A 46,982-nucleotide genomic window follows, 5' to 3' on the forward strand; every position below is an offset into this window, starting at 1 on the left:
TTAGCAGCACCTTTTTCATTAGATAAAACTTTATTTCGTGGGGAAGACTAATACTGAGTATTAGTCTTCCCCAATCGAAAATAGTAGGATAAATAAAAAAAGGCCCTTTTTAGAAGGGCTTTTTTCTTACACAAATTGTGTAAGAGTGGCTCATCGCCAAACGTTGTCAAATATGAGAAACGGGGGACATTCATATTGTGTTCTAAAAGCATGCATTTTATACTTAACATAACAAATTATTTTTGGAGTGAATATAAATGAGCCAATTTTCTTTTACAAAAATGCATGGTCTTGGCAATAGTTATATATATGTAAATATGTTTGAAGAGCAAATTCCTGAAGAAGATTTAGCCCTTGTGGCCGAAAAGGTTTCAAATATTAATACTGGTATTGGAGCAGACGGGATGATTTTAATTTGCCCTTCAGACGTAGCTCCGGTGAAGATGCGTATGTTTAATAATGATGGTTCTGAAGGAAAGAGCTGTGGTAACGGTTTACGCTGCGTAGCGAAATATGCGTATGAGCATAAACTAGTAGAAGAAACAGTTTTCACAATTGAAACGTTAGCTGGTATTGTAACGGCTGAAGTAACAGTAGAAGATGGTGTCGTGACATTAGCAAAAATCGATATGGGAGCACCTCGTCTAACACGTGCAGAAATACCGATGCTTGGTGAAGGTGAAACACCATTTATTCGTGAAAACTTCTTATACAATAATCATCGTTATGCATTTACAGCTGTTTCAATGGGAAATCCGCATGCGGTTATTTTTGTTGATGATGTAGAAAAAGCACCTCTTACAACACTTGGACCAGTTCTCGAGACACATGAAATGTTCCCAGAGCGAGTAAATGTTGAGTTTATCGAAATTTTGAATAATGACGAGATGAACTTCCGCGTTTGGGAACGTGGATCTGGTGTAACGCAAGCTTGCGGAACAGGAGCGTGCGCTGCAGTTGTAGCTGCTATTTTAAATGGAAAGATGGAACGTGGTAAGGAAATTACAGTCCATTTAGCTGGCGGCGATTTAATGATTGCGTGGACTGAAGAAGGAAACGTGTTGATGAAAGGACCTGCGGAAGTAATTTGCCGCGGAGTGTATGAGTACAAGATAGAAGTGTAAAGATGTATAATGGACTAAGAACAGAAAGGAAGGTGTATTTCATGATTGAAGTAACAGAACAAGCAGCTTTTCAAATTAAAGATATGTTAAAAGATGCTGAAGATGGAGAGAAGTATGTGCGCCTTGCTGTACACGGCGGCGGATGTAGCGGTCTTTCTTACGGCTTAGGATTTGAAGTAGAACCAAAAGAAGACGACACAGTTCTTGAGTTTTTCGGTGTTGAATTTGTTATCGATACAGAAAGTGCTCCAATTGTTAAAGGAGTAAAAATTGACTATAAACAATCTATGCTTGGCGGCGGATTTACAATCGACAATCCAAACGCAATCGCATCATGCGGATGTGGATCATCTTTCCGTACAGCATCGAATGCTGGTAAGCCAGAAGAGTGCTAAGTTTTTAGCCAAAATAGAAAAGGCCTTTTTAGCGATGGAATAAAATCGTTAGAAAGGCCTTTTCTTTTTGCGTTAAAACAGAAAATGCATGTAAAGTTACTTTAGATTTTAATTTAAATGTTATTATATATGGTATATATGATTAATGCTGTGAATTCGAGATTCATATTGTTCATTTTAAGATAAGATTATGTAGAAAAAATGTAAATGATTAGCAAAAATGTAAATGATTAGCAAAAATGTAAATGATTAGCAAAAATATACTATTTATTAATTATATTTAATGTTAATATTTGTAACGAAGATGATTGGCGAGGGCTGATTAAAGTTTCACTTTATACAAAAAAGGGGCATGAGGGAGAAGGTTATAGCAAATTGTATAGAACTGAATAGTTCCGTATTAATTAAAATACGTTGATTACTAGATATAAAAAAACACCGGGGGGATTAGAGTGAAGTCATTTAAGAGGGTACTTATAGTAGGGATGGCGTTGACTACAGTATCGATTTTGGGAGCTTGTTCTAGCGATACAGACGTATTAACAAAAGCAGGAGCAAAGCAACCAGCGAAGGCGGAAGGTGAAGTACTAAAAGATCAGAAGAAAACACCTATGACTACGAGCAAACGTGAAAGTATTAAAAATGAGGATGCACCATCATCACAAAAGCGTTATATTTCTCATGATGAATCTCAAAAGATTGAGGAAGGTATGACGTATACGGATATTCTTAATACGATTGACTATGGTGGTGAGAACATAAAACATTATAATAACCATGAAAAACGCGTATTTTATACTGAAAAAGATACGGATGGTACATATGAAATTATGGTTGAATTAAATACATATGGTTATGTTGTAAATATTGAACGTACTGCTATAAAGGATGAAGATAAAGATACAGATAAAGAGAATCAGGTATTTACGAAACGTAGTGAAGAGCCTGTAAAGGAATATGAAGAAAAAAACGATCGTGTACCGTGGTATAAAGATATAAATAACAATTCGGCAGCAGTAAGTTACAATCATTATTTGAAAATCAAAAAAGGTATGGCCGCGAATCAGGTAAAAGCTGCAATTGGACAGCCACATGTAATTGAGAAATATAAATCATATTCAGTATATGACTATACTGGTTATGGTGGAGAAGGATCATTACGTGTAATCTTTGAACCGAATGGAACTGTTACGGATGTAGTGGAAGACGGTTTACCACGATAATAAATTAGTTACAGGAAGAATTGTAGTAAAGTTGTCTTTGATTTTATAAAGTTTTTGGGAGCATCTCCGAATATAGGTGAAAAAATAATTCTCTTAGCCATGTTAACTACAGTATTAGTATTTACCGAAGTTTCTTCCAAATTCAATAGCGTTATCGTGGATGTTGTTGTCGTATTATCTTTGTTGATATATACCGCAGTAGGGCAGCAATTGTAACTGGACGTAAAAGGACGCGGAGGAGTAGCAGCTTCCTTTTAAAAGAAGGAGGAAAATATGATGGAGGATATTCTTGAATTTATAGGGAGATACGTAATTAAACCTATTATTAGTTTAGTGAGATATCTTGTAATAGAGATTATAATTGAGGGCATAATAGAAGGCGTAATAAACGGTATAAGGAAATTACGTGATAAGTGGCGAAATTGGCGTGAAAGACGTTATTGGCGGTAGTGTAGCTGATGAGCGTGAGAAACAAAAACGTTATACAGAAGCTTAATGGAATGACAATTTCTAAAGTGAAGAAATAATTATTATCTTACAAAAGTGTAATGTTCATGTCATGTTTTTGAATTTCTTCTTTAAGCTCCGGGCTTTAAGATAAGAATATAAGAAAAAACATATGAGGTGAAGGAAATGAAAAGATACATTGCACTATTTAGTATTTTAGTTGTATTTGCAAGTTTGTTAGTTGGTTGTGATTTAAACCGTATGGGTAAAGATGAGTATTATGTTCAAATTACAGTAGATGGAAAAGAATTTGATAGTAAAGATAGTAATGGGCAGAAATTTAAAGATTATGAATATAAACTGACTGGCTTTGATAAAGACGGTAAAGAGAAAGAATTAGAATTCATAGCTCAAAAAAATCTTCGTAAAGAAGCATTCCTACGCGTATACCACTCAGATAAAAAAGGTGTAACAGCTTGGGAAGAAGTGAAAAAAGACGAGCTTCCAGCGAAAGTGAAAGAAAAACTAAGTGTGAAATAAGACAGATAAAAAGGAATTGACGAACAGGGTCAATTCCTTTTTTTGTTTTCAAATTCTTCTTCTGAAATGACTTTAAATCCGTGTCTTTTAAATAAAGCAGTTGTCACTCCGAAACCAGTTTGCTTATTACCGTTAAATTCTCCAGTGTAAATCGTAGAACTACCACAAGATGGGCTGCGTTCTTTTAAAATAATATATTCTGGGTGTAAATCTTTAATTTGTTCTAATGCTTTATAAGCACCATTTACGAAAGCTGCTGTGACATCTTCACCATTTTTTGTTATCACTTTCGCTTTTCCGTCTAAAACGTCGTCGCCATTCCCGCCAATAATTTCAGCGGAAGGACGAGGTGTTGGTAGTCCTCCTAATACTTCAGGGCAAATGAGGACTGTATCTTCTTTTTGCAGAAGCTCCTCTATTTTTGAAACAAGATTGTCATTCCCGTCATAACGGCAAGCAATCCCACCTAAACAAGCGCTAATTACGATCATATTTTCATCTCAATTAAAAAATATTAACTATCACGCCAATTTCGCTTCCTGCCTCTTACTTATAAATGAGGTGATATAAATGGGAAGCTTATATAATTTAATGAAACCATATAGTGAATTTCGAAGTAAAGAAGAGTTTAATACATATCAAAAACAAGTTTTGAAGTGCTACCGATTTCAATTGAATAAAACTGATTCTATCATTATTCATTTTTTAGGAAAATATGCGGTGAATGAGAAACAAAAAACAGTAGGAGTCGCTTGTCCATTAATGGGGACGATTGCGACGAATGTTGGAAAGAGTATTCGTACAGTACGCCGTTCAATTGCAAAGTTAGAGGAACTAGGAATTATAAAGCGTGTTGCAACAAAAGAAAGGCATAAACGCGGCGGGTATAGTGCGAACTTATATGTATTTCTTACATCTGCGATTGACCGCATGGATGACCGTATGAAAATGTCCGCTTGTAAAACTGAGGATAATGCAACTGGCTGTAGTAAAAATGAGCAAAAAATTGCTGGGAAAACAATTCTTTCTAAAAACATTTCACAAATAAAAGAGAAAAGAAAAGGAACGTATGAGCTTGATGAGACGTATTGCCGTCATGATATACCGAAGCCTTTTATATACGCACTGGTGCCGATGACGAGTAATCCGAAGAAAATTAATATATTTTGGAGTAAGGTCGAGCTTGCGTATAAAAAGAGTGGGTTACTAGAACAAGGTGTTTTACTAGAGCAAATATTAGCTGACGAAGAAGTGTATGGAAATTTAATTTGGCGCGTGAAAAGTGTTGTAAGAGCATATAAATATGGGGAAATTCGTAAAGACATTGGGGCACTTTTATACAGTACAGTGCGAGATTTATTTTTAGAGGTTGGATTAGAATGGGGAGCAGCATTAAGGAGAAGTAAGGGAATATCACTATTTGATCCATTCAAAAAAGAGTCATGCGTATAATACATGACTCTAAGTGGCTAATCGAACTTCCTTACAACTGGAATACGAATCGCTACAAATAGTACGAAGACGATAACAGCTATTGCACCACTTTTCATAACGGTTACGATTGGAATTCCCATTGCAAGTGCAAGTGATGTGAATGCATAAGAGAGCGGGATAAAGCCCATTGATGATAGCATAAGTAAACTCATTACGCGTCCCATCATTTCTTCTTTTACTGTCGATTGAATCATTGCCATAAGCGGTACAATCGCCATTGCGATTGTAATACCATAAAACATGCCGGCTAATAGTGCTTGCCAAAGTACGGTGCTAAAGTTGATGGCTAAGAAGAATACACCAGACAATAGCATCATGATAATACAAAATAGACCGCGTCTACGATTAATATTTTTTAAACCTACAATGATAGCACCGATTGCCATTCCGCCGCCTACAGATGCTTCTAAGTAACTAAAATGGAGCGAATCACCATGCAGAACGTTTTTAACAAAAAGCGGGAAACCAACTTGCATCGGGCCGATTAAAAATAAGTTTAAAAAAGCGCTACAAATAAGGAAAGTTGAAAGGAATGGCGATTCCTTTACATATAAGATTCCTTCTTTAATGGAAGTGAACATACCTTTATCTGTATCTTTTTGTTCTGGCATCGTAAATTGTATTTTTTGAACGAGTATGGCAGCGACAATCAGTAATAAAATCGTAATGGAAAAGATTGTCTCATAGTTCGTAAATTTAATGAGAATACCACCAAGTACAGGGCCTAAGATGACCGATGCTTGGTTCGTCATTTGTGTAAGCGAATTTGCTTGTGTTAACCGGCTTTTTTCTACCAATTCCGGTAAGATAGATCCATCTGCTGACCAGAAGAAAGCATCAGCAAGTCCAAAGAATAAAGCGAATAAAGCAAATGTATATAGTGTTACATCACCGACAATGAACCATGTGAGAATGGTTGCGACAAGAATCGCTCGAATGATATTGGAGTAAAACATAATGTTTTTTTTCGGGAATTTATCAGCTACAGCGCCGCCGACAATCATAAAAATAAGCCTTGGAACACTAAGAGCTACGAAAACAACACCGAGTGAAGCTTCAAGGTTTAATGTTTTTGCTATGTACCACGTTTGTGAAAAAGTAAAAAAGGCTAAAGCAAAGCTTGAAAAAAGAGTAGCTGCCCAAAGAAAAAGGAAATTCGTATTTTTTAATAACGGTTTTCCGCTTCCTTCTAAAGCAGTTTTATTTTGTTGTAGTTCCTCCATATTGCTTCCTTTCTATGTGACGAATTTAAACTAAAAAACTTATTAACAATCGTTTTATACAGTTTCTAATATTTCTATACTGCACTTTCTCATTGTAGACAATAATAATGAATTTGCCCAGTAGCTATTTAACGACAAAAAAAGATGCCGAATGGGCATCTTTTTTTAGGCTAACGCAATATAAATATCCAATTGAACGTTGTTTGGATCTAAAGCTCTTTCATCGTAAAGCTCAAAGTCTGTTGTGAAGGCACGTTTATTTTCTTTCGACCATTTCCAAATATATTCCCAAGCTTCACAAACGACTTCAGCAACTGGTCCTTTTCTTGTTGTAAATACCGCATATGTAGCGGCAGGTATTGTTAAAGTTGTCATATTTTCAGGAACGTCTTCTAATGAAGAAACAGGCATACCGATTGTAAATTGATATGTACCGGTTTCATCTGATTCGTAGTTTGAGTAGAAAGCGAATGTTTCTTTCGTTTGTTGATTTGGGATGTGATGCATCATTTGTTCTTGAAAGTATCGGTTCCACAGTTGTGGAATGTTTCCTTCAGTAGATGCCTCTTTTTCATTAGTCGTCGTAACCGAAACGCCGATTGCGTGGAAAGCTTCTTTTTTTACGATAATAGGTTCGTGTAGCATAAAAAATTCCTCCTTTTTTTAAAAAAGAACATTTGTTCTTGTTTTAATATAACATATTTTTACATGTAACGGTTGTTATTTTTAGAAAATTTTAATCATAAAAAACAAACTGAAAATAACTAAAAAATGGTAAATTTTCTATTGTATGTATAAATAGGATGAGGAGTATGTTAAAATTTTTAAGTATCCTTTAACTGTTATATAAACCTATACAGCACGGTGTTTTTACTATATTAAAAGTATGGTAAAGGTTTGTATAAGTGTCCGGTATATATGCTATTTTTGATAAATTAAAATAGTAATATTCTATGAGATTTATATTGTTGACATTGGGATTTCAACGATACATTTTCGTAGGTCGGATTGTTGCGAGTGGATATATATTGCTATGTATTCGGCTACTAAATGAAAGGGTTACTGAAATGAAGTAGGCGGATAGCAAGTATATAGAAAGGAGAAAGGTAGAAAATATGAAGCAAGTATTGAAGTGTTTTAATGTCGTAACAATGATCACACTTCTTCTATCCATCATATTGCCTTCGCCCAGTGCTTTTGCTACAGAGATAAATAAAAAAAGCTGGGATGAGTTACAAGGAAATGATGTGAAAATTAAGGCAGATCAAGTGAATGCTGAAATGTATAAGGGAGAAGTAGCGGAGAGGGAGCACGTATTTCAATATAAGATTGAAAATACGGGAGATACACCAATCCGAGAATTAGTAATTAAACAAAATAATGACAATGGAATTGAGTTTCTTTCGCAATCTGTGAAAGTAAACGGAGAGAAGTTACTTGAAAATAAGGTAGCGGATTTCTATGTAGAGGAAAAAGATAATGGAGGAAAGGTTCTTTCTTCTAATCTTAAAATTCAAGATTTAAAATCACATGAAAAAATGACTGTATTAATAAAAGCTCGTCGTGCGCAACATTTTAATAAAGAGTATAAGCAAAAAATTAGTGTGCAAAAGGATCAACTACAAATAGGAAACATGTCTGTAGATGTTGAAGGGCTTCCTTCTGAAGAGAAGTTAGAAGCTAATACCGATGATGAGGCTGACAGTAGTAAGAAAGCTATCGGATCAACAACTGATTCAAAAACTAAAGAAGTGGATGGAAAATTAAAAGTATCTGTAGAAGATAAAAATACATCTGCACAAAAACCAGAAATAGAGAAGATAAAACAACCTGAGGCTGAGAAGCAACTAGAAAAAGAGAAAAAGCAATCACCTTTAGCAGTAAAGCAGAGTGATGCAGAAGTACAAGCTGCATCAGAAAATGCTTCGAAGGTTCAAATCCAAACAGGAGATAAACAAGGATTTGGAGACCCGTTGTATTCTACAATTGCTCCTGGTAATTTAGTACAGACTGGTAATGTGACGCTTGGTTTGACAGATAATCATTATACTAGGCAAAGTGTTGGTGGCAAAACCAATAAAAAAGCTGTAGATGTTGATAATGATGATACTACATTTAATTCATCAACAGGTGCATTTCCTAACATTCCTGCTGGAAGTAAAGTGAAAAAGGCATATTTATTTTGGACAGCAGCTATGGGGACTCCAAGTGATGCAAGGACAGATTATAGAGTTAGCGATGAAGATGTAAGAGAACCCGTTAAAATGAAGATGGGAAATAAGCAATACGCTGAAATAAGTGCTGATAGTATACGAAAAGCGGATTATTTACCGTATATTGCAAATCACTATGGCAGTGGTGCAGGGTACGTAGCGTATGCAGATGTAACAAATGTAATTGCACAGCAAGGTATTTCTCAAACGGTGACAGTTGCAAATGTGCCACAAATTAAATTTGAAAAAGGTAGTGGCTATTACTGGGGTAACTGGAACCTTATATTAGTTTATGAAAACTATAAAGAAACAGTAAAAGACATGAAGATTTGGGAAGGGCTAGTCTCTCAAAAAAGTACAGCCTGGACAGATATTAGTGTTAATAAAATAAACACACCAAAAGAAGGCGCTTTTAAGGCGAAATTTAGTTATTTTTCATCGCAAGGTGATCCAGCTGATAATGATGGATATGCCTATGATTATGGAGAGTATGATTTTGGGTTAGGGTATCAAAAGTTTAAAAATATTAAAGGTAAAGATAATGATGTTAATGACTCATCTATGACAGAAGTACAAGTAGATGGCACTAACGAATTTGTTACGAAAAAATACCCAGGATATAATCCAGATTGGACAAATTCTTTCAGTACAGATATTCATACGTATCACCTTGAAGGACCCACTCAAGTAAAGAATGATTTGAAAGAAGGAAAAATGCGTTTTAGAGCATATGGTGGTGGCGGTGATATTTACGTATTAAATAACGCTACATTCGTTACAGAACATAATGCTCCAAACTTACAAGTTGATAAAAAGGCATTAGATAGTGCCGGAAAAGAAATTAAGGACGTTAAAGCTGGTGAAGAGTTTACGTATCAAATTGAAGTGAAAAATGATACGAAAAATAACCAAGCGCCGGTATCAAATGTAAAAGGTTTTGATAAATTAGATGATCGTTTAGAGTATGTTCCAGGGTCTATTCAATATGTTTCTGGAAGTAATAAAGGAAATAAAACAGATAATGCAAGCGATGATGAAGCAGAGTTTGTAAATAATCAAATTGATTTCCGTGTTGGTGAGGGTGCAGATGCTAAAAACGGTGGTGTTTTAAAGCCGGGTGAAAGTACCGTTATTACATTCAAAGTAAAAGTGAAAGATTCTGTACAATCAGATACAACAGTAAAAAATGTCGTTGTTGTAAAGGGACAAGATAGTGCCGAGATAAAGTATGAAACTGAGGACGATGCAAATGTTACGGTTACTACCCCAAAAGAAGTTCCAGGGGAAATAGAGGCGAGAAAAATAGCTTCTAATAAAACACCGAAGTTAGGTGATGAGGTAGAGTATCGTATTACATTTAAAAATAAGATAAAAGATGGACGTCTAGATGTATTGACGATTGAAGACGAATTACCAAGTAGTCTTGAATACGTGAAAGATAGTTTGAAAGCCGAAGGTGTAAAACCAGAGCCAGTAGAGCTGAAGTTTGAAAATGGCAAAGTAATTGCAAAGTATCCAGAAATTATGGATATGGAAGAAAGAAGTATCGTCTTTAAAACAAAAGTAAAAGAAACTGCAAAAATTGGTGAAGAAATTGTTAACAAAGCAACCGTTAGTGATAAAACAAATCCACCAAAGGATCTAGAAGAGAAGATTACACCACAGCATAAGGCCGGTAAAATTGATGCAAAGAAAAAAGCAACAAATAAGAAGCCGAAGCTAGGAGAAGAATTTGAATATCAAATTAGCTTTAAAAATACGGTGGAAAACGGAAAACTAGATGCAATTACAATAGAAGATGAAATTCCAGCTAACTTAGAATTTGTTCAAGGCAGTGAGAGAGCTGAAGGTACTGAACCAAATCCAGTAGAGTTAAAAGTAGAGAATGGTAAGGTAATCGCAAAATATCCAGAAATTACGGATACAAAAGAGCGAAGCATCGCCTTTAAAGTGAAAGTAAAAGAAGAGGCAAAAGCGGGAGAAACGATTGTTAATAAAGCGGTTGTGAGTGAGCCAAATGGACAGTCTGAGCATCCAGAAGAAAAGATTACGCCGGATTATAAATACGGTAAAGTGGATGTAGAAAAAAACGTAACGAATCAAACACCAAAACTAGGAGAAGAAGTGGAATACCGAATTACATTTTATAATACGGTAGAAAACGGAAAACTAGAAACGGTGTTAGTAGAAGATACACTACCTAAAGGTGTTGAATACGTGAAAGATAGTTTGAAAGCTGAAGGTATAAAACCAGAGCCAGTAGAACTAAAAGTGGAAGATGGAAAAGTAATGGCAAAGTATCCAGAGATTATGGATACAGAAAAAAGAAGTATTGTTTTTAAAGTGAAAGTAAAAGATTCGGCAAAGGTAGGGGAGGCAATTGTAAATAAAGCAATTGCAAAAGATCCGAAAAATGAGCCTGTTGAATCGAAGGTTGTTATTACACCGCAAAGTAAAAAAGGTGAAATTGCTGCTACAAAGGTAGTTAATAATAAGAAGCCGAAGTTAGGTGAAGAAATCGAGTACCGCATTAGTTTTCATAATACGGTTGAGAACGGAAAACTAGAAACGGTGCGAGTGGAAGATACAATTCCAAAAGGTCTTGAATATGTAGAAAATAGCATCAAGGCCGAAGGAGAAGCACCTGGACCAGTAGAATTAGCTGTTGAAAATGGGATAGTCAAAGCTAAGTATATCGATATTATGGATATGAAAGAAAGAAGTATCGTCTTTAAAGTAAAGGTGAAGGAAGAAGTAAAAGTAGATAAAGAGATTGTCAATAAAGCAATTGTTGATGATACGAAAAATCCACCGATTGAACCGGAGGAAAGAATTACTCCGCAACATAAGGATGGAATAATTGATTCGAAGAAGACAGTAGATAATCCATCACCAAAACTAGGAGAAGAAGTAGAATACCGAATTAGCTTTAAGAACACGGTAGAAAACGGAAAACTAGAAAAGGTAATAATAGAGGATACAATTCCTAACGGTTTAGAGTATGTAAAAGGCAGTGAAAAGGCTGAAGGTGATAAACCAGCTCCATTAAAGTTAAGTGTGAAAGATGGAAAAGTTATTGCTGAATACGACAATATTACGGATATGAAAGAAAGAAGTATTGTCTTTAAGGTAAAGGTGAAGGAAGAAGCGGAAGTGGGGAAGGAAATCATCAATAAGGCAATTGTTGATGATATGAAAGATCCGAAAGAACCAGAAGCGAAAATTACACCATTACACAAAGATGGAAAAATTAAAGCGAAGAAAATCGTAAATAATGAAACACCGAAGTTAGGAGAAGAAGTAGAATACCGAATTAGTATGAAAAATACGGTAAAGAACGGAAAGCTAACAGACGTGACAGTAGAGGATACTTTACCAGAAGGTTTAGAGTATGTAGAAAATAGTTTGAAAGCAGAAGGTGCCGGAATAGATTCAGTAGAGCTGAAATTTGAAAACGGTAAAGTAATGGCAAAATATCCAGAAATTACGGATACAGAAGAAAGAAGTATCGTTTTTAAAGTGAAAGTAAAAGAAGAAGTAAAAGTCGGTAAAAAAATCATTAATAAAGCAACTATTGATGATTCGCAAAATAAGCCAGTTAATCCGACAGCGGAAATTACTCCTCAGTATAAAGATGGAAAACTTGAAGCAAAAAAGATAGTAAATAATGAAACGCCGAAGTTAGGAGAAGAAGTGGAATACCGAATTAGCTTTAAAAATACGGTAGAAAATGGAAAGCTAACAGAGGTAAAAATAGAAGATGATTTACCAAATGGATTAGAGTATGTGAAAGATAGTTTAAAAGTAGAAGGTTCTAAGCCAGATCCAGTGGAATTAAAATTTGAAAACGGTAAGGTAATGGCAAAGTATCCTGAGATTACAGATACAAAAGAGAGAAGTATTACCTTTAAAGTGAAAGTAAAAGGTAAAGTGAGCGATTCAATTGTTAATGAAGCGATTGTGAGCGATACGAAACATCCGCCAGAAACACCGACAGCAGAAATTATTCCGCAACATAAAGACGGAAAAGTGAAGGCGAAGAAGACGGTAAATAATGAAACGCCGAAGTTAGGAGAAGAAGTAGAATACCGAATTAGTTTTAAAAACACGGTAGAAGACGGAAAACTAGCAGAGGTAAAAATAGAAGATACTTTACCAGAAGGTTTAGAGTATGTAGAAAACAGTGTGAAAGCAGAAGGTACTAAGCCGGATCCAGTAGAATTGAAAATGGAAAATGGTAAGGTAATGGCGAAGTATCCAGAGATTACGGACACAGAAGAAAGAAGTATCACTTTTAAAGTGAAAGTAAAGGAAGAAGTGAAAGTCGGTAAAAAAATCGTTAACAAAGCAATTGTTGATGATACGAAAAATGAACCAGAAACACCGACGGCAGAAATTACTACGCAGCATAAAGACGGAAAAGTGGAAGCGAAGAAGACGGTAAATAATGAAACGCCGAAGTTAGGAGAAGAAGTAGAATACCGAATTAGTTTTAAAAACACGGTAGAAAACGGAAAGCTAGCAGAGGTAAAAATAGAAGACAATTTACCAAATGGATTAGAGTATGTGAAAGATAGTTTACGAGCGGAAGGTACTAAGCCGGATCCAGTAGAACTGAAAGTGAAAAATGGAAAAGTAATCGCCAAATATCCAGAGATTACGGATACAGAAGAAAGAAGTATCGTCTTTAAAGCGAAAGTAAAAGAAGAATTTAAAGTTGGTGAAGGCCTTGTCAATAAAGTAGTTGTTGATGATACAAAAGATCCAACAACTTCAGAAGTAACAATTATGCCAGAATATAAAGACGGTAAGCTTAAAGCAGAGAAATTTGTAAACAATAAAAAACCGAAATTAGGAGAAGAAATAGAATACCGAATTAGTTTTAAAAATACGGTAGAAAACGGAAAACTAGTAGAGGTTAAAGTAGAAGATGAAATTCCAGCTGGATTAGAGTATGTAGAAAACAGTTTACAAGCAGAAGGATCTAAGCCTAGTCCGGTAGAATTGAAATTTGAAAACGGTAAGGTAATGGCAAAGTATCTAGAAATTACGGATACAAAAGAAAGAAGTATTATCTTTAAAGTGAGAGTAAAAGAAGAGGCAGAAATAGGCAAGGAGATTGTTAATAAAGCAATCGTAGTAGATACAAAAAATGAGCCCGAAGAGCCTCATGTGGAAATTACTCCGCAATATAAAGATGGTAAAATTGCTGCGCAGAAAGTGGCGAATAATCATAAACCGAAACTAGGAGAAGAAGTAGAATACCGAATTAGTTTTAAAAACACGGTAGAAAACGGAAAACTAGCAGAGGTAAATATAAAGGATGTATTACCAAATGGTTTAGAGTATGTGGAAGGCAGTATCACGGCAGAAGGTTCTAAACCGAAACCAGTAGAGCTACATGTGAAAAATAATAAGGTAATGGCAAAGTATCCAGAAATTACAGATACAGAGGAAAGAAGCATTGTCTTTAAAGCGAAGGTAAAAGAAAGCGTAAAAGTGGGAGAAGAAATCGTAAATGAGGCAATTGTAGATGATACAAAGAATCTGCCCGAAGAGCCTTATGTACCGATTACACCACAATATAAAGATGGGAAAATTGAGGCAAGAAAAGAAGTAAGTAACCATGAACCGAAGTTAGGTGAGGAAATCGAATATCGAATTATTTTTAATAACACGGTGAAAGATGGAAAACTAGCAGAGGTAAAAATAGAAGATAAAATTCCAGCTGGATTAGAGTTTGTAGAAGGAAGCGAAAAAGCTGAAGGTGAAGAGCCAAAACCAGTGGAGTTGAAAGTAGAAAATGGTAAGGTAATGGCAAAGTATTCAGAGATTATGGATACGCAAGAAAGAAGTATTGTCTTTAAAGTGAAGGTAAAAGATTCGATTACAATAGGGAAGGACATTACAAATAAAGCGATTATCCATGTTGATGATCCGAACCATCCAGTAATTGATCCGACAGCAAAAATTACACCACAATATAAAGATGGTAAAATTGCTGCTCATAAAAAGGTGAATAATCATAAACCGAAGCTAGGTGAAGAAATCGAATATCGAATTTCATTTAATAATACGGTGAAAGATGGAAAACTGGCAGAGGTGAAAATTGAGGATGAAATTCCGTTTGGTTTAGAGTATGTGAAAGATAGTCTAAAAGCAGAAGGTGATAAGCCGGCCCCAGTAGAGTTGAAAGAAGAAGCTGGTAAGGTTAGTGCGAAGTATGAAAATATCACTGACATGAAAGAAAGAAGCATTATCTTTAAAGTGAAGGTGAAAGATTCCGTTGAAGTGGACAAGGCAATTGTAAATAAAGCAATTGTTGATGATACAAAAAATCCACCAGAGCGACCAGAAGTAGATATTACACCGCAGCATAAAGATGGTAAATTTAAAGCTAATAAAAAGGTAAGTAAAAAAGATCCAAAGCTAGGAGAAGAAGTAGAGTACCGAATTAGTTTTAAAAATACGGTAGAAAATGGAAAACTAGCAGAAGTGAAAATTGAGGATCAACTACCAAATGGATTAGAGTATGTGAAGGATAGTTTAAAAGCAGAAGGTAATGAACCAAATCCGGTAGAGTTAAAAGAAGAAGCTGGAAAAATTACAGCGAAGTATGAAAATATTACTGATACAGCTGAGCGTAGCATTATATTTAAGGTAAAAGTAACAGAAGCAGTAAAAGTCGGGAAGAAAATCGTGAATACGGCAATTGTGGATGATGATAATCCGAAGAATCCTCCGCAAAAACCAGAAGCGATTATTACACCGGAGTATAAGAATGGAAAAATAAAAGCTGAGAAAACAGTAAATAACCCAGCTCCAAAATTAGGAGAAGAAGTAGAGTATCGAATTACGTTCCGTAACGTAGTTGAGCACGGAAAATTAGCGAAGGTGAAAATTAAGGATGAATTACCAAACAGTTTAGAGTTTGTAGAAGGTAGCGAAAGAGCTGAGGGGGATAATCCAAAACCGTTGCATGTAAAAGTGAAAAACGGCATAGTACTCGCAGAATATCCAGAAATTACGGATACGAAAGAAAGAAGTATCGTCTTTAAAGCAAAAGTGAAAGAAAAAGCTAAAATTGGCGAAGCGATTGTGAATACGGCGGTTGTGGAAGATACTATAAATCCACCAGAGAAACCGAATGTCGCGATACAACCTCAACATAAAGAGGGTGTATTACAAGCTGAAAAGACAGTGAGTAACCATGAACCGAAGTTAGGAGAAGAAGTAGAATATCGAATTAGTTTTGAAAATACAGTAGAAAACGGCAAACTAACTGAGGTAAAAGTAGAGGACGAAATTCCAGCTGGTTTAGAATACGTACAGGATAGTATAAAGTCTGATGGGCCGGAACCAAATCCAGTAGAACTTAAAGTTGAGAATGGAAAAGTAACAGCAAAGTATCCAGAAATTACGGATACGAAAAAAAGAAGTATCATCTTTAAAGTGAAAGTACAAGAAACGGTACAAGTAGGAAAAGAAATTATAAACAAGGCGGTTGTGGATGATAATAATCCGACAAATCCACCAGTTGAGTCACTTATACCAATTACACCTCAATATAAAGATGGGAAACTAGAGGCAAGGAAAGAAGTAAGTAACCATGAACCAAAGCTAGGGGAAGAAATCGAATATCGAATTACTTTTAACGGCACAGTAGATGGCGGGAAGTTAGTTGATGTAAAGATTGAAGATGAAATTCCGTCTGGTTTAGAGTATGTGAAAGAAAGTCTGGAGGCCGTAGGTGATAAGCCTGTGCCAACAGAACTTAAAGTCGAGAATGGAAAAGTAACAGTGAAGTATCCAGAAATTACGGATACGAAAGAAAGAAGTATCATCTTTAAAGTAAAGGTAAAAGAATCAGTAAAAGTTGGAGAGGAAATAACAAATAAAGCGATCATTCATGTAGATGATCCAGATCATCCAGTTATGGAACCGACAGCGACAATAAAGCCAGAATATAAAGATGGTAAGTTAAAAGCGACGAAGACAGTAAATAATAAAGAACCGAAGCTAGGAGAAGAAGTAGAATACCGAATTAGTTTCAAAAATACGGTAGAAAACGGCAAACTAGCAGAGGTAAAGGTAGAAGATGAAATTCCAGCCGGTTTAGAGTACGTGCAAGATAGCATTAGATTTGAAGGGGCTGAACCAAATCCAATAGAGTTAAAAATGGAGTTTGGAAAAGTAATAGCAAAGTATCTAGAAATTACAGATACGAAAGAACGTAGTATTATTTTTAAAGTGAAGGTAAAAGCAGCACCAAGTAAAGGGATAACAAATAGAGCGGTAGTGGACGATAAAATAAATCCACCACTTGAGCCTACAGTTACAATTTTACCGAAAACAAAAGAAGATCTTAAGATACCAGAAGAGCCGAAAGAACCGAAGGAACCAGAAGTGAAGCCGGAAGAGCCGAAAGAACCGAAGGAACCAGAAGTGAAGCCGGAAGAGCCAAAGGAACCAGAAGTGAAGCCGGAAGAGCCGAAAGAACCGAAGGAACCAGAAGTGAAGCCGGAAGAGCCGAAAGAGCCGAAGGAACCAGAAGTGAAACCGGAGGAACCGAAAGAACCGAAAGAACCAGAAGTGAAGCCGGAAGAGCCGAAAGAACCAGAAGTGAAACCGGAAGAGCCGAAAGAACCGAAGGAACCAGAAGTGAAGCCGGAAGAGCCGAAAGAACCGAAGGAACCAGAAGTGAAACCGGAGGAACCGAAAGAATCAAAAGAACCAGAAGTGAAACCGGAGGATCCGAAAGAACCAAAAGAACCAGAAGTGAAACCGGAGGATCCGAAAGAGCCGAAGGAACCAGAAGTGAAACCGGAGGATCCGAAAGAACCAAAAGAACCAAAAGAACCAGAAGTGAAACCGGAGGATCCGAAAGAGCCGAAGGAACCAGAAGTGAAACCGGAGGAACCGAAAGATCTGAAGAAACCAGAAGTGAAACCGGAAGTAAGACTGGAAAAGTTAATTAAAGAACCGCAAGCAAAAGTAGAAAAAGAATTACCGAAAACAGGGGCAGCACATTCATGGATGATGTCAGTTGGTGCGGGAATTTCATTCTTAGTTGGCGGAGTATTATTCGTATTAGGTAGAAGAAGAAAACAATAATTTTTTAGACGAAAAGCACACTGAGTTCGATAGTTTATTGGACTCAGTGTGCTTTTATGTTATATAAAAGGAAAGCTCCTTCCACGTATGGAAGGAGCTTTATTTTTGCATATTAAAACATACTTGAGCTATGCATCGGTTGAAGTTTTGCATTTGGATCGAAGTAAGCTTTTGCATTGTTTACTGCTGTCGGTGCTTCGCCAAATCCACAAGCGATAAGTTTTACTTTTCCTTCATATGTACAAATGTCACCAGCAGCGTAAATGCCAGGAATATTTGTTTCCATTTTTGAATTTACAAGGATGCTGTTTTTTTGTATATCTAAGCCCCAGTTTTTAATTGGGCCAAGAGAAGAAACGAAGCCGTAGTTTACGATTACGTCATCAACATCGATGATAATTTTTTCCTCCGTTTTTACATGTTGAAGAACGACTTGTTCAATCTTGTCATCACCAATGAGTTCTACTGGAACGTATGGTGTACTTACTTCTGCACGAGAATTCATTAAGCTTTCTACGCTATGTTCATGCGCACGGAATTTATCACGACGATGAACGATTGTAACTTTTTCAGCAATCGGTTCTAACATCATTGTCCAGTCTACTGCTGAGTCGCCACCGCCAAATACTACGACGCGCTTACCAGCAAATTTATTCATATCATCAACGAAATAATGTAAGTTTTTCTTTTCGTATTTCGCTGTACCTTCTAATTCTAAGCGGCGTGGTTGGAAAGCACCATTGCCAGCAGTAATGATAACTGATTTAGAATAGTGAGTTTGCTTATTCGTAACAAGTTTAAATATACCGTCAGCTTGTTTCTCAAGCGTATCGACAGCTTCTTCTAAACAAACAGTTGGGTCAAATTTCTTCATTTGCTCTTTTAAGTTATCAACTAATTCTTGTGCGCGTACTTTTGGAAATCCAGCCACATCATAAATGTATTTTTCAGGGTAGAGTGCGGATAATTGTCCGCCAAGTTGAGGTAAGCTTTCAATGATTTTTACACTTGCTTGTCTCATACCGCCATAAAATGCTGTGAACAGTCCCGTTGGACCACCACCAATAATTGTTATGTCGTAAACTTTTTGATTTTCTGCCACTTTCATTCCCCCTATAGATGGAATTTTGATATTGATTTCATATATTGTTCATATGTACACGAAAATCCTGCAAATGATGACACTTTCAAATAAATGATAGCATATTTGAGTTCATAATACTTCTGAAAACGACTGAATTGTGTGTAAGTTTTCGCATAGGTTCTTTTTTATTGTATAAAATATACAGAAAGGAAAATACATGAAAAAAAGGCTAAAAAACCCTTGAAAACGCTATGTTATTTTAAAATATTGATAATTCTCCAGACGCTTGAATTCTGGAATAAAACCGACTAATATAGGGAAGTATTATGTTAAATTTCTATGACAAAATTCGTACGATTTTTTGACTGCGTTTTGTTATGATATAGAATGTGATAAATTCCACATTCTTGACAAATAGAGTTTTTAGTACTTGGTATTATTTTTCATTACTATTATATAAAGAAAAGGGTTGTGATTTGGTGAAGACTCCAAAAATCGTAGTTTTAGGTGCAGGTTATGGCGGGATGATTACGACTGTTCGTCTGCAAAAAGCATTATCTGTAAATGAAGCTGAAATTACGCTAGTAAACAACAACAGCTATCACTACCAAGCGACTTGGTTACATGAGAGCGCAGCTGGTACATTACAAGATGAAAAAATCTGTCTAGATATTCAAGACGTTATTGATACAAATAAAGTGAACTTTGTACAAGACACAGTAGTAGAAATTAAAGCTGCTGAAAAACGCATTATCTTAAAAGATGGCGAGTTAGAGTATGATTACTTAGTAATTGGTCTTGGTTTCGAATCAGAAACATTCGGAATTACAGGATTAAAAGAGCATGCATTCTCAATCGCTAACATTAATGCAACTCGTGAAATTCGTGAGCATATGGAAGCTAGTTTCTCTAAATATGCAACTGAACAACGCGATGAGTTAGTAACAATCGTTGTTGGTGGTGCTGGATTTACTGGTATCGAGTACGTAGGTGAGCTTGCAAACCGTGTTCCTGAACTTTGCAAAGAGTATAATGTACCACGTGAAAAAGCACGTATCATCTGTGTAGAAGCTGCTCCAACAGCACTTCCAGGTTTCGATCCAGCGTTAGTAGAATACGCTGTAAAACAGCTTGAGAAAAAAGGTGTAGAATTCCGCATCGGTACAGCAATTAAAGAAGCAACTGAAGAAGGTATTATCGTTGCGAATGGCGATGACACTGAATTAATTAAGTCTGAAACAGTAGTTTGGGCTGCAGGTGTTCGTGGTAATGGTATTGTGGAAGAGTCTGGCTTTGAAGCAATGCGCGGACGTGTAAAAGTTGATGAGTACATGCACGCTCCAGGATACGAAGATGTATTCATGGTTGGTGACGCAGCGTTAATCATTAATGAAGAAATTAACCGTCCTTACCCACCAACAGCACAAATTGCAATTCAACAAGGTTACAATATTGCACACAACTTAACTGTATTAGTTCGTGGCAAGGGCGAAATGAAGAAATTCGCATTCGATAATAAAGGATCTGTATGTTCTTTAGGTCATGACGATGCAATGGGCGTTGTTATGGGTAAAAAGTTAACAGGTTGGAAAGCTTCCTTCATGAAGAAAGTAATCGATAACCGTTACCTATTCTTATTAGGTGGACCTTTATTAGTTCTTAAAAAAGGTAAATTAAAGTTCTTTTAATATATAGTAGAAAAAGCAGAAATGGCTAAGAGCTGTTTCTGCTTTTTTCATATTAAAAATATAGTATAATATATAAAAAAAGAAAGAATATTCTGTCCGTTCTGATGGAGGAGGTTATTACATCATGGAGAAACGAGGGAAGGTATGGCTAGCTGTTAGTGGTTTAGTAGCTACAAAAGATGGTAGGTGGCTATTTGTTAAGAAGAAATACAGTGGATTAAAAGGGAAATGGTCTTTACCGGCTGGTTTTGTAAATGAAGGTGAGACGGTTGATGAAGCTGTGAAACGCGAAGTGTTAGAAGAGACAGGCATTGTCGCTCATGTGAAGGGAATTATTGGTGTTCGATCGGGTGTTATTCGTAATGAGATTAGTGATAATATGATTATTTTCCTTTTGGAACCTGAAGGAGAAAATATTATTGTACAGGAGAAAGAATTGTCTGAAGTGGCGTTCTTACATCCGGATAAGATTGTAGACGATCCGAATACGTCTGTGCTTATTAAATATTTGTTAGAAGGAAGATCAGAACTACATCTTGAAGTGGACAAAACATTAAATCCAGGTGAACCATTTGGTTATACAGCTTATCACGTATTTACGGCACGTGCGGAGGAGAGGGGAAAAGAGTGAGTATACCGGTACTACTTATTTCAATGATGTTATTCTTTATTTTGTTCTTTGGAATTGGATTTTTACTCAATATGATTTTGCGAGCTACTTGGGTAATGGTTATTGTGTATCCGATTGTTTGTATGCTTATTATTAATAAAGCGAGTATGTGGGATTATTTTTCAAAACCGAAAGAAACATTTTCTTCATTTGGGACAAGTGTATCGCACTTAGGACAAGCAGACGTATTTATTCTATCTACTGGATTAGTAGGGGCTGCTTTAGCAGGAGTCGTAATCAAGAAACTTCGGAAAAGCGGATATCAAATGTTTTAATCTCCAATTAAGTTGGAGATTATTTTTTTGCATATTCCTTCATCGTATAGGGAATGATTAACGATGAAGGAGTGTGGAATATAAAAATGTTAAAACGATATTGTATTCGCATTATGATGACTTGTTTACTTGCAATTGCATTATGCGTAACATGGAATGCTTTCACAGGAGTTTCTTTATTAGAGATTGTAAAGATATATGAAGGAATGAGTGCAAAAGAAGTACATGCAGCAGAAGTTAAGAGAAATGTTGCTCCGAGTAAAGAAGTGATAAATGCTTTAGAGCAGGCAAACGACTGGTCTAAATATCGTTCAATTGAAATGACTGCAACAGGTTATACATCGGGGATTGAGTCAACTGGTAAGAGGCCAGGGCATCCAGAGTATGGTATTACATATTCAGGTGTCAAAGTGAAAAGGGATTTATATTCCACAATTGCTGCGGACTTACGCGTATTCCCGATTGGAACGATTCTCTTCGTGCCAGGTTACGGGTATGGTGTAGTAGCTGATAAGGGCGGTGCAATAAAAGGAAACCGTCTTGATCTATATTATGATACGGTGAAAGATGTTTATAGCCAATGGGGTAAGAAAAAAGTAAATGTGTACGTAGTAAAAGTAGGAAATGGTAAGTTTACAGAAGAAGAGTTAACGATGTTAAATCAAGACGAAACGATGCAAGTGTTTCGTGGTCAATATTTAAAACAAAGATAGTCTAGTCGTAATTACGCTAGACTTTTTTTCTTGGCTTATTTCATGATAGAGGAGATTTTGGATCTGCGATTTTACACGCCATATAACTGTAGTTAGAATTATCGCATTTTATCGAAAATAAAGTTATAATGGTGGTAGAGAAATTTAGGGGGTCTGAACATGTTTCAAGTACAAAAAGAATTAGCAGGTCATGAAGCGGTAATTGTTGCTTTATTTGAAGAAGAGAAAATGAGTAGTTTTGTACAAGAACTGGACAAAGCGTTTGAAGGGCAATTACAAGTTTTACTAGAAGAGAAAGAATTATCTACGAAGAAAAAGGCCATTTCAAAAGTACATAGCTTAGGGAAAACAAATGTGAAACGTTATTACTTTGTTGGTTTAGGAAAGAAAGAATCTTACACGACAGAAACGTTACGTGCGGCTCTTGGTAAGGCGTTTAAAACACTGCAAGCAGCAAAAGTACAAGATGCAGCAATCTTACTTGATTCTTTCGTAACAGAGAAATTAGACGCGATTGATGTCGCTCATATTGCGGCAGAGGTACAAGGCCTTGGTACATATGAGTTACAAACGTATAAATCAGATAAAAAGGATCGTGTAGAGTTAGAGAAGTTCACGGCTATTACAGCGGAAGATGCACAAGAAATTGAAGCAGCATTAACAGTTGGCTACGTACATGGACGTGCAACAAATTCAGCTCGTACACTTGTAAATATGCCGCCAAACGTATTAACAGCGACAAAGCTTGCTGAGTATGCTGTTGAATTAGCGGAGAAATATGATATGGACTATAAAGTTCTTGAGAAAGAAGAGATGGAAGACCTTGGTATGGGTGCGTTACTTGCAGTAAACCAAGGTAGTGTAGAGCCACCAAAAATGATCGCTCTTATTTATAAAGGAAAAGAAGAGTGGACAGATGTCATTGGATTCGTTGGAAAAGGTATTACATACGATACAGGTGGTTATTCTTTAAAACCACGTGAAGGCATGGTTGGTATGAAAGGTGATATGGGCGGTGCAGCTGCTGTATTAGGTGCGATGGAAATTATCGGTGAACTTCGCCCAGAACAAAATGTGATCGCTGTTATTCCTTCAACTGATAACGTTGTAAGTGGTACGGCATTTAAGCCAGACGATGTAATCACATCTATGAGCGGAAAAACAATTGAAGTATTAAATACGGATGCAGAAGGTCGTCTAGCTTTAGCTGACGGTATTACGTATGCGAAAAAACTTGGTGCAAACTACCTTGTTGATGTTGCCACATTAACAGGCGGTGTAATTGTTGCACTTGGAAACTATACGACAGGCGCAATGACAAATAATGAAGAGTTATTTGAGCAAGTGCTAGAGGCTTCTATGGAAACAGATGAGCCAATTTGGCAACTACCGATTTTTGATCGTGATAAAGAACGTGTGAGAAACAGTAAGTTTGCTGATTTAAATAACTCACCAGGCCGTGAAGGACATGCGGTTATGGCAGGTACATTCCTAGGCGAATTCGCTGAAGATACACCATGGGTACACTTAGATATCGCTGGAACATCAGAAACAAAAGGTGCGCACGACTTAGGTCCAGCTGGAGCAACTGGCGCAATGGTACGTACACTTGCAACACTTGTGGAGCGTTTTGGAGAAGAATAAGAGTATAAGTGAAGACTGTTCCGATATTTTGGAACAGTCTTCTTTTTTATAGGTTTGTTTATCCCACTATTTGCCGGGTAGTAAGACCCATAACTCAAAATTCAGCGAAAGGAAAGCAGTTAGGTCGGATTGCCGGTAAACGCTCGATTGGTGAGGGCTGATTAAAGTTTCACTTTATAAAGAAATCGTATACAAAACCCCATTTAAAGCAAAAGAAGTACGGCCCGTTTCTTCAGAGACAACTAAGATAAGTGCATCACTCTTTTCTGATAAGCCAATTGCAGCTCTGTGACGTGTTCCTAGCTCAGGATCAACTTCTGTACTTTTCGTTAAAGGAAGAATATTAGCAGCTGAGACAATATGATTATTTTTTACGAGAACGGCACCGTCATGAAGAGGGTTACCTGGATAAAATATTGATTCGAGTAATGGTGCAGTTAAATGAGCGTTTAATGTCGTTCCAGTTTGAATGAGAGCTTCAAGCGTCTCGTTTCGTTCCACGACGATAAGAGCACCATGTTTTCTGGCGCTTAAATGTTGGATAGCTGTCGTAATAAAAGATGAACTTTCCGTATAAGGTGATAAATATGCCTGAATATAGTATGTAGCTGCTAATGTTTGTACATTTGCTAACATATGATGAATATCTTCCATTTTGCATAAAATACATTCGTCTTCTTTATCGATTGCGTTCCTCATAATCGATAGTTCTTTTTCAGCAATTTCAATCATTTGCTTTGTTTGTATTTTGAGCTCTTCTGACAAGCCCCATTCGTGCATAATCCTCATTCCCTTTAGTGGAGTATTTAACAATAGTGTATACAAATATTCCTAGTAAAATCCTGTTAGATTTTATAAAATATTGAGATACAGCATGTTTTTTTCATATAATAAAGGTATGACGAGCGAGAGGAGAGAGAAGAATGAATTGGAAACAAGAATTTAGTCGCTGGCTTTCTTACGCACAATTAGATGCAGAATTAAAAGAACAGCTAGAAAATATGAAGCAAGATGAGAAGAAAATCGAGGATAGCTTTTATAAAAATCTAGAGTTTGGCACAGGTGGTATGCGTGGTGAACTTGGTGCTGGTACGAACCGTTTAAACGTATATACAGTTCGTAAAGCAACAAAAGGATTAGCAAGCTTTATTGAAAAATTAGGTGAGGAAGCGAAAAAACGCGGTGTTGTTGTAGCCTATGATTCTCGTCATAAATCACCTGAGTTCGCAATGGAAGTTGCTGCTACACTTGGGGCACGCGGTATCACAACATATGTGTTTGAAAGCTTACGTCCAACGCCAGTACTTTCTTTCGCAGTTCGTCATTTACATACAGTAAGTGGAATCGTTCTTACGGCAAGCCATAATCCGCCTGAATATAACGGATACAAAGTATACGGTGAAGATGGTGGACAGTTACCTCCAAAAGAGGCAGATGAGTTAATTAGCTACGTAAATGCAGTAGAAGATGAATTAACAGTTGAAGTCGCTGATGTAGAGCAATTAAAAACTGACGGTTTATTACATATTATTGGACAAGAAGTAGATGATGCATATGCTGCAGAATTGAACAATGTCATCATTAATAAAGAAATGGTACAAAAGGTCGGTAAAGACTTAAAAATCGTCTTTACACCATTACACGGAACATCAAATATTTCTGTACGCCGTGGTTTAAAAGAAGTTGGATTTACAGATGTAACAGTTGTAAAAGAGCAAGAGTTACCAGATCCAAACTTCTCTACAGTAAAATCACCGAACCCAGAGGAGCACGCAGCGTTTGAGTATGCCATTCGTGACGGTGAAAAGGTAGGCGCAGATGTATTAATCGCAACTGATCCTGACGCAGACCGCCTTGGTGTAGCAGTGCGTAATCATAATGGTGAGTTCCAAGTATTAACAGGAAACCAAACAGGTGCATTAATGCTTGATTACTTACTATCTCAAAAGAAAGAAAACGGAACACTTCCAGAGAACGGTGTCGTATTAAAAACAATCGTAACGTCTGAAATTGGTCGTACAATTGCAAAAGCATACGGTTTAGATACAGTTGATACGCTAACTGGATTTAAATTTATCGGTGAGAAAATTAGACAGTATGAAGAAAGCGGACAATATGAATTCCAATTCGGTTATGAGGAAAGCTATGGTTATTTAATCCGCCCATTCTGCCGTGATAAAGATGCAGTACAATCTGTTCTATTTGCATGTGAAGTAGCTGCATACTACAAATCACAAGGGAAAACGTTATATGACGGTCTATTAGAAGTATTTGAGAAGTACGGCTTCTTCCGTGAAGACCTTGTATCGTTAACGTTAAAAGGAAAAGATGGAGCGGAAAAAATCCAAGAGATGATGGCAACGTTCCGTGAGAATCCTCCGAAAGAAGTGGCGGGCTTAACAGTCGTAGCAGTTGAAGACTATAAAGCGAGCGTTGTTACATCTTTACAAGATGGACATAAAGAAGAGATTCACTTACCGAAATCAAATGTGTTAAAATATCAATTAGAGGATGGTTCATGGTTCTGCCTACGCCCATCTGGAACTGAGCCGAAGATTAAGTTTTACTTTGGTGTAAAAGATAGTTCTTTACAAAATAGTGAACAAAAGTTACTTACTATTAAAGAAGACATTATGAATCGTTTATAATACAAAGTAATTTTAAGTAGTAAGGAACAAAAGGGAGCGAAATCTCCCTTTTGTTTTATGTAGGAAATGCTTGCTATTGATTCCGACAGGAGAGAGGGTATTTTGTGATGAAAAAAGTAAGAAAAGCGATAATCCCAGCAGCTGGATTAGGAACACGTTTTTTACCAGCAACGAAAGCAATGCCGAAAGAAATGTTACCGATAGTAGATAAACCAACGATTCAATACATTGTAGAAGAAGCAGTGAAATCGGGAATCGAAGATATTATTATTGTTACTGGTAAAACAAAGCGCTCTATCGAAGATCATTTTGATAACGCATTTGAACTAGAACAAAACTTATTAGAGAAGAAAAAATATGAGTTGCTTGAAAAAGTACAAGCTTCTTCAAAAATGGTAGATATTCATTACATCCGTCAAAAAGAGCCGAAGGGACTAGGACATGCTGTTTGGTGTGCACGTAAATTCATTGGTGATGAGCCATTTGCAGTGTTACTAGGTGATGATATTGTCCAAGCTGAGAAACCGTGTTTACGTCAATTAATGGATGAGTATGAAAAAACACTTTCTTCTGTTATTGGTGTACAAACTGTTCCAGAGTCGGAAACACATCGCTATGGAATTATCGATCCATTAGAACAAGAAGGTCGTCGTTACCAAGTTCGCAATTTCGTTGAGAAACCAGCACAAGGTACAGCTCCTTCAAACTTAGCGATTATGGGGCGCTACATTTTAACGCCTGAAATCTTTATGTTCTTAGAACAGCAACATGTCGGTGCTGGTGGTGAAATTCAGTTAACAGATGCAATCCAAAGCTTAAATGAAATCCAACGTGTATTTGCCTACGATTTCGAAGGAAAGCGCTACGACGTAGGTGAAAAGCTAGGATTCGTTCAAACGACAATCGAAATGGCTCTGCAACACCCAGAATTACGTGATGACATGGTTGCGATGATGAAGAAAATTTTAGAAGAACAAGCGAATCAAGAGTCATAATAAAAAATGAGTTATTTCAGTATACTGAAATAACTCATTTTTTTATTATGAAATCGTCGAATGAGAATGCTGATAAGCAGAACGACGCACAGCATAATATATGCGAGGTGCGATAATAGCACCGATAATTGTAAATGCAATATCTTTTACTGCAAACCACATCATAATCATCCAAGCAGCTTTATAGCTCATATTACCGCCCATAAAGAGATTGACTGCCCCGTACATGTAAGTAGTACCGATTATATAAGTTAAAACAATTCCTGTGAAAGAGGCAATTGCAAATGTAATGAATGTTGGTCTTTCTTTTTGTTCTACTAGTTTTCCGGATACGTAAGCAACGATAATAAATGCGATAATAAAACCACCAGTAGGATCTAAAAGTGCTCCAAATCCAGCTTTGAAGTTAGCGAAGATTGGTGCGCCGGCTACGCCAACGAGCATATATACAGTCATGGATAAGGCACCAAGTCTACTTCCAAGAAGAAGACCTGCTAAAATTGCGAAAAATGGTTGCATAGATAATGGGATGCCTGCTACTTGAAGGAATGGTGCCCAAGATACAATATTTGCACCGATTGCCATAAGAGCAACGAACATGGCAGCTAATGCTAAATCTAAAACATGAAATCTTCTCATAATGTTAACCTCCTGTTGTTTTTAGGTTAACATTATCGTAGCGAAAATATTTACTTGTTGTCAATCAAAATATTTTGATAAGAAGGCTTTAAATAGTCTCTTAGCAACGTATATGGAATACGAAATTGCGGAATTCCACTTGAATAGGGAGCAATCTCATATAAAGGGAAATAAATGACGAGATTGTCTGGCTCTAAAAAGAAGTGGAATTTTTTCATACTCATTACTTTTTCAGTTGCATCAGGAAAATAAATGCTTTCATTTTGTTTAATTTGTCGTACAATCTCCGCACGGATTACATCTTTATATTTATCCTTTTGTTCAAATAAATCGTCTAAGTGCAGTACCTTTTTTTCGTTTAAATCGAATGTATTTGCCTTCCACGTATAAAGACCGTGTGCTCCGCCAGTATATTGATAGTAATTCACATATAGGCTAAGAAAAGGTGGTTTGTTTAAAGAGACTTTATAATCAACATTTGCTACGTACGGATGAAATGGTGTACTAGATCCTTCTGTCTCTTTATAATATTTTTTTGCTTCTTTTTCTAATTTGGTTTTAAATTTGTCAGTGGATTTTTTGTAGTATAAATTGAGTTTATTTTGAAATTTAGAGTCAGAAAATTTTTGAAAAGAAGGCCTGTTTATTTGATATTCTATATAAGGTTTCTTACCTTTTTGCGTTACAGTCTTAACATCGATTGTCAGGTTAGATGCTTTGGCTGTTATTGCACAATTTGGTACAATAGTCAGCAAGGAGAACATAAGCAGTAATATACAAAATTTCTGTTTCATTTAGGTGAAGCCTCCTTATATAAGTGTTATAAGTAGTTTGAAAATAAATAGGTAAAATTATACATTTAATTAAAGTAAGAGAAGGGGGAAGCGATATGGCAAAAACTTTAATGGATTCACTTGGAATTGAGTTGTTAGAGATGACAGAAGATAAGGTGGTTGCTACGATGCCTGTTGATGAGCGTACGCATCAGCCATTTGGATTTTTACATGGTGGTGCATCGGTTGCATTAGCAGAAACAGTGGCAAGTGTTGGTTCATATAATTTAATTGATCAAGAAAAATGTATTTGTTTCGGATTAGAAATTAATGCGAACCACATTCGCTCAAAGAAAGATGGAATTGTAACAGCGATTGGAACACCAATACATAGAGGACAATCGACAATGGTTTGGGATGTTCGCATTATTGATGAAAATGATGATTTACTATGTATATCAAGATGTACAGTAGCAATTAAAGAAAAACGTGAAAAATAAAAAAGAGGCGCTCTTATGAGCAGCCTCTTTTTCTTATAATTAGAACTGGATTTTCTTCTCTAAGAAACCTTTTAGTTCGCTAATTGGCATACGAACTTGTTCCATTGTGTCACGGTCACGTACTGTAACAGCTTTGTCTTCAACTGAGTCGAAGTCGTATGTGATACAGAATGGTGTACCGATTTCGTCTTGACGACGGTAACGTTTACCGATAGAACCAGTTTCATCAAAGTCTACCATGAAGTCTTTAGCTAATTCTGCGAATACTTCAGTAGCACCTTCAGATAGCTTTTTAGATAATGGTAAGATAGCTGCTTTGTATGGTGCTAAAGCAGGGTGGAAACGAAGAACTGTACGAGAATCGTTTTCTAATTGCTCTTCTTCATATGCATCACATAAGAATGCTAATGTTACGCGGTCTGCGCCTAAAGATGGCTCGATGCAGTATGGTACGTAACGCTCATTCGTTTGTGGATCGATATAGTTAAAGTCTTCGTTTGAGTGTTCCATGTGACGTTTTAAGTCGAAGTCTGTACGAGATGCAACGCCCCAAAGTTCGCCCCAACCGAATGGGAATTTGAATTCAATGTCAGTTGTTGCATTACTGTAGTGAGATAACTCTTCTTCACCGTGGTCACGAAGACGCATGCTCTCTTCAGACATACCAAGTGAAAGTAACCAGTTTTTACAAGTTTCACGCCAGAATGCGAACCACTCTAAATCTTCACCAGGCTTACAGAAGAATTCAAGTTCCATTTGTTCAAATTCACGTGTACGGAATGTGAAGTTACCAGGTGTGATTTCGTTACGGAAACTCTTACCGATTTGGCCGATACCAAATGGAAGCTTTTTACGCATAGAGCGTTGAACGTTTTTGAAGTTTACGAAAATACCTTGTGCTGTTTCAGGACGAAGGAAGATTTCGTTTGTGCTAGACTCTGTAACACCTTGGAATGTTTTGAACATTAAGTTGAACTGACGGATTTCAGTAAATTCTTCACTACCGCAATCAGGACATTTTACTTCATGTTCTTTCATTAAGTCAGCCATTTGGTCGAAAGTAAGACCGTCAACAACCATTTCAATGCCTTTTGCATCTAAAGCATCCTCAATTAATTTGTCAGCACGGTGACGAGCTTTACATTTTTTACAGTCGATCATTGGATCGTTGAAGTTACCAACGTGACCAGAAGCGATCCAAGTTTTAGGGTTCATTAAAATAGCTGCGTCTAAACCAACGTTGTGTGGAGATTCTTGAATGAATTTTTTCCACCAAGCTTTTTTAACATTATTTTTTAATTCGATTCCAAGTGGACCGTAATCCCAAGTGTTTGCAAGACCACCGTAAATTTCAGAACCAGGGAAAACAAAACCGCGATGTTTCGCTAAGTTTACAACTTGTTCCATTGAATACATAAGAAAATCCTCCTTTTGAAAGTTAACGTATTGGCGATGACATACTCTGATACTTTGGAAACGGGCAGTATATGTTAAAAAGAACATAAAAAAACGCTCATCCCAAGGCTTATTTGCCTAGGGACGAGCGTTTGCCCGCGGTTCCACCCTAGTTGATACACAAAAGGTGCATCCACTTTATCATGTATTGCTCGAGACTGCCGTTTCCTTGCGTCTTCAGGCTTTCACTATCCCTGAATCGCTTTTTATGCAAGTACTTATAAGTCCGTCATCGCTACTTATATTAATAATAATGAACATATTCTAACACGTTCTTTTTTAAATCTCAATAGAGGAACGCGTCTATCTATGATAGAGTCTTGCCTATTTTTTCATTATTTATTCCGTAATTTTGCTTAATATGCTTAATTGCTTCACGCTTACTTAATGGAGCGAGCTCATTGCTTTGCACGTATTCCCAAACTACATCCTGATTTGTTTTTGCATATTCACGAAGGACCCAGCCAATTGCTTTTTGAATGAAAAATTCTTTTGAAGAATGTAGTTGTCCAATAATCCAGAAAAGAAGTTCTTCATCCATCTTTTGTTTATATTTGAGTTGGAATAAAATAGTGGCACGTTGTAACCAAATGTTATCTGATGCAATCCATTTTGGGATATAGGCAGAAATCAATTCTGGATGTTGTAAAAAGATATTACCTAAAAATGTAGGTACGATGCTATCGACAGTGTCCCACCAAGATTTTGTTACAATCAATTCTTCTAAGAAGGGGATATGTGTTTCGTTTATATGCTTTTTATATTTTTGCATAATATCAAGTGCAGCCGCTTGGAATTCACGTTCTGGTAAGTCCCAAAGTTCACGTACGATAATTTGGAAGTCTCTTTTATCTGGGAGAGTATGTATTTGAATGATGTCTTTTAATAATTGGCGTCTTTCCGGTGTTTGAATACCTAGAAATGGGAAGTGATTTTTCATATAACGAGCCATAGGTTCTGCTTTTTCAAGATTTTGATGAGCTGTAAAATGCTCTTGTAATGCTTTTACAAATGGATGCATACGTGTTTCTCCTCTCTTATTCTCTTTCTTCTCTTATTATACAAAGAGTTTGGATAAATTTTAAAACATAACTTGCAATGTAATGAAATATGTTGAAAGTAGAGAGGAGAGGATAAGATGGAGGATCAAGGCGTACTAGCAGGTTTCTTTGCTCTTAGTTTTGCGTTTATTCTTGTTATATTGATTTGGGCAATTATTTCATATTTGTTAACGGCTTTTGCACTTTATTCGATGGCGAAAAATGATGGTGCAACGGACGGGGTGCTTGCGTTTATTCCGTTTTTGAATAGTAAGACGTGGGGGGACTTAGCGAAAGATAAATTACCAGATTTTTTGAAGGAAGAAGCAGGGTGGAAAGTATTCGGCATATATGTTGCATGTTTCATTTTTAATTTCGTACCAATTATAAGTTTACTAGCAACAGCTGTATCGATTGTATTGTCCATTTATCTTATCTACGCTATTTTAGACAGATACGGAACGAACTCTATATTATTTACGATTATTCATGTAATCACATTTTCGGTGTTCTTACCGATTCACTTATTTATTATTCGAAATGAACCGGTGAGATATAAAGAGTAGATTTTTCATTTTTGTTGATAAGTAGCTATAAGTAAAAAAGCGCCCTGATTATCAGAGCGCTTTTTCTACTACATAAGGTAGCGTAAATAAATATAAATGTGAGAAATGATTAATGAAACGATCATAATTGGGAAACCGACTTTTAGGAAGTCCATGTAACTAAATTTATGTCCTTCGCGGCTCGCGATACCTGCAACGATTACGTTAGCAGAAGCTCCGATTAATGTTCCGTTTCCGCCCAGACAAGCACCTAGTGCTAATGCCCACCATAATACATCGATTTGTGCGTCAGATGGTGATAAGCCTAGCCCAACTGCCATATCGTTAATAAGTGGAATCATTGTTGCGACGAATGGGATGTTATCAATTGTTGCAGAGGCGATACCAGATACCCATAAAATAAGGATGGATGCGTAAGAAATATCTCCGCCTGTTATACCAATTACTTTTTGAGCTAACATTTTGATAAGACCGATATCGATAAGTCCTCCAACAAGTACGAATAACCCTGCGAAGAAGAAGATTGTTACCCACTCTACGCTTGCAAATACTTCTTCAATTTCATGTTCTTTCACACCAATTAACATAAGTACAGTAGCACCAGTTAAGGCGATAATAGCGGCATCGATATGGAAAATAGAATGAGTCATGAAACCTACAATCGTAAGTCCAAGTACCGTTAAAGATTTTTTCATTAATACTGGGTCTTTAATGTACTGTTTTTCATCTAAGCTCATTAATTTTTTAACTTGTACAGGATCGGCAATTAATTGTTTGCGATACATGAAGTAAAGTATTATCGCTGTAACTGCAATAATAATAATTACAATTGGTGCTAGATTCAATAGGAAAGCATTGAAGTCTAAATGCTTATTTGCAGAACCAATCATAATGTTAGGTGGATCACCAATTAATGTTGCTGTTCCTCCAATGTTTGAAAAAATAATTTCAGAAAGTAAATAAGGAACAGGATTTACTTGCAGTATGCGCGTAATAGATAAAGTAACTGGAACAACAAGAAGTACAGTTGTAACGTTATCTAAAAATGCGGAGCCAAGCGCGGTAAGTAAGGAAAGTGAAATTAAAATTTTAATTGGATTTCCTTGTGCCCCTTTTGCTGCTTTAATGGCAACGTATTGGAAGACACCTGATTTACTCGTAATGTTCACCAAAATCATCATACCGATGAGTAGCGTAATCGTTCCCCATTCAATATGTTTCGTAAAGGCGTTATGTAAATCGACGACCCCCACAATTACCATGAGTGCTGCACCAAGAAGTGCGATGACAGCGCGATTAATTTTTTCAGAAATAATAATGGCATATGTAATTAAAAAGACTGCGATAGCAAAATAATACTGCCAGTTAGCGAGTTCTTGCGTTGTTTCGTGCAAAAATCTCATCTCCTTTCATTCACTTTTTCTTAGTGTGTCAAAAATGCTCTAGAAGAAACACACATAACGTCATTATAAAGTAGGAAAATGGCGGATGTAAATGAAAGGAGAGATTTTGTCATATTTTCTGCATAGGTCATTTTTTCTTATTTTTTAAAATATTTGTGGGCATTTGACATATATATAAGATACATCCAATCTGAATATTTAAAATGGAATTAGCATTCGAGCTTGTTCGTGTAGGAGTGTCAAATAGAAAGGAATGACAAAAATGATAAGGAAGGGATCGTATGGATGAACAACGATTTTTATTTTTAGACTTTGAGTTTACGATGCCCCAGCATAGAAAGAAACCGAAAGGATTTTTTCCAGAGATTATTGAGGTAGGACTCGTTTCAGTTGCTGGCTGTAAGGTAGAAGATACGTATTCATCACATGTTAGGCCGAAAACATTTCCCTCTTTAACGGATCGATGTAAGAAGTTTTTAGGAATAAAACAAGAAGTCGTGGATAAAGGGATTTCATTTCCTGAACTCGTTAAGAAGCTTTCAGAATACGAAACGAAATGTAAACCGACAATTGTAACGTGGGGAAATATGGATATGAAAGTGCTGAAGCATAATTGTGAAATGGCAGGGATAGCTTTTCCATTCTTCGGACAGTGTCGTGATTTATCGCTTGAGTATAAGAAGTTTTTTGGAGAAAGAAATCAAACAGGATTATGGAAAGCAATTGAGGCGTATGGAAAAGTAGGGACAGGGAAGCATCATTGTGCGCTTGATGATGCAATGACGACGTACAACATTTTTAAACTAGTAGAAAAAGATAAAGAGTATTTAGTAAAACCAGCACCTCCAACATTAGGAGAACTTGTTGATTTTTCAAAAGTGTTAAAGAAAGTGAGCACACAGTAACGACCAAATTGCACATTATGTAATTTGGTCGTTTTGTTTTTTAGAGTTTGTAGTCTTTCTTTAACTGTTCTAATGTTTCTAGACTACGCTCTGCAAAAGGTGAATCATCTTCAGAAAATGAATTCATTTGAGTTTCTAATGCTAATTTTAGTGAATCTGTATAATCCGGAATTTCTCCTTCATATTTCTTCACCATTTGTTCTGGAATGTTCGTTTGCTCACGAAAAGCTAAAGCACGTCTTTCGTGGAAAAATGGTACGTCAGCTTGTTTTACGTTATGTAAGTCACCTTGCACCGGATGTTTTAAAACAGCTAATACTTTTACGACGTAACTGCCAGGGCGGCTATTTGTAACCTCGCCAATGTATTTTCCTGTTTTATAAATACCAGTAACGATTTCACCAATTTCAAATGTTTCTCTCATATTTTTCACCTCAAGTTTATAGTAAGGAAAGTGAGGGAAGGAGTCAAAGAAATCCTTCGTTTTCAGAACGCCCCTTGAGAATATGGGTAGGTTGCACTATAATTTAAAATGATATAACAGAAAATTCTGATGTTTTATAAATCCTATAATAAGGAGTGTTCTATATGATGCCTTTATATTTTCCGGAAGATAAAACAGAATATATTATTCCGGGGATTGTTTGCGTTCTATTTATTATCGGTGCTATTGCCACGTGGCGTATGTTCATTCGTATATCAAAAAGAGAAGCAGACCGATTACAGAAAGTTGAAGAAAAACTATTAGCTGAAAAGAAACAGTAACTCATTTTTGTATGTTTCCTTCTATGCTCGGACAATCTAAGGGCAGAATATATTTTGGAGGGAATAAAATGAAAAAACGGCTTTTTTTCAGTTGTTGTTTACTATTTCTGATGGCAGGTTGTGACCAAGGAAAGCCGAAAGAAATTGACGTGAAATTACATAATGCTTCAGGTGATGAAGTGGGGACTGCGAAAGTAACTCAGCAAACAAGCGGAGTGAAAATTAAGATTAAAGGGGAAGGTTTCACGCCAGGCCCGCACGGCATACATGTGCACGAAATTGGTGAGTGTAAAGCACCACGATTTGAATCATCTGGGAATCATTTTAATCCTGATAATAAAAAGCATGGACTCCTTAATCCGAAGGGTGCAGAAAACGGTGATTTACCGAACGTAGTTGCAGATGGTTCTGGAAAGATTAAAGCAGAAATCGATGCACCTCACATTACACTTGAAGAAGGGAAAACGACGATTCATAGAAAAGATGGAGCGTCTATTATTATTACAGAAAACCCTGATGATGGTATGACTCAACCGACAGGTAAATCAGGGGATCGAATTGCTTGTGGCGTAATTGTAAAAAAAGCATCGGATATGAAGAAAAAGTAAAAGCTACCGTGAATGGTAGCTTTCTTTGTGAAATGTAATTGAAAATATATCAGCGATTATTGGAATATATCGACTGTAACTCAAATTATATCGGCGATTATTGGAATATATCGACCGTAACTTGAAATATATCAGCGATTATTGAAATATATCGACTTACCGACAAAATATGATAAAGGAGTCTGCCCAAGAATGATTCGGGACAGACTCCTTTCTTATTATGAAAACGTATGACGCAGTCTGTTTAAAATTTCTTCTAAAACAGATCGTGGACAGCCGATGTTAATTCGAATATGTTCTTCGCCACCTAACCCGTATTTCTCACCAGGTTCAACGATGATTTTTCCTTTTTCCTCAAGTAGTGCGGTACGCTCGTTTTGAGAAAGCTTTAGACGAGAACAATCAATCCATAATAAAAAGCTACCTTCTGGCTTCGTTACGGAAAGAGCAGGTATGTGAGTTTTAATATATTCACAAGCAAATTGAGCATTATCTTCTATATATAATCGAATTTCGTTTAGCCAATCATTACATTCTGTATAGGCGCTTTGCATCGCTGTATAAGCGAAGATATTTAACCCGTGGAAGCCTTGTCTATACTGGATAGCTGTAAAGGCATGACGGAGCTTTTCGTTTGGAATGATAATGATCGACGCTTGTAATCCAGCGATATTAAATGTTTTACTTGGAGCCATGCAAGTGATAGTGCGCTCTGCTAATTCTTCAGATAAGGAAGCGAACGGTGTATGTGTATGGTCTGCATAAATGATATCGGAATGAATTTCATCCGCCACAACGATTACGTCATATTTAGTACATAACGATCCGAGCTGCACAAGTTCCTCTTTCGTCCAAACGCGTCCGATTGGGTTATGAGGGCTACAAAGAAGCATGAGTTTGATGCCTTGCTGAAACTGCTTTTCTAAATGCTTGAAGTCTATCACATATGTATCATTTTGTTTCTGTAATGGACTCACGCATAACTGCCTGTTGTTTGTTGTGACCATTTCAAAAAATGGAGGATAAATAGGTGGTTGTACGAGAACAGATTCGTTTTCTTTGGTGAAAGCCTGTATGCTCGTACTAAGAGCTGGAACGATTCCGGCGCTAAAGACAATCCATTCTTTTTGAATATCCCAGTCGTATTGTTGTTTTGTCCAGTTACAAATAATATCTCCAATATTTTCGGGAGGAAGTGTATAGCCAAAAATCGGATGTTCGATTCGTTGTTTTAAGGCAGTTTGAATTGGTTTTGGTACTTCAAAATCCATATCAGCAATCCAAGCATGGATAAGTTCTTCGTTTTTATATGTATCCCATTTTATACTATGCGTACCACGTCGATTGATTGCTTTATGAAATAGTTGCATAAGTTTGCTCCCTTCTTCTGTAAAACCAATAAGTTATGAAAGTTCTCTCTCTTCTTATAGAATAGCTGATGTGATAGGATAAAGAAAAGTATTAAAAAGTGAAAAGGCGGGAAGCGAATGGGTACATATGAAAAGATGATAGAGGTTGTGAAGAATTGGGATCCGTTTCAAATGGGACCGGAGTTTTATGAAACAGAAGCGAGCGATGTTGTGAGCGTCATAAGTGTGTTTGACGATCCAAAATATATCGCAAAGAAGATTCAACATATATACTTTATGTCTTTTGAGGAAGTACCTGCGCTTGAAAAATGTGAGAAATTAGCTGTGGAATTACTTGTAATAAAAGAAGGCGGAAGCTGTTCATTATAGGCTGTCGGGATTTCCGACAGCCTTTTTTATATTATCCCGCTATCTGCTGGGTAGTAAGACCTTCACCTCAAAATTTAGCGGAAGCAAAGAAGTTAGGTGGAGGCTGATTAAAGTTTCATTTTATTGCGCGGAAAAAGCGATAATTTCTTCATAAACATGTTCAGGCTTTTCTTCAGGTAGTAAATGTCCTGTATTTTCGTAAGAAATAAATTTTGAATTCGGTAAATCTTTGTGTAGACGATGACCTACATGTACAGGGACGACGCGGTCTTTTTCACCCCAAATGAGTAGGATAGGTGTTTCGATTTTTTGTAATTCAGTTGAAGATAAGTCACCTTCACGGTCTCGTATCATGCGAGTTAAAGCGGGAAATATACGGTCGTCATAAAAAGGAGCGGAGTAACCTTTTTTCATTTCATCGTCAATTAATGAGTGATCATGAACGACATTCATTAAGTTATGAACGATGCCGCGCCTTATAATCCAGTTCTTTACGTATAAATGAAAGAACGGTAAATAAGAAGAGTATAGTAAAGGTAAGGTTGCGCGCGCTAAATAGCTCGAGCTACATAGTAAAATCGTCTTTGAAATGAGTTCAGGACGTATACGGTTTACATAGAGAGAAATTTGCCCACCCATAGAATGCCCAACTAATACAATGTTTGAGAGAGATAAATGTTCAATTAAATCAATAATAATCGTTGCTAAATTGTGATAAGAATACTTAAACAGATGAGACTTATCACTTTTTCCGAACGGTGGCAAATCAAGAGCAATGACTGTTCCTTCCTTCGATAGTAAAGGAATGAGACGGCGGTAACTGAATGAGGAAGATAAAAAGCCGTGAACGAGTATGAAAGTAGGACGTTCTGTTTTATTATCATGTTCATACAATTCGTAATGAACAGTAGTGCCGCGAGTGGAAAAAGTGAAATAAGGACAAGTATATTTATGATTCATTTTTTGTCACTCCATTGATTTTTGTTCATATCATCTCCAAGGAAGAAGAAAATATGTTAACAAAAAAAGGCAAGATGACGATGTCATCTTGCCTTTCGTTTATTCAGTATTACCCGCGAACAATATTAGGCGGTGTTTTTCCTTGTAACCCTGCAACTAAATTTTCAGCGGCGGTCATGGCCATTTGCTGACGAGTTTTTAATGTTGCAGATCCGATATGTGGTAAAGTCACAACATTTTGTAATGATAAGAGTGGATTATCTTTTTGAATCGGCTCTTGTGTAAATGTATCGATACCTGCTGCAAAGATTTTCTTTTCTGTTAAAGCATGGATTAACGCTTTTTCATCTACTGTTTTGCCGCGAGAAGCATTAATGAAGATTGCTGTGTCTTTCATTAATGAAAATTCCTTTTCTCCGATAAGGTGATATGTTTCATCTGTTAATGGAGTAAGAAGAACAATAAAGTCAGACTGATTCAGTAGCGTCTGTAAATCACAATATGTAGCATCGAATTTTTGTTCAGCTTCTTCTTTACGACGGCGGTTATAGTAAAGAACATTCATATCAAATCCGAATTTTGCTCGTTTTGCAACGGCTTCTCCAATTCGGCCCATACCGATAATACCAATTGTGCTATGGTGTACATCTAGTCCGAAGTGTTCTTTTCCAATTTCAGCGTTCCATTCACCATTTTTCACGTAAGAATCGAGTTCGCAAACGCGGCGCCCAGCTGATAGCATAAGGGCGAAAACGAGATCAGCTACTGTATCATCTAATACGTATGGTGTATTTGTTCCGATAACATTTCGGTTTTTCATCGCTTGTAAATCAAAATTATCGTAACCGACAGAAATGTTGCTCACTACTTTTAAGTTAGGAGCTACTGTCAGTAATTCTTCATTAATAGCAGATCCGAAATTTAATAACCCATCTTTATCTTGTATTTTCTCTAATAGAATATCACGAGGTACTTTCTCATTTTGATCCCATTTTTCATAATCACAGTGTTCTGATAAATAGTTTTCTACAAATGTTGGAACTGGTTCAGCAATATAAACTTTTGGTTTCACGGTTCCATCCCCTTTCGCTTTATCCCGCATTTTTCCGCTGATTAAAGTTTCACTTTATTTTGACATAATTCAATAGAAAAATCTTCTTTTCAAACTTGAAAGGGTATTTGTATAATTTAGACACAAACGAAAAGGAAGGATGATTTATATGGTGACAGAAAAAGAATTAGAATTATTAGCTTGTCTTGAAAAGAGTAGTCGATTATCTGTAGATACATTAGCGAAGCTGTTAAATATAGAAGTAGAAGAAGTAAAGAAGATGGTTGCGAGATTAGAAAATGAAAAGATTATTGTGGATTATGTAACACATATCGATTGGACGAAAGTGAAAGAACATACAGGTTTAACGGCAATGATCGATGTGAAAGTTACGCCAAAGCATGGCGTTGGATTTGATGCGGTTGCTGAGCAAATTTATCGTTATTCAGAAGTGAAATCCGTTTATTTAATGTCAGGGACATATGATCTTTCTATTACATTAGAAGGGAAAACGATGGGGGAAGTAGCGATGTTTGTTTCTGAGAAATTAGCAACAATTGAATCTGTCGTTTCTACAACTACTCATTTCATTTTGAAGAAGTATAAACATGAGGGTGTTATTTATGAAAAAGACGATGATGATAAGCGGATTGTGGTGACACCATGAAGCAATTTGAACTATCTAGATCAGCAGAATCTTTAAAACCATCTGGTATTCGAAAATTTTTTGATTTAGCAGCAAATATGAAAGGTGTTATTTCCCTCGGGGTAGGAGAGCCAGATTTTGTTACCCCTTGGAATGTAAGGCAAGCATGTATTCGTTCTTTGGAACAAGGGTATACGTCATATACAGCAAATGCAGGATTATTAGAGCTCCGTCAAGAAATAGCAAAGTATCTAAAAAAACAATTTGCAGTATCTTATGACCCAAGTGATGAAATCATTGTTACAGTTGGAGCGAGCCAGGCGTTAGATGTAGCGATGCGCGCCATTATAAATCCTGATGATGAAGTGCTCATTATTGAACCAAGCTTCGTTTCTTATGCACCACTTGTGACATTAGCTGGAGGAGTTCCGGTTCCTGTGGCGACTACTTTAGAAAACGAGTTTAAAGTACTACCAGAACAGATTGAAGCAGTTATTACAGCGAAAACAAAGGCGATTTTGCTTTGTTCACCAAATAACCCGACAGGTGCAATGCTAAATAAATCCGAGCTTGAAGAAATAGCAGTGATTGTTGAGAAGTACAATCTAATTGTATTATCTGATGAAATTTATGCAGAGCTTGTATACGACGAAGTATATACAAGTTTCGCGAGTATTAAAAATATGCGTGAGCATACGATTTTAATTTCGGGATTTTCAAAAGGGTTTGCGATGACAGGATGGCGTCTCGGTATGATTGCAGCTCCTGTTCAATTTTCAGAATTAATGCTCAAAATCCATCAGTATTCAATGATGTGTGCACCGACGATGTCTCAGTTTGCAGCACTTGAGGCGTTACGCGCAGGGAACGATGAAGTGATTCGAATGAGAGATAGTTATAAGAAGCGTCGTAACTTCATGACGAAATCTTTCAATGAAATGGGTTTAACGTGTCATGTGCCAGGCGGAGCATTTTATGTTTTCCCTTCTATATCTTCAACAGGATTATCTTCAGCGGAATTTGCAGAACAGTTATTGCTGGAAGAAAAAGTGGCTGTTGTCCCTGGTAGCGTATTTGGCGAAAGTGGTGAAGGTTTTATTCGTTGTTCTTATGCAACATCGCTTGAACAACTTATGGAAGCAATGAAGAGAATGGAACGGTTTGTAGAGAATAAAAAAAGGACAAAACGTAATACGTTTTGTCCATAAAAGGGGGGGAATACTAGAAAGCCATGTGTTAGTAGTCTATCCCAATATTGGATAATTATACTTCTTTAAGGGAAATTTTTCATGAATTTTGAATGAGTTCTGTCATAGTGGTATAATTTACTAATATAAGGTATACGCATTCTAGATAACGTTATCTAGAATGCGTACTAACCAATCGGATATTTAAAATAAATATATCTGCTTTGCTCTCTATAATTGTAGAGAGAATGGTAAACGTATGGGAGTGTTTCATATGTCAGAACAATATACAACAGGAGTGGTTGTAACAGGGAAAGTGACTGGAATTCAAGATTACGGTGCGTTTGTAGCGTTAGATGCAGAAACACAAGGGCTTGTGCATATATCTGAAATTACAAATGGATATGTAAAGGATATTCATGACTTTTTAAAGGTCGGCGATACAGTAGAAGTAAAGGTACTTTCAATTGATGAAGAGCACAGAAAAATGAGTTTATCGTTAAAAGCGGCGAAAAGAAAACAAGGAAGGATTCTTATACCGAACCCATCTGAAAACGGATTTAATACGCTGCGAGAAAAGTTGGCAGAATGGATTGAAGAGTCCGAGTTAACAAAGTAAAAGAGGAACGCATATGAGCGTTCCTCTTTTACTTTATCTTATGATATATATTTGCAAATATGATTGCATGCAATCATATTCGTATGTCGGAGGTGAAAGGACATACTGATTATCGAATTTCGTTTGTTTCTGGGTGCGTACCAAGATTTTCAGATGGTTTAAACAGTAAACCAAGGTTGATAAGCCCAGATATACCAACGATGCCGTAAATAATACGTGCAAGAGCTGAATTTTGTCCACCGAAAATGGCTGCTACTAAGTCAAACTGGAAAAACCCGATTAGTCCCCAGTTCACAGCGCCAATTACAGTAAAGACTAATGCGATACGTTGTAAAGTACTCATGAAAAAGCCCCCCTTAATTGTGAAGCATGAGCAAGCGATGAGTTAATTAACTCTTTTATAGAATGGGGTAGTTATGTTGTTTTTATACATAAAAAATGTTTGAAAGAAGATGTATATACATCTATACCGAAAAATGCGAATTTTTATGCAAAAAATGAACTTTTTCTAAAAAATATATATTGGTTACGTTTACAATGTTTGAATCGCTTGATTTACAACTTCAGTTTCGCTAAAGTGAATACAGAAATACATATCCATAATTGGAGGGAAAAAGATGAGTACACATGTAACGTTCGACTATTCTAAAGCGTTATCCTTCATCGGTGAACATGAAATCACTTATTTACGTGATGCAGTGAAAGTAACACATCACGCAATCCACGAAAAAACTGGAGCTGGGAACGATTTCCTTGGGTGGGTAGACCTTCCGCTTCAATATGACAAAGAAGAATTTGCTCGCATTCAAAAATGCGCAGAAAAAATTAAAAATGACTCTGACATTTTACTTGTTGTAGGTATCGGTGGTTCTTACCTAGGAGCACGCGCAGCAATCGAAATGTTAAACCATTCTTTCTACAACACGCTTTCTAAAGAACAACGTAAAACTCCACAAGTGCTATTTGTTGGACAAAACATTAGCTCCACTTACATGAAAGATTTAATGGACGTATTAGAAGGTAAAGACTTCTCTATTAACGTTATTTCCAAATCAGGTACAACAACAGAGCCAGCACTAGCATTCCGTATCTTCCGTAAGTTATTAGAAGAAAAGTATGGAAAAGAAGAAGCTCGCAAACGTATTTATGCAACTACAGATAAAGCGCGTGGTGCATTAAAAACATTAGCTGATAACGAAGGTTACGAAACATTTGTTATTCCAGATGATGTTGGAGGTCGTTTCTCTGTATTAACGCCAGTTGGTTTATTACCAATCGCAGTAAGTGGCTTAAATATTGAAGAGATGATGAAAGGTGCAGCTGCTGGTCGTGATGACTTCGGAACATCAGAACTAGAAGAAAATCCAGCTTACCAATACGCAGTAGTTCGTAACGCTTTATACAATAAAGGAAAAACAATTGAAATGCTTGTTAACTATGAGCCAGCACTTCAATACTTCGCTGAGTGGTGGAAACAGTTATTTGGTGAAAGTGAAGGAAAAGATCAAAAAGGTATTTTCCCATCTTCAGCAAACTTCTCAACTGATTTACACTCATTAGGTCAATACGTTCAAGAAGGGCGTCGTGACTTATTTGAAACAGTTCTTAAAGTAGGTAAATCTACACATGAACTAACAATCGAATCAGAAGAAAACGATTTAGACGGATTAAACTACCTTGCTGGTGAAACTGTAGACTTCGTAAACACAAAAGCATACGAAGGTACATTACTTGCACATAGCGACGGGGGAGTACCAAACTTAATCGTAAATATTCCTGAATTAAATGAGTACACATTCGGTTACCTTGTATACTTCTTTGAAAAAGCATGTGCGATGAGCGGCTACTTATTAGGCGTGAATCCATTTGACCAACCTGGAGTAGAAGCATACAAGAAAAACATGTTTGCTTTACTTGGTAAACCAGGATTTGAAGAATTAAAAGCAGAATTAGAAGAGCGTTTAAAATAATAAAAAGCGACCGGATTCCGGTCGCTTTTTATTATTTTATCGAAAAGTCCATCAGTATATTCAAACTAAAGTGGGTATGCTAAAGGAAAAGTCTAGGAGGGATGGGCTTGATTCCGATTCAATCAAATTTAGAAGGACGTACATATGCGTTATATAAGTTAGAAGAGATTATGAAACCACTTGGATATAGTATTGGTGGTAATTGGGATTATGATAAAGGATGCTTCGATTACAAAATCGATGAAGAAGATGGGTATCAATTTTTACGAGTTCCATTTACAGCCATTGATGGAGAACTAGATGTACCAGGCGTAATAGTTCGTCTTGGAACGCCGTATATTCTTTCGCACGTATATCAAGACGAACTAGATGATAATGTGAATACTTTAACAGCTGGAACGAGTGGAATGGATCAATTTGCTGAGCCGAAAGATCCAGATGGAGATGTAAAAAGAAAATATATCAATATTGGGAAAGTGCTTATGCAAGAACTAGAGCGTCACTTTATTAATGGTGAATAACAATGAGTATGTCGCTTTCGATAAGCATGAAGGTATGGACTGGGTTAATCATATATTGATCGTCGCGCTTTATACCTAGTAAGAGAATGTTTTGCTTTAAAAGAGTATAGCTACAATTGGCAAAAGTTTGTCCGGTGCAGGACGATGGAAGCTCCATCAGTTGTAATTTATTATCAGAGATTTCGTCGTAAAGTGAAAATAGTACACCTGAAATGGAAGGGAATAAAAGAGAAGCGGTAAATACATAGCTCGTTAATTTATTTCCTTCTATAATTTCTGACACGCCAGCTCTCGTTGCATTTTGTATTTGTTCAGAAGTAAGAAGTTCAGCGATGCAGTAAATGTTGGGGTTGAGCCCTTTTGCAGTTAAAATATTTAAAATGGACTGTGTATCCGCTAAGCTTTCGTTTTTTTCTTTATCAGCTGTTATTAATATGGTGTGTGCCGTTGCAATATTAGCCTTTAATAAAGTTTGATCGTGATGCGGACAACCTTTTATAAATTCTAAATGATGAAATGGTTTTGGAAGTAAAGAAAGTGTTTCATCAATTAAAACGATATCAAGGTTTGGTTGTAATACGTGCATTTGCTTTACAACATGTTTTGCTCGCTCATTCCACCCAACTATAATCATATGACCGTTAGAAGTAGCGGCTTCTTCACCTTTAATTTTCATATATTGTTTACTAATCATCTCGGTAGCAAACAGCACCATATAATAAGAACAAAAGCCAGTTCCTAATAAAATAATACTTATACCTATTAGTTTTCCTATCGTCGTATGGGGAGCAAAGTCGCCATATCCAACTGTAAAAATGGTAACGATTGACCACCAAATTCCGTCAAACCATGTAGTGAAATGAAAAGGTTCTAATCTATGTATAAGAAAACCGGAAAAAGCAGTCAGTACAATAATAAAACAAATTAAACGAAAAATAATGGAATCACGAAATGTATCTACTAAATTCGGACGGGATTTCAATTGCTTATTCCTCCTTACTTTGTAGGACTACATTCATTGTTGCCATTATAGAAAAAAGAAAAACTCTCTAATTAAAGAGAGTTTGTTTTACGTTACATACTTTCCACTTCAGTTTGTTGGACACTTTCAAGATGCTGGAGAGCATAGTAAACATCAGCAGTATGTCTTTTTTGATCAATGGACAGTTTAAGATGTAAATAGTGAGAACCGTTTTCTAATGTTTTAAGCTTCATATTCTTAACTTTTATATCCATTTCTTTTATTTCTTCAATTACGATTGGGATATTGTCCATATTTCGTACAACAAGTTTCACAGCGATATCACGTTGACGAAATGATCTAGGGCCTACATATTTCATCGCGAGTGGTATAAGTTCGACACTAATCATAAGGAAACACATTCCGAATATCGCTTCAATATAGAATCCGGCCCCAACAGCAATACCAATACCAGAAGCACCCCAGATCATAGCGGCAGTCGTGAGCCCTGCAATGCTATCGTTGCCTCTTCTTAAAATTACGCCAGCACCTAAAAAACCAATTCCTGATACAATTTGAGCGGCAAGTCGAAGTGGATCCATATTCATATGATCGGTATGTGGTAAGTTATAAGCTGCTTTAATAGAAACAATCGTTAGGAGGCAACTAATAATAGAAATAACTAAACACGTTTTTAAACCAAGTGGTTTCCGTTTTAATTCGCGTTCTAAACCAATGGCAAATCCTAAAATAGCCGAGAGACCTAGTTTGATTAATAAATCGGTATAGTCCATATATATTCCTCCTTGTATGATATGCTATATGAATAAAACGCTTATTATAGAAAGAAACATCTTTTGATAGAGTAACTTTATATAAAATATATGTAGGAATTGCTCATACATGAAAGAGATATTTCGTTTAAGTATATGATATAAAAAAAGAAATGTGGGCAGTTTTAAAAAAAGTTTATAAAAGGTGTTGCATTTCATTTTTCACCATGATATATTAATAACCGTCGCTGATGCGGAAACGCAGAAAACGACAAAAAATAAATTGAAAAACTTAGTTGACATCGAAAAACGAAGATGTTAACATAAGGAAGTCGCAAATGAGCGACCAAGTAGTTCTTTGAAAACTGAACGAAACAAACAACGTGAAACGTCAATTTTTATTTTAGATGC

41 protein-coding genes and 1 pseudogene are annotated in these 46,982 nt (G+C 36.5%); 25 read left to right on the forward strand and 17 right to left on the reverse strand.

Going from position 1 to position 46,982, the window contains the following annotated elements; all coding sequences use genetic code 11:
- Positions 1–257: 257 nt before the first annotated feature.
- The 5 genes and pseudogenes from dapF (at position 258) to ACK1U5_RS23950 (ending at position 3,729) form a co-directional block, all read left to right on the forward strand.
- Complete coding sequence (gene dapF / locus ACK1U5_RS23930) at positions 258–1,124, forward strand: diaminopimelate epimerase (protein ID WP_000077398.1); 867 nt, start codon at positions 258–260, stop codon at positions 1,122–1,124.
- Between the two features lie 41 nt (positions 1,125–1,165).
- The gene (locus ACK1U5_RS23935) at positions 1,166–1,519 is read left to right on the forward strand and encodes a HesB/IscA family protein (RefSeq protein ID WP_000573825.1); all 354 of its coding nucleotides are present in this window, start codon (positions 1,166–1,168) and stop codon (positions 1,517–1,519) included.
- A 452-nt stretch (positions 1,520–1,971) separates the two neighbouring features.
- Positions 1,972–2,742 (forward strand): hypothetical protein, encoded by a 771-nt coding sequence (locus ACK1U5_RS23940; RefSeq protein WP_000834602.1) that lies wholly within the window; start codon positions 1,972–1,974, stop codon positions 2,740–2,742.
- Between the two features lie 421 nt (positions 2,743–3,163).
- A pseudogene (locus ACK1U5_RS23945) lies at positions 3,164–3,232 on the forward strand (methyltransferase); the annotation flags it as partial.
- Positions 3,233–3,375: 143 nt separating this feature from the next.
- Entirely contained in the window at positions 3,376–3,729 is a 354-nt protein-coding gene (locus tag ACK1U5_RS23950) for a YxeA family protein (RefSeq protein WP_000833146.1), read from the forward strand.
- A 29-nt stretch (positions 3,730–3,758) separates the two neighbouring features.
- On the opposite strand, the gene ACK1U5_RS23955 is transcribed toward ACK1U5_RS23950, so the two are convergent.
- On the reverse strand, positions 3,759–4,220 hold the full coding sequence (locus tag ACK1U5_RS23955; RefSeq protein WP_000635484.1) for a DUF523 domain-containing protein: 462 nt from the start codon (positions 4,218–4,220) through the stop codon (positions 3,759–3,761).
- A gap of 79 nt (positions 4,221–4,299) precedes the next feature.
- Between ACK1U5_RS23955 and ACK1U5_RS23960 the strand changes: the two genes are divergently transcribed.
- Positions 4,300–5,181, forward strand: coding sequence for a helix-turn-helix domain-containing protein (locus tag ACK1U5_RS23960; RefSeq protein WP_000535262.1), 882 nt, complete (start codon positions 4,300–4,302; stop codon positions 5,179–5,181).
- A 17-nt stretch (positions 5,182–5,198) separates the two neighbouring features.
- On the opposite strand, the gene ACK1U5_RS23965 is transcribed toward ACK1U5_RS23960, so the two are convergent.
- Together ACK1U5_RS23965 and ACK1U5_RS23970 are read right to left on the reverse strand one after the other, a co-directional pair.
- On the reverse strand, positions 5,199–6,446 hold the full coding sequence (locus ACK1U5_RS23965) for an MFS transporter (protein WP_113710573.1): 1,248 nt from the start codon (positions 6,444–6,446) through the stop codon (positions 5,199–5,201).
- A 165-nt stretch (positions 6,447–6,611) separates the two neighbouring features.
- Entirely contained in the window at positions 6,612–7,091 is a 480-nt protein-coding gene (locus tag ACK1U5_RS23970; RefSeq protein ID WP_000902159.1) for a GyrI-like domain-containing protein, read from the reverse strand.
- A 470-nt stretch (positions 7,092–7,561) separates the two neighbouring features.
- On the opposite strand from ACK1U5_RS23970, the gene ACK1U5_RS23975 reads away from it, so the two are divergent.
- Positions 7,562–17,773, forward strand: a complete 10,212-nt coding sequence (locus ACK1U5_RS23975) for an isopeptide-forming domain-containing fimbrial protein (protein WP_448814841.1) — start codon at positions 7,562–7,564, stop codon at positions 17,771–17,773.
- Positions 17,774–17,885: 112 nt separating this feature from the next.
- Here the strand turns inward: ACK1U5_RS23975 and ACK1U5_RS23980 are convergent, their stop codons facing one another.
- The gene (locus ACK1U5_RS23980) at positions 17,886–18,875 is read right to left on the reverse strand and encodes an NAD(P)/FAD-dependent oxidoreductase (RefSeq protein WP_000829788.1); all 990 of its coding nucleotides are present in this window, start codon (positions 18,873–18,875) and stop codon (positions 17,886–17,888) included.
- A 461-nt stretch (positions 18,876–19,336) separates the two neighbouring features.
- Between ACK1U5_RS23980 and ACK1U5_RS23985 the strand changes: the two genes are divergently transcribed.
- From ACK1U5_RS23985 to pepA, 5 genes are all read left to right on the forward strand, one after another.
- Entirely contained in the window at positions 19,337–20,545 is a 1,209-nt protein-coding gene (locus tag ACK1U5_RS23985) for an NAD(P)/FAD-dependent oxidoreductase (protein WP_000856612.1), read from the forward strand.
- Positions 20,546–20,669: 124 nt separating this feature from the next.
- A complete protein-coding gene (locus ACK1U5_RS23990) occupies positions 20,670–21,176 on the forward strand; it encodes an NUDIX hydrolase (protein ID WP_000415320.1) in 507 nt (168 codons plus the stop codon).
- Positions 21,173–21,490 (forward strand): YuiB family protein, encoded by a 318-nt coding sequence (locus ACK1U5_RS23995; RefSeq protein ID WP_000027016.1) that lies wholly within the window; start codon positions 21,173–21,175, stop codon positions 21,488–21,490. Before ACK1U5_RS23990 ends, ACK1U5_RS23995 begins: the two co-directional genes overlap by 4 nt.
- Positions 21,491–21,576: 86 nt before the next feature.
- Positions 21,577–22,203 carry a 3D domain-containing protein gene (locus ACK1U5_RS24000; RefSeq protein WP_000920098.1) on the forward strand — a complete coding sequence of 209 codons (627 nt, stop codon included), beginning with the start codon at positions 21,577–21,579 and terminating at the stop codon, positions 22,201–22,203.
- Positions 22,204–22,362: 159 nt separating this feature from the next.
- On the forward strand, positions 22,363–23,847 hold the full coding sequence (pepA, locus tag ACK1U5_RS24005; protein ID WP_000487944.1) for a cytosol aminopeptidase: 1,485 nt from the start codon (positions 22,363–22,365) through the stop codon (positions 23,845–23,847).
- Between the two features lie 174 nt (positions 23,848–24,021).
- Here the strand turns inward: pepA and cdaS are convergent, their stop codons facing one another.
- On the reverse strand, positions 24,022–24,627 hold the full coding sequence (cdaS, locus tag ACK1U5_RS24010; RefSeq protein ID WP_000545253.1) for a sporulation-specific diadenylate cyclase CdaS: 606 nt from the start codon (positions 24,625–24,627) through the stop codon (positions 24,022–24,024).
- A 143-nt stretch (positions 24,628–24,770) separates the two neighbouring features.
- Between cdaS and ACK1U5_RS24015 the strand changes: the two genes are divergently transcribed.
- Together ACK1U5_RS24015 and galU are read left to right on the forward strand one after the other, a co-directional pair.
- Positions 24,771–26,495: a phospho-sugar mutase gene (locus tag ACK1U5_RS24015; protein ID WP_001104223.1), complete on the forward strand. Its 1,725-nt coding sequence runs from the start codon at positions 24,771–24,773 to the stop codon at positions 26,493–26,495.
- A 107-nt stretch (positions 26,496–26,602) separates the two neighbouring features.
- Positions 26,603–27,490: a UTP--glucose-1-phosphate uridylyltransferase GalU gene (gene galU, locus ACK1U5_RS24020; protein WP_002097988.1), complete on the forward strand. Its 888-nt coding sequence runs from the start codon at positions 26,603–26,605 to the stop codon at positions 27,488–27,490.
- Between the two features lie 45 nt (positions 27,491–27,535).
- Here the strand turns inward: galU and ACK1U5_RS24025 are convergent, their stop codons facing one another.
- Complete coding sequence (locus ACK1U5_RS24025) at positions 27,536–28,129, reverse strand: biotin transporter BioY (RefSeq protein ID WP_113710575.1); 594 nt, start codon at positions 28,127–28,129, stop codon at positions 27,536–27,538.
- Positions 28,130–28,179: 50 nt separating this feature from the next.
- Positions 28,180–28,923, reverse strand: coding sequence for a DUF3298 and DUF4163 domain-containing protein (locus ACK1U5_RS24030; protein ID WP_048568248.1), 744 nt, complete (start codon positions 28,921–28,923; stop codon positions 28,180–28,182).
- 95 nt (positions 28,924–29,018) lie between these two features.
- On the opposite strand from ACK1U5_RS24030, the gene ACK1U5_RS24035 reads away from it, so the two are divergent.
- On the forward strand, positions 29,019–29,402 hold the full coding sequence (locus ACK1U5_RS24035; protein WP_001140612.1) for a hotdog fold thioesterase: 384 nt from the start codon (positions 29,019–29,021) through the stop codon (positions 29,400–29,402).
- Positions 29,403–29,441: 39 nt separating this feature from the next.
- On the opposite strand, the gene ACK1U5_RS24040 is transcribed toward ACK1U5_RS24035, so the two are convergent.
- Together ACK1U5_RS24040 and ACK1U5_RS24045 are read right to left on the reverse strand one after the other, a co-directional pair.
- Positions 29,442–30,818: a glycine--tRNA ligase gene (locus tag ACK1U5_RS24040; RefSeq protein WP_000287147.1), complete on the reverse strand. Its 1,377-nt coding sequence runs from the start codon at positions 30,816–30,818 to the stop codon at positions 29,442–29,444.
- Positions 30,819–31,164: 346 nt separating this feature from the next.
- Positions 31,165–31,878 carry a DNA alkylation repair protein gene (locus ACK1U5_RS24045; RefSeq protein ID WP_113710576.1) on the reverse strand — a complete coding sequence of 238 codons (714 nt, stop codon included), beginning with the start codon at positions 31,876–31,878 and terminating at the stop codon, positions 31,165–31,167.
- 117 nt (positions 31,879–31,995) lie between these two features.
- Between ACK1U5_RS24045 and ACK1U5_RS24050 the strand changes: the two genes are divergently transcribed.
- A complete protein-coding gene (locus ACK1U5_RS24050; protein ID WP_000390061.1) occupies positions 31,996–32,463 on the forward strand; it encodes a hypothetical protein in 468 nt (155 codons plus the stop codon).
- A gap of 68 nt (positions 32,464–32,531) precedes the next feature.
- On the opposite strand, the gene ACK1U5_RS24055 is transcribed toward ACK1U5_RS24050, so the two are convergent.
- Positions 32,532–33,857: an ArsB/NhaD family transporter gene (locus ACK1U5_RS24055; protein ID WP_000545231.1), complete on the reverse strand. Its 1,326-nt coding sequence runs from the start codon at positions 33,855–33,857 to the stop codon at positions 32,532–32,534.
- Between the two features lie 290 nt (positions 33,858–34,147).
- On the opposite strand from ACK1U5_RS24055, the gene kapD reads away from it, so the two are divergent.
- Complete coding sequence (kapD, locus tag ACK1U5_RS24060; RefSeq protein ID WP_000344358.1) at positions 34,148–34,771, forward strand: 3'-5' exonuclease KapD; 624 nt, start codon at positions 34,148–34,150, stop codon at positions 34,769–34,771.
- A gap of 40 nt (positions 34,772–34,811) precedes the next feature.
- Here the strand turns inward: kapD and ACK1U5_RS24065 are convergent, their stop codons facing one another.
- The gene (locus tag ACK1U5_RS24065; RefSeq protein ID WP_001209340.1) at positions 34,812–35,195 is read right to left on the reverse strand and encodes a kinase-associated lipoprotein B; all 384 of its coding nucleotides are present in this window, start codon (positions 35,193–35,195) and stop codon (positions 34,812–34,814) included.
- 164 nt (positions 35,196–35,359) lie between these two features.
- On the opposite strand from ACK1U5_RS24065, the gene ACK1U5_RS24070 reads away from it, so the two are divergent.
- Together ACK1U5_RS24070 and sodC are read left to right on the forward strand one after the other, a co-directional pair.
- Positions 35,360–35,536 carry a hypothetical protein gene (locus tag ACK1U5_RS24070; protein WP_000982755.1) on the forward strand — a complete coding sequence of 59 codons (177 nt, stop codon included), beginning with the start codon at positions 35,360–35,362 and terminating at the stop codon, positions 35,534–35,536.
- Positions 35,537–35,604: 68 nt separating this feature from the next.
- Positions 35,605–36,144: a superoxide dismutase [Cu-Zn] gene (gene sodC, locus ACK1U5_RS24075; RefSeq protein WP_000746503.1), complete on the forward strand. Its 540-nt coding sequence runs from the start codon at positions 35,605–35,607 to the stop codon at positions 36,142–36,144.
- 218 nt (positions 36,145–36,362) lie between these two features.
- On the opposite strand, the gene ACK1U5_RS24080 is transcribed toward sodC, so the two are convergent.
- A complete protein-coding gene (locus ACK1U5_RS24080; RefSeq protein ID WP_087964807.1) occupies positions 36,363–37,514 on the reverse strand; it encodes a MalY/PatB family protein in 1,152 nt (383 codons plus the stop codon).
- 117 nt (positions 37,515–37,631) lie between these two features.
- On the opposite strand from ACK1U5_RS24080, the gene ACK1U5_RS24085 reads away from it, so the two are divergent.
- Positions 37,632–37,883, forward strand: a complete 252-nt coding sequence (locus tag ACK1U5_RS24085; RefSeq protein WP_000537645.1) for a YugE family protein — start codon at positions 37,632–37,634, stop codon at positions 37,881–37,883.
- A gap of 120 nt (positions 37,884–38,003) precedes the next feature.
- Here the strand turns inward: ACK1U5_RS24085 and ACK1U5_RS24090 are convergent, their stop codons facing one another.
- Positions 38,004–38,843 (reverse strand): alpha/beta fold hydrolase, encoded by an 840-nt coding sequence (locus ACK1U5_RS24090; protein ID WP_001015858.1) that lies wholly within the window; start codon positions 38,841–38,843, stop codon positions 38,004–38,006.
- A 109-nt stretch (positions 38,844–38,952) separates the two neighbouring features.
- A complete protein-coding gene (locus tag ACK1U5_RS24095; protein ID WP_002005894.1) occupies positions 38,953–39,945 on the reverse strand; it encodes a 2-hydroxyacid dehydrogenase in 993 nt (330 codons plus the stop codon).
- 118 nt (positions 39,946–40,063) lie between these two features.
- Between ACK1U5_RS24095 and ACK1U5_RS24100 the strand changes: the two genes are divergently transcribed.
- From ACK1U5_RS24100 to yugI, 3 genes are all read left to right on the forward strand, one after another.
- Positions 40,064–40,561: an Lrp/AsnC family transcriptional regulator gene (locus tag ACK1U5_RS24100; protein WP_000255696.1), complete on the forward strand. Its 498-nt coding sequence runs from the start codon at positions 40,064–40,066 to the stop codon at positions 40,559–40,561.
- On the forward strand, positions 40,558–41,748 hold the full coding sequence (locus ACK1U5_RS24105; protein ID WP_000808526.1) for an aminotransferase: 1,191 nt from the start codon (positions 40,558–40,560) through the stop codon (positions 41,746–41,748). Before ACK1U5_RS24100 ends, ACK1U5_RS24105 begins: the two co-directional genes overlap by 4 nt.
- 253 nt (positions 41,749–42,001) lie before the next feature.
- A complete protein-coding gene (gene yugI / locus ACK1U5_RS24110; protein ID WP_000003764.1) occupies positions 42,002–42,346 on the forward strand; it encodes a S1 domain-containing post-transcriptional regulator GSP13 in 345 nt (114 codons plus the stop codon).
- A gap of 109 nt (positions 42,347–42,455) precedes the next feature.
- Here yugI and ACK1U5_RS24115 read toward each other — a convergent pair whose 3' ends face one another.
- On the reverse strand, positions 42,456–42,689 hold the full coding sequence (locus tag ACK1U5_RS24115; protein WP_000105788.1) for a DUF378 domain-containing protein: 234 nt from the start codon (positions 42,687–42,689) through the stop codon (positions 42,456–42,458).
- Between the two features lie 274 nt (positions 42,690–42,963).
- Between ACK1U5_RS24115 and ACK1U5_RS24120 the strand changes: the two genes are divergently transcribed.
- Together ACK1U5_RS24120 and ACK1U5_RS24125 are read left to right on the forward strand one after the other, a co-directional pair.
- Positions 42,964–44,316 carry a glucose-6-phosphate isomerase gene (locus ACK1U5_RS24120; protein WP_000103658.1) on the forward strand — a complete coding sequence of 451 codons (1,353 nt, stop codon included), beginning with the start codon at positions 42,964–42,966 and terminating at the stop codon, positions 44,314–44,316.
- Between the two features lie 107 nt (positions 44,317–44,423).
- Positions 44,424–44,837 carry a YugN-like family protein gene (locus ACK1U5_RS24125; RefSeq protein WP_113710577.1) on the forward strand — a complete coding sequence of 138 codons (414 nt, stop codon included), beginning with the start codon at positions 44,424–44,426 and terminating at the stop codon, positions 44,835–44,837.
- Here the strand turns inward: ACK1U5_RS24125 and ACK1U5_RS24130 are convergent.
- Complete coding sequence (locus ACK1U5_RS24130; RefSeq protein ID WP_113710578.1) at positions 44,824–45,819, reverse strand: potassium channel family protein; 996 nt, start codon at positions 45,817–45,819, stop codon at positions 44,824–44,826. The two genes, ACK1U5_RS24125 and ACK1U5_RS24130, sit on opposite strands and share 14 nt — an antisense overlap.
- A gap of 92 nt (positions 45,820–45,911) precedes the next feature.
- Positions 45,912–46,592 carry an MgtC/SapB family protein gene (locus tag ACK1U5_RS24135; protein WP_000386676.1) on the reverse strand — a complete coding sequence of 227 codons (681 nt, stop codon included), beginning with the start codon at positions 46,590–46,592 and terminating at the stop codon, positions 45,912–45,914.
- Positions 46,593–46,982: the final 390 nt, after the last annotated feature.

This window comes from Bacillus sp. XB1, from assembly GCF_053557995.1.

Bases quoted from the DNA above. Each gene is read 5' to 3' on its own strand.
- dapF (WP_000077398.1), top strand. From the start codon at position 258: ATGAGCCAATTTTCTTTTACAAAAATGCATGGTCTTGGCAATAGTTAT.
- ACK1U5_RS23955 (WP_000635484.1), bottom strand. From the start codon at position 4,220: ATGATCGTAATTAGCGCTTGTTTAGGTGGGATTGCTTGCCGTTATGAC.
- ACK1U5_RS24095 (WP_002005894.1), bottom strand. From the start codon at position 39,945: ATGCGGGATAAAGCGAAAGGGGATGGAACCGTGAAACCAAAAGTTTAT.
- ACK1U5_RS24030 (WP_048568248.1), bottom strand. From the start codon at position 28,923: ATGAAACAGAAATTTTGTATATTACTGCTTATGTTCTCCTTGCTGACT.
- ACK1U5_RS24080 (WP_087964807.1), bottom strand. From the start codon at position 37,514: ATGCAACTATTTCATAAAGCAATCAATCGACGTGGTACGCATAGTATA.
- ACK1U5_RS23960 (WP_000535262.1), top strand. From the start codon at position 4,300: ATGGGAAGCTTATATAATTTAATGAAACCATATAGTGAATTTCGAAGT.
- ACK1U5_RS24040 (WP_000287147.1), bottom strand. From the start codon at position 30,818: ATGTATTCAATGGAACAAGTTGTAAACTTAGCGAAACATCGCGGTTTT.
- ACK1U5_RS24070 (WP_000982755.1), top strand. From the start codon at position 35,360: ATGATGCCTTTATATTTTCCGGAAGATAAAACAGAATATATTATTCCG.
- ACK1U5_RS24115 (WP_000105788.1), bottom strand. From the start codon at position 42,689: ATGAGTACTTTACAACGTATCGCATTAGTCTTTACTGTAATTGGCGCT.
- ACK1U5_RS24050 (WP_000390061.1), top strand. From the start codon at position 31,996: ATGGAGGATCAAGGCGTACTAGCAGGTTTCTTTGCTCTTAGTTTTGCG.
- cdaS (WP_000545253.1), bottom strand. From the start codon at position 24,627: ATGCACGAATGGGGCTTGTCAGAAGAGCTCAAAATACAAACAAAGCAA.
- ACK1U5_RS23950 (WP_000833146.1), top strand. From the start codon at position 3,376: ATGAAAAGATACATTGCACTATTTAGTATTTTAGTTGTATTTGCAAGT.
- kapD (WP_000344358.1), top strand. From the start codon at position 34,148: ATGGATGAACAACGATTTTTATTTTTAGACTTTGAGTTTACGATGCCC.
- ACK1U5_RS24045 (WP_113710576.1), bottom strand. From the start codon at position 31,878: ATGCATCCATTTGTAAAAGCATTACAAGAGCATTTTACAGCTCATCAA.
- ACK1U5_RS23965 (WP_113710573.1), bottom strand. From the start codon at position 6,446: ATGGAGGAACTACAACAAAATAAAACTGCTTTAGAAGGAAGCGGAAAA.
- yugI (WP_000003764.1), top strand. From the start codon at position 42,002: ATGTCAGAACAATATACAACAGGAGTGGTTGTAACAGGGAAAGTGACT.
- ACK1U5_RS24000 (WP_000920098.1), top strand. From the start codon at position 21,577: ATGTTAAAACGATATTGTATTCGCATTATGATGACTTGTTTACTTGCA.
- ACK1U5_RS24090 (WP_001015858.1), bottom strand. From the start codon at position 38,843: ATGAATCATAAATATACTTGTCCTTATTTCACTTTTTCCACTCGCGGC.
- ACK1U5_RS24085 (WP_000537645.1), top strand. From the start codon at position 37,632: ATGGGTACATATGAAAAGATGATAGAGGTTGTGAAGAATTGGGATCCG.
- ACK1U5_RS23970 (WP_000902159.1), bottom strand. From the start codon at position 7,091: ATGCTACACGAACCTATTATCGTAAAAAAAGAAGCTTTCCACGCAATC.
- ACK1U5_RS24065 (WP_001209340.1), bottom strand. From the start codon at position 35,195: ATGAGAGAAACATTTGAAATTGGTGAAATCGTTACTGGTATTTATAAA.
- ACK1U5_RS24100 (WP_000255696.1), top strand. From the start codon at position 40,064: ATGGTGACAGAAAAAGAATTAGAATTATTAGCTTGTCTTGAAAAGAGT.
- ACK1U5_RS23935 (WP_000573825.1), top strand. From the start codon at position 1,166: ATGATTGAAGTAACAGAACAAGCAGCTTTTCAAATTAAAGATATGTTA.
- ACK1U5_RS23975 (WP_448814841.1), top strand. From the start codon at position 7,562: ATGAAGCAAGTATTGAAGTGTTTTAATGTCGTAACAATGATCACACTT.
- sodC (WP_000746503.1), top strand. From the start codon at position 35,605: ATGAAAAAACGGCTTTTTTTCAGTTGTTGTTTACTATTTCTGATGGCA.
- galU (WP_002097988.1), top strand. From the start codon at position 26,603: ATGAAAAAAGTAAGAAAAGCGATAATCCCAGCAGCTGGATTAGGAACA.
- ACK1U5_RS24120 (WP_000103658.1), top strand. From the start codon at position 42,964: ATGAGTACACATGTAACGTTCGACTATTCTAAAGCGTTATCCTTCATC.
- ACK1U5_RS24025 (WP_113710575.1), bottom strand. From the start codon at position 28,129: ATGAGAAGATTTCATGTTTTAGATTTAGCATTAGCTGCCATGTTCGTT.
- ACK1U5_RS24015 (WP_001104223.1), top strand. From the start codon at position 24,771: ATGAATTGGAAACAAGAATTTAGTCGCTGGCTTTCTTACGCACAATTA.
- ACK1U5_RS23990 (WP_000415320.1), top strand. From the start codon at position 20,670: ATGGAGAAACGAGGGAAGGTATGGCTAGCTGTTAGTGGTTTAGTAGCT.
- pepA (WP_000487944.1), top strand. From the start codon at position 22,363: ATGTTTCAAGTACAAAAAGAATTAGCAGGTCATGAAGCGGTAATTGTT.
- ACK1U5_RS24035 (WP_001140612.1), top strand. From the start codon at position 29,019: ATGGCAAAAACTTTAATGGATTCACTTGGAATTGAGTTGTTAGAGATG.
- ACK1U5_RS24105 (WP_000808526.1), top strand. From the start codon at position 40,558: ATGAAGCAATTTGAACTATCTAGATCAGCAGAATCTTTAAAACCATCT.
- ACK1U5_RS24135 (WP_000386676.1), bottom strand. From the start codon at position 46,592: ATGGACTATACCGATTTATTAATCAAACTAGGTCTCTCGGCTATTTTA.